The 56,638-nt window shown below is 66.5% G+C and carries 51 protein-coding genes (1 of these 51 cut by a window edge); 32 read left to right on the top strand and 19 right to left on the bottom strand.

The window, feature by feature from the left end; translation table 11 throughout:
• Positions 1-3,526 carry the 5' portion of a YhdP family protein gene (locus tag AC3A35_RS04780; RefSeq protein ID WP_487434775.1) on the bottom strand. 380 nt of this gene lie to the left of the window's left edge, so 3,526 of the gene's 3,906 nt are visible here — the first part of the coding sequence; its start codon is at positions 3,524-3,526; its stop codon lies off the left edge, out of view.
• 286 nt (positions 3,527-3,812) lie between these two features.
• On the opposite strand from AC3A35_RS04780, the gene glnE reads away from it, so the two are divergent.
• The 5 genes from glnE (at position 3,813) to AC3A35_RS04755 (ending at position 10,402) form a co-directional block, all read left to right on the top strand.
• Positions 3,813-6,497, top strand: a complete 2,685-nt coding sequence (glnE, locus tag AC3A35_RS04775) for a bifunctional [glutamate--ammonia ligase]-adenylyl-L-tyrosine phosphorylase/[glutamate--ammonia-ligase] adenylyltransferase (protein ID WP_487434774.1) — start codon at positions 3,813-3,815, stop codon at positions 6,495-6,497.
• 107 nt (positions 6,498-6,604) lie between these two features.
• Positions 6,605-8,113 carry a CYTH and CHAD domain-containing protein gene (locus AC3A35_RS04770; protein ID WP_487434773.1) on the top strand — a complete coding sequence of 503 codons (1,509 nt, stop codon included), beginning with the start codon at positions 6,605-6,607 and terminating at the stop codon, positions 8,111-8,113.
• An 84-nt stretch (positions 8,114-8,197) separates the two neighbouring features.
• Positions 8,198-8,650 carry a SixA phosphatase family protein gene (locus tag AC3A35_RS04765; protein WP_487434772.1) on the top strand — a complete coding sequence of 151 codons (453 nt, stop codon included), beginning with the start codon at positions 8,198-8,200 and terminating at the stop codon, positions 8,648-8,650.
• Positions 8,651-8,837: 187 nt separating this feature from the next.
• On the top strand, positions 8,838-9,395 hold the full coding sequence (locus tag AC3A35_RS04760) for a DUF2062 domain-containing protein (protein ID WP_487434771.1): 558 nt from the start codon (positions 8,838-8,840) through the stop codon (positions 9,393-9,395).
• Positions 9,396-9,478: 83 nt separating this feature from the next.
• On the top strand, positions 9,479-10,402 hold the full coding sequence (locus AC3A35_RS04755) for a hypothetical protein (protein ID WP_487434770.1): 924 nt from the start codon (positions 9,479-9,481) through the stop codon (positions 10,400-10,402).
• A gap of 87 nt (positions 10,403-10,489) precedes the next feature.
• Here AC3A35_RS04755 and mnmA read toward each other — a convergent pair whose 3' ends face one another.
• From mnmA to AC3A35_RS04740, 3 genes are read right to left on the bottom strand one after another with little or no spacing between them, the layout of a single operon-like run.
• Positions 10,490-11,614 carry a tRNA 2-thiouridine(34) synthase MnmA gene (mnmA, locus tag AC3A35_RS04750; protein WP_487434769.1) on the bottom strand — a complete coding sequence of 375 codons (1,125 nt, stop codon included), beginning with the start codon at positions 11,612-11,614 and terminating at the stop codon, positions 10,490-10,492.
• A complete protein-coding gene (locus AC3A35_RS04745; protein WP_487435364.1) occupies positions 11,604-12,281 on the bottom strand; it encodes a hypothetical protein in 678 nt (225 codons plus the stop codon). The genes mnmA and AC3A35_RS04745 overlap by 11 nt, the downstream gene beginning before the upstream one ends.
• A 16-nt stretch (positions 12,282-12,297) precedes the next feature.
• Positions 12,298-12,750, bottom strand: coding sequence for an NUDIX hydrolase (locus AC3A35_RS04740; RefSeq protein WP_487434768.1), 453 nt, complete (start codon positions 12,748-12,750; stop codon positions 12,298-12,300).
• 152 nt (positions 12,751-12,902) lie between these two features.
• Here AC3A35_RS04740 and AC3A35_RS04735 point away from each other — a divergent pair, with 152 nt between their 5' ends.
• From AC3A35_RS04735 to AC3A35_RS04715, 5 genes are all read left to right on the top strand, one after another.
• The gene (locus AC3A35_RS04735; RefSeq protein ID WP_487434767.1) at positions 12,903-13,823 is read left to right on the top strand and encodes a branched-chain amino acid transaminase; all 921 of its coding nucleotides are present in this window, start codon (positions 12,903-12,905) and stop codon (positions 13,821-13,823) included.
• A gap of 15 nt (positions 13,824-13,838) precedes the next feature.
• Complete coding sequence (locus AC3A35_RS04730; protein WP_487434766.1) at positions 13,839-14,033, top strand: zinc-finger domain-containing protein; 195 nt, start codon at positions 13,839-13,841, stop codon at positions 14,031-14,033.
• 85 nt (positions 14,034-14,118) lie between these two features.
• Positions 14,119-14,553, top strand: a complete 435-nt coding sequence (locus tag AC3A35_RS04725; RefSeq protein ID WP_487434765.1) for a YybH family protein — start codon at positions 14,119-14,121, stop codon at positions 14,551-14,553.
• 3 nt (positions 14,554-14,556) lie between these two features.
• A complete protein-coding gene (locus AC3A35_RS04720) occupies positions 14,557-15,555 on the top strand; it encodes a hydrolase (protein ID WP_487434764.1) in 999 nt (332 codons plus the stop codon).
• Between the two features lie 61 nt (positions 15,556-15,616).
• A complete protein-coding gene (locus AC3A35_RS04715) occupies positions 15,617-17,008 on the top strand; it encodes a phosphomannomutase/phosphoglucomutase (protein WP_487434763.1) in 1,392 nt (463 codons plus the stop codon).
• 665 nt (positions 17,009-17,673) lie between these two features.
• Here AC3A35_RS04715 and alaS read toward each other — a convergent pair.
• Positions 17,674-20,295, bottom strand: coding sequence for an alanine--tRNA ligase (gene alaS / locus AC3A35_RS04710; RefSeq protein ID WP_487434762.1), 2,622 nt, complete (start codon positions 20,293-20,295; stop codon positions 17,674-17,676).
• Between the two features lie 149 nt (positions 20,296-20,444).
• Here alaS and AC3A35_RS04705 point away from each other — a divergent pair, with 149 nt between their 5' ends.
• The 4 genes from AC3A35_RS04705 (at position 20,445) to AC3A35_RS04690 (ending at position 25,282) form a co-directional block, all read left to right on the top strand.
• Complete coding sequence (locus tag AC3A35_RS04705) at positions 20,445-20,996, top strand: cob(I)yrinic acid a,c-diamide adenosyltransferase (protein ID WP_487434761.1); 552 nt, start codon at positions 20,445-20,447, stop codon at positions 20,994-20,996.
• 203 nt (positions 20,997-21,199) lie between these two features.
• Positions 21,200-23,302 (top strand): protein-disulfide reductase DsbD family protein, encoded by a 2,103-nt coding sequence (locus AC3A35_RS04700; RefSeq protein ID WP_487434760.1) that lies wholly within the window; start codon positions 21,200-21,202, stop codon positions 23,300-23,302.
• 108 nt (positions 23,303-23,410) lie between these two features.
• Complete coding sequence (locus AC3A35_RS04695) at positions 23,411-24,049, top strand: alpha-ketoglutarate-dependent dioxygenase AlkB family protein (protein ID WP_487434759.1); 639 nt, start codon at positions 23,411-23,413, stop codon at positions 24,047-24,049.
• A gap of 153 nt (positions 24,050-24,202) precedes the next feature.
• Entirely contained in the window at positions 24,203-25,282 is a 1,080-nt protein-coding gene (locus AC3A35_RS04690) for a flavin monoamine oxidase family protein (RefSeq protein ID WP_487434758.1), read from the top strand.
• Between the two features lie 75 nt (positions 25,283-25,357).
• Here AC3A35_RS04690 and dinB read toward each other — a convergent pair whose 3' ends face one another.
• On the bottom strand, positions 25,358-26,467 hold the full coding sequence (gene dinB / locus AC3A35_RS04685) for a DNA polymerase IV (protein WP_487435363.1): 1,110 nt from the start codon (positions 26,465-26,467) through the stop codon (positions 25,358-25,360).
• 303 nt (positions 26,468-26,770) lie between these two features.
• Here dinB and AC3A35_RS04680 point away from each other — a divergent pair, with 303 nt between their 5' ends.
• Complete coding sequence (locus tag AC3A35_RS04680) at positions 26,771-27,796, top strand: patatin-like phospholipase family protein (RefSeq protein ID WP_487434757.1); 1,026 nt, start codon at positions 26,771-26,773, stop codon at positions 27,794-27,796.
• A 102-nt stretch (positions 27,797-27,898) separates the two neighbouring features.
• Here the strand turns inward: AC3A35_RS04680 and aroG are convergent, their stop codons facing one another.
• Positions 27,899-28,984, bottom strand: coding sequence for a 3-deoxy-7-phosphoheptulonate synthase AroG (gene aroG, locus AC3A35_RS04675; RefSeq protein WP_487434756.1), 1,086 nt, complete (start codon positions 28,982-28,984; stop codon positions 27,899-27,901).
• Between the two features lie 173 nt (positions 28,985-29,157).
• Here aroG and AC3A35_RS04670 point away from each other — a divergent pair, with 173 nt between their 5' ends.
• The 3 genes from AC3A35_RS04670 to AC3A35_RS04660 are packed head-to-tail and all read left to right on the top strand — an operon-like array spanning position 29,158 to position 30,842.
• Entirely contained in the window at positions 29,158-29,559 is a 402-nt protein-coding gene (locus tag AC3A35_RS04670) for a COG4315 family predicted lipoprotein (RefSeq protein WP_487434755.1), read from the top strand.
• Positions 29,560-29,574: 15 nt separating this feature from the next.
• Entirely contained in the window at positions 29,575-30,078 is a 504-nt protein-coding gene (locus AC3A35_RS04665) for a sigma-70 family RNA polymerase sigma factor (protein ID WP_487434754.1), read from the top strand.
• Entirely contained in the window at positions 30,078-30,842 is a 765-nt protein-coding gene (locus AC3A35_RS04660; RefSeq protein WP_487434753.1) for an anti-sigma factor family protein, read from the top strand. Before AC3A35_RS04665 ends, AC3A35_RS04660 begins: the two co-directional genes overlap by 1 nt.
• Positions 30,843-31,072: 230 nt before the next feature.
• Here the strand turns inward: AC3A35_RS04660 and AC3A35_RS04655 are convergent, their stop codons facing one another.
• From AC3A35_RS04655 to AC3A35_RS04645, 3 genes are all read right to left on the bottom strand, one after another.
• On the bottom strand, positions 31,073-31,642 hold the full coding sequence (locus tag AC3A35_RS04655; protein ID WP_487434752.1) for a chemotaxis protein CheB: 570 nt from the start codon (positions 31,640-31,642) through the stop codon (positions 31,073-31,075).
• 289 nt (positions 31,643-31,931) lie between these two features.
• Positions 31,932-32,105, bottom strand: a complete 174-nt coding sequence (locus AC3A35_RS04650) for a hypothetical protein (RefSeq protein WP_487434751.1) — start codon at positions 32,103-32,105, stop codon at positions 31,932-31,934.
• Positions 32,106-32,223: 118 nt separating this feature from the next.
• A complete protein-coding gene (locus AC3A35_RS04645) occupies positions 32,224-34,584 on the bottom strand; it encodes a phosphoketolase family protein (protein ID WP_487434750.1) in 2,361 nt (786 codons plus the stop codon).
• Between the two features lie 277 nt (positions 34,585-34,861).
• Between AC3A35_RS04645 and AC3A35_RS04640 the strand changes: the two genes are divergently transcribed.
• From AC3A35_RS04640 to AC3A35_RS04615, 6 genes are all read left to right on the top strand, one after another.
• Positions 34,862-35,239: a hypothetical protein gene (locus tag AC3A35_RS04640; RefSeq protein WP_487434749.1), complete on the top strand. Its 378-nt coding sequence runs from the start codon at positions 34,862-34,864 to the stop codon at positions 35,237-35,239.
• Positions 35,240-35,384: 145 nt separating this feature from the next.
• Entirely contained in the window at positions 35,385-35,780 is a 396-nt protein-coding gene (locus tag AC3A35_RS04635) for a DUF4398 domain-containing protein (RefSeq protein WP_487434748.1), read from the top strand.
• Between the two features lie 20 nt (positions 35,781-35,800).
• Positions 35,801-36,643, top strand: coding sequence for an OmpA family protein (locus AC3A35_RS04630; RefSeq protein WP_487434747.1), 843 nt, complete (start codon positions 35,801-35,803; stop codon positions 36,641-36,643).
• A gap of 128 nt (positions 36,644-36,771) precedes the next feature.
• Positions 36,772-37,275: a ferritin-like domain-containing protein gene (locus tag AC3A35_RS04625; protein WP_487434746.1), complete on the top strand. Its 504-nt coding sequence runs from the start codon at positions 36,772-36,774 to the stop codon at positions 37,273-37,275.
• 204 nt (positions 37,276-37,479) lie between these two features.
• Complete coding sequence (locus AC3A35_RS04620) at positions 37,480-38,091, top strand: hypothetical protein (RefSeq protein ID WP_487434745.1); 612 nt, start codon at positions 37,480-37,482, stop codon at positions 38,089-38,091.
• 126 nt (positions 38,092-38,217) lie between these two features.
• A complete protein-coding gene (locus AC3A35_RS04615; RefSeq protein WP_487434744.1) occupies positions 38,218-38,559 on the top strand; it encodes a hypothetical protein in 342 nt (113 codons plus the stop codon).
• Positions 38,560-38,659: 100 nt separating this feature from the next.
• Here AC3A35_RS04615 and mog read toward each other — a convergent pair whose 3' ends face one another.
• Together mog and yjgA are read right to left on the bottom strand one after the other, a co-directional pair.
• Positions 38,660-39,250, bottom strand: a complete 591-nt coding sequence (mog, locus tag AC3A35_RS04610; protein ID WP_487434743.1) for a molybdopterin adenylyltransferase — start codon at positions 39,248-39,250, stop codon at positions 38,660-38,662.
• Positions 39,247-39,849 carry a ribosome biogenesis factor YjgA gene (yjgA, locus tag AC3A35_RS04605; protein ID WP_487435362.1) on the bottom strand — a complete coding sequence of 201 codons (603 nt, stop codon included), beginning with the start codon at positions 39,847-39,849 and terminating at the stop codon, positions 39,247-39,249. Before yjgA ends, mog begins: the two co-directional genes overlap by 4 nt.
• Before the next feature lie 64 nt (positions 39,850-39,913).
• Here yjgA and pmbA point away from each other — a divergent pair, with 64 nt between their 5' ends.
• Entirely contained in the window at positions 39,914-41,254 is a 1,341-nt protein-coding gene (pmbA, locus tag AC3A35_RS04600) for a metalloprotease PmbA (RefSeq protein WP_487434742.1), read from the top strand.
• A gap of 216 nt (positions 41,255-41,470) precedes the next feature.
• Here pmbA and AC3A35_RS04595 read toward each other — a convergent pair whose 3' ends face one another.
• Positions 41,471-42,691: a lytic murein transglycosylase gene (locus AC3A35_RS04595; RefSeq protein ID WP_487434741.1), complete on the bottom strand. Its 1,221-nt coding sequence runs from the start codon at positions 42,689-42,691 to the stop codon at positions 41,471-41,473.
• Between the two features lie 99 nt (positions 42,692-42,790).
• Between AC3A35_RS04595 and AC3A35_RS04590 the strand changes: the two genes are divergently transcribed.
• The 4 genes from AC3A35_RS04590 to AC3A35_RS04575 all read left to right on the top strand — a co-directional run bounded on the left by AC3A35_RS04590 (position 42,791) and on the right by AC3A35_RS04575 (position 46,754).
• Positions 42,791-43,726 carry a nucleoside recognition family protein gene (locus AC3A35_RS04590; protein ID WP_487434740.1) on the top strand — a complete coding sequence of 312 codons (936 nt, stop codon included), beginning with the start codon at positions 42,791-42,793 and terminating at the stop codon, positions 43,724-43,726.
• Positions 43,727-44,003: 277 nt separating this feature from the next.
• A complete protein-coding gene (locus AC3A35_RS04585) occupies positions 44,004-44,363 on the top strand; it encodes a CidA/LrgA family protein (RefSeq protein WP_487434739.1) in 360 nt (119 codons plus the stop codon).
• Positions 44,360-45,094, top strand: a complete 735-nt coding sequence (locus AC3A35_RS04580; RefSeq protein WP_487434738.1) for an LrgB family protein — start codon at positions 44,360-44,362, stop codon at positions 45,092-45,094. The genes AC3A35_RS04585 and AC3A35_RS04580 overlap by 4 nt, the downstream gene beginning before the upstream one ends.
• A 34-nt stretch (positions 45,095-45,128) precedes the next feature.
• On the top strand, positions 45,129-46,754 hold the full coding sequence (locus tag AC3A35_RS04575) for an MFS transporter (protein ID WP_487434737.1): 1,626 nt from the start codon (positions 45,129-45,131) through the stop codon (positions 46,752-46,754).
• Between the two features lie 67 nt (positions 46,755-46,821).
• On the opposite strand, the gene AC3A35_RS04570 is transcribed toward AC3A35_RS04575, so the two are convergent.
• From AC3A35_RS04570 to purM, 4 genes are all read right to left on the bottom strand, one after another.
• A complete protein-coding gene (locus AC3A35_RS04570; protein ID WP_487434736.1) occupies positions 46,822-47,310 on the bottom strand; it encodes a hypothetical protein in 489 nt (162 codons plus the stop codon).
• Between the two features lie 14 nt (positions 47,311-47,324).
• Complete coding sequence (locus AC3A35_RS04565) at positions 47,325-50,411, bottom strand: efflux RND transporter permease subunit (protein WP_487434735.1); 3,087 nt, start codon at positions 50,409-50,411, stop codon at positions 47,325-47,327.
• A 10-nt stretch (positions 50,412-50,421) separates the two neighbouring features.
• Complete coding sequence (locus tag AC3A35_RS04560) at positions 50,422-51,534, bottom strand: efflux RND transporter periplasmic adaptor subunit (RefSeq protein WP_487434734.1); 1,113 nt, start codon at positions 51,532-51,534, stop codon at positions 50,422-50,424.
• A 196-nt stretch (positions 51,535-51,730) separates the two neighbouring features.
• Complete coding sequence (gene purM / locus AC3A35_RS04555) at positions 51,731-52,777, bottom strand: phosphoribosylformylglycinamidine cyclo-ligase (protein ID WP_487434733.1); 1,047 nt, start codon at positions 52,775-52,777, stop codon at positions 51,731-51,733.
• A 139-nt stretch (positions 52,778-52,916) separates the two neighbouring features.
• Between purM and AC3A35_RS04550 the strand changes: the two genes are divergently transcribed.
• From AC3A35_RS04550 to AC3A35_RS04540, 3 genes are read left to right on the top strand one after another with little or no spacing between them, the layout of a single operon-like run.
• On the top strand, positions 52,917-53,996 hold the full coding sequence (locus AC3A35_RS04550) for an AI-2E family transporter (protein WP_487434732.1): 1,080 nt from the start codon (positions 52,917-52,919) through the stop codon (positions 53,994-53,996).
• Positions 53,993-54,679 (top strand): DnaA regulatory inactivator Hda, encoded by a 687-nt coding sequence (hda, locus tag AC3A35_RS04545; RefSeq protein ID WP_487434731.1) that lies wholly within the window; start codon positions 53,993-53,995, stop codon positions 54,677-54,679. Before AC3A35_RS04550 ends, hda begins: the two co-directional genes overlap by 4 nt.
• A 31-nt stretch (positions 54,680-54,710) precedes the next feature.
• Complete coding sequence (locus tag AC3A35_RS04540) at positions 54,711-55,373, top strand: histidinol-phosphatase (RefSeq protein ID WP_487434730.1); 663 nt, start codon at positions 54,711-54,713, stop codon at positions 55,371-55,373.
• A 121-nt stretch (positions 55,374-55,494) separates the two neighbouring features.
• On the opposite strand, the gene AC3A35_RS04535 is transcribed toward AC3A35_RS04540, so the two are convergent.
• Together AC3A35_RS04535 and AC3A35_RS04530 are read right to left on the bottom strand one after the other, a co-directional pair.
• Positions 55,495-55,761 carry a PAAR domain-containing protein gene (locus AC3A35_RS04535; RefSeq protein ID WP_487434729.1) on the bottom strand — a complete coding sequence of 89 codons (267 nt, stop codon included), beginning with the start codon at positions 55,759-55,761 and terminating at the stop codon, positions 55,495-55,497.
• 26 nt (positions 55,762-55,787) lie between these two features.
• Positions 55,788-56,638, bottom strand: an 851-nt coding sequence (locus tag AC3A35_RS04530; protein ID WP_487434728.1) for a T6SS immunity protein Tli4 family protein, incomplete at its 5' end; no start/stop codon positions are given.

The raw sequence follows: 56,638 nt of genomic DNA, 5'->3' as shown, positions 1-56,638 counted from the left end.
GATCGAAGGCGAATCCCTGGGAGAACACGTCGCGAAAATCGAGCGTGATCCGCCGTGGCAGGGCCTGCAGACTGAGGATACCCAGCAATCGCCCCACGCCCGGCTCGAGTTGCTTGAACTGTCCCTTTTCCGCATCGAGATCGAGCTTGCCGGAAAGGGTCGGGTAGTCGATCGCGGTCGGCGCGCCATGCCACTCCAGCTGCCCGCCCAGCGTGGCGCGCCCTCCTCGAACCGCGTCGGGGTAACCGAGCGCCTGGGTGAAGCGGCCGATGTCCGGTGTTTCGAGAACGAAGTCGAGCTGGGTACGCGGCTCCTTGCCGGGACGCCACAGCCCGTTCCCGCCCAGCCGGCCATCCGGATGAACGAGGGCGAAGCGCTCCAGCCACCACTCGCCACCGCGGTTGCGCGCCAGCACTTCCAGTCGGCCCAGCGCGCGCTCGCCCAGCGAAAACTGGTCGATCCGAATGTCGAGTCCGGGAAGCCGGCGTGGGGGCACGGTCTGATCAGGCGTCTCGTCGCCCTCACGGCGCGCATCGCCACCGCTGATCGCCAAGCGCCGGAAGCGCGCCGCAAGGATGCCCTCCCCCGCCTCGCGCCAATCGAACTCGCCCTGCGCTTCGGTACTGTCCAGCCTGGCCTTCCATCCCCCTTCATCGGCCACCCCACGCAGTTTGAGCGCATTGAGTTGCTGCCCGAAAACCTGCAAGCGCTGCACTTCGAGGGCAATCCCGGCAAGCGGCAAGAGCGCTCCGGAGGTGGCCGCGGACTCCTCGGGGCCTTGATCTTCGCCCCCCGCCTCGAGCGCGCGCCGCCAACCGTCCACATCCAGCTGCTCCAGCTTCGCAGCAACCAGTATCCCCTTGTCCGCCATCCGCACCGGCTGGAATATGCCCACGCCACCACGGCTGATCACGCCGTCGGCGTCACGTTCGAGCGAAGCTTCCACGCGGTCGGCGAGCTTGACGCTGATCGTCGCCGCGCCACCGCCCGCCGGATAGACCAGATCCACTGCCAGCGGCCAGCGCTCGGTCGCGCCCTTGTTGAGCGGATAGGGCAGACTGGAACCCACCCCATCGAGCTCCGAACGGATCTCGACCCGGGTGCCGGCGCGCCCGACCGCAACGTCGGTCTGCCAGCCGACGGCGCCCGACAAGTGATCGAGTACCGGCCAGTCGCGCCCGGCACGCAGCGCGGAAACACTGATCCCGCCGCGCACCTTGAACGCCACCTTGCCATCTGCCGAGGTGGCCGCGCTCAATTGCAGCGGCTCCCCGAACAGGTGTGCGCGCGCCTCGGGAATGCTCAGTTCGTCGGCCGTGAAGCGCAGGCGGCCCGCGGCTTCCTCCATCGGCGGCAATCCATCCACCACCCACAGCCGGTTGTCCGCAAAGCGGTACTCGCCGCTCACCGCGGTATCGGTCACGTTGCGCAGCGGCATCACCAGTTTGAGATCGAGCGTGCCGGTTCCGTCGGCACGCATGTGATCGGTGAAGCCATCGATCCGCCCCGCCACCGGGCTCTCGTTCACAAAGCGCAGAAAATCGGCCGTCGTCCCGTTTGCTGTGCCGGTCAAGGTCATGGTCTCGCTCGGCATCACATCAAGGTCGGGAACCTTGGCCGCCACCTTGCTCAGGGCAACACCAAAGATACGCCCGCTCTCTGCCTCTATGCTCATCCCCGGTCCCTCGAAACGGACCTCACCGTTGATGCCCTCGATCGGTGGCCAGTCGGGTGCGTAGTCCAGGCGGCCGTTGGCCACCTTGATCGCGACCAGGAACTGCCCATTGCCGTCACGGAAAGGAAACTCGTCGAGCCGGCCCTTGAGCTTGAACCGGACGTCGGGCACGGTGGCCCGACGGATCGCACTGCGAACCCAGTCCTGCGTCTTGGGACTGATGACCCGCGGCAGGTAGCGCCAGACTGCGGTGCCGTCGGCCCGGGTCAGGCGGGCCGACAGATCGATTTCCCCGGTCCCGCCCGGCTCCAGCCAGTACCGTCCGGCGGCGTTTCCGGCCGCATCCGCGTTGTCGAAAGCGGCTGAATCAAGGGCGATCTCGAGCCGACCGTCGCGCCGCGTCCACCCTCCATCGGCCTTGAAAGTGGAAAACAGCAAGCGCGGGTTCTCGAACACCGCGGGCAAATCGACATGGGTATCCCGGCCCGCGAGCAGGAAGCGTCCGCTCTGTTCGTTGCCGTCGACCTCACCCGACAGCCCCCCGACGCCCGGCAGTGCCTCGCGCGCCGCAAGCCCGATCCCCTCGAAACGCGCGCCGAGCTTCCACGACCGCGGCGCATCGACCTCGCCCTTCCAGTCGAGCGCCAGATCGCGGACGATGCCGCGCGGATCGAACGCGGCAAGACGCGATCGCACGCTGTCGGCGAGCGGCAGGTGGGCGGCCAACCGGGCGAGCGCGGCGAAATCGAGCACATTGGCCGTCAGTGTCCCTTCCGCCGGCTTCTCGCCCACCGCATGCTGCATGCGCAAGCCGATATCGGTCGGCTCGAGCACCACTCCGTCACGGGTGGTCAGCGCGAGTTTGCTCGCCTGCACTTCGAATCCCGCAGGCGAGCGCCTGGCCGAGATATGTCCGGCGAGTCTTGCCAGGTTCAGTTCCGGGAGCCCCGCGGCAAGACGCGAGACGGCGTCGTCGAGCGCCACCTCGGCGGTCAGTTCGGCGCTGTCCGCACCGTCGACGTCGAGCCACAGGCGCACCCCACCCTGCCCGGAAAGTTCGACGGGGTAATCGACCCAGGGCGTCCACCCGCCGAGGTCGGCGCGTTCGAGTTCCACATACAGGCGGCCGACCGTGGCCCCCGGATTCATCGCATCGAATCGCCGCAGCTCGCCGCGCACATCCAGTGCAGAGGCCAGCTCGGCGGGCGGTTCGGCACGAAGCGCAAAGCGCCGATGCCGAAAACGCTGTTCGAACGAGAACTCGACCCCGTGCAGATGCAACGGCGGCGCGGATCGCAGTTCGTCGGTCCACGACAGCGTGGCATTGCGCACGACGACCTTGCGCTGCGCCAGCAACCAGTCGGCAAAGCCGCCATCCTGCCCGCCGCCAACGACCCGCAGTCCACCGATCACCAGCGCGCCATCGGCTTCGCGGCGAGCCTCGATCGCGGGGCCGACAATCTCCAGCAAGTGAAAATAGGGGCCCAGCCGGATCAGCGAGGTCCACGCCAGGGTGGCATCGACCCGTTCCAGGCGCAACGCGGACCGTCCGGCCGCGTCGCTCACCTCGAGTCCGGCAAGGTGCAGCCGCGGACGCAGGCCGGACCAGTCGGCGCTCAGCATCTCGATCCTGACCGGCAAGCCGCCGACCCGCGACAGCTCGGCGGCGATCTGCTCCCGATACTCGCCGAGCTGCGGCACCACGGCCCAGCGCAACACCAGAAACAAGCCGCCGAACAGGAACCAGGCGAGCACCAACGCAAGCCCGAGGATGCGCGGCAGGCGGCGCAGCATCCGCCAGCCGCCGCTGGCTGCGGGCGACTTCTCCGGCGTGGACGCGGCAGTGCTCATCGGCACTGCCACACGGCGCCCGTAAACGACCGGGTGCGGCGAACAGGGGAGCAAAAATGGTTGCGGCCGGTGGTGAGGCGCATGGCGGGCCTGGTTACGATTTAAAGGGGCGCATGGCGCGCCATCCCGTTGCGCAGCATATCGGCATTGTGCCCGACCGGCGCGCAGACATCAGCCGGCGGCGGGAGGCTTGGCTACAATCGTGGTCTTGACCTCGTTTGCCCCTTCTCGTACCCCACCGGGCCGGAAGGCGCGAATTCTACCAATGTTCGGGAGCGCCTCGCCCATGTCCCTCGATTCTGCCATGTTGCCAGATGTAATTCGTCATGGAGCCGGACTGTCGCGCTTTCTGCAGCGCGCACTCGACAGTCGGCCCTGGCTGGCAGCCCGTCTCGGCACCAGTATCGACCGGCCGCTCGACGCCGACGCGATGCGCGCATTCATCACCGAACTCGGCGCCGATGAATCCCGCCTGCGCCCCACCCTGCGCCATCTGCGCACCTGGGTCCTCTGCCACCTGATCGTGCGCGATCTGTCGGGGCGGGCGACGCTCGCCGAGGTCACCGAAACCATGACCGTCCTCGCCGAGGTCGTCGTCCGCCATGCCCACGACGTGCTGCGGGACGCGCTGGTGCAACGCTACGGCCTGCCGCTGTCTGCCTCCGGGTGGGAGCAGGAACTGCTGGTGATCGGCATGGGCAAGCTCGGCGGCCGCGAGCTCAACGTTTCGTCCGATATCGATCTGATCTTCGTCTATCCCGAGGACGGCGACAGTGGCGGCAAGAAGGTGATCAGCAACTTCGAGTTTTTCGAGCGCCTCGGCAAGCAGCTGATCCAGGCGCTGGCCGAAGTCACCGAGCACGGCCAGGTGTTCCGGGTCGATATGCGGCTGCGTCCCAATGGCGACTCGGGGCCGCTGGTGGCGAGCTTCGACATGCTCGAGAACTATTTCATCACCCAGGGCCGCGAATGGGAACGCTATGCCTGGATAAAATCGCGGGTACTCGCCGGCGAGCGCTGGCGCGAACTGGAGCAGATCGCCCGCCCCTTCGTGTTCCGCAAGTATCTCGATTTCGGCGCAATCAACGCCATGCGCGACCTGCACGCACAGATCCGGCGTGAAGTGGCGCGCCGCGATCGCGCCCACAACATCAAGCTCGGCCCGGGCGGTATCCGCGAGATCGAATTCATCGCCCAGGTCTTTCAGCTGATCCGCGGCGGTCGCGACACCGACCTGCAGGTGCGCCCGACCCTGGCGGTACTGGCGCGGCTCGCCGAACGCGGCATCCTCTCGGCAGGGGCGGTGCGCGAGCTGAGCGATGCGTACGAGTTCTTGCGTCGGCTCGAGCACCGCCTGCAATATCTGGACGACGCCCAGACCCACGACCTGCCGGAGAGCGATGTCGATCGCGAGCTGATCGCGCGGGCGATGAACTTTGCGGATCATGCCGGCCTGATCGCCGAGCTCGACCGGCACCGGGCGATCGTCAGCCAGCATTTCGATTCGGTTTTTGCCGACCCGAACAACGAGGATCACTCGCTCGACACGGTGTGGGCGATGGCCGAAGACACCGAGCAGTCCGCCCCGGTGCTCGCCGAACTCGGCTACCGCGACCCGGCGGCCGCGGCAGCGCGGCTGGCCACGATACGCACCGGCTCGCGCTATCAGCAGATGCCGAACCACATCCGCAGCCGTCTGGACGCGCTGATGCCCCGCGTGATCGCGGCGGCAGCCGCAACCGCCAGCGCCGACGAAACCCTGTCGCGCTGCCTCGACCTGCTCGAGGGCATCAGCCGTCGCGGCTCCTATCTCGCGCTGCTGCAGCAGTATCCGCAAGCGCTGAAACGGGTGATCGACCTCGTGGGCGCCTCGCGCTGGGCGGCCGAGTACCTGGGCCGCCATCCGATCCTGCTCGACGAGCTGCTCGACGGCCGCGACCTCGAGGCCGCGCCCGACTGGGTCCGCTTCCGCACCGATCTCGCCGCCAGACTCGACGCCATCGAGCCCGACATGGAACGGCAGATGGACCTGATGCGCGAGCAACATCATGCCCAGTCCTTCCGGCTCTTGACCCAGGACATCACCGGTCTGCTCACGGTCGAGAAACTCGCCGACCATCTGTCGGAACTCGCCGACATCATGGTCGCGCTCACCATCCCGCTGTGCTGGCGCAAGATCAAGATCCGCCATCGCGAGACCCCGCGCTTTGCGGTGATCAGCTACGGCAAGCTCGGCGGCAAGGAGCTTGGTTACGCGTCGGACCTGGACATCATTTTCCTGTACGACGATGACGCCCCGGAGGCGACCGAGGTCTACACCCGGCTTGCCCAGCGCGCCAACACCTGGTTGTCCAGCCAGACGGCAGCCGGCATCCTGTTCGAGACCGACCTGCGGCTGCGCCCCAACGGCGACTCCGGGTTGATCGCGTGCTCGCTCGAAGCCTTCCGCAAATATCAGCTCGAGTCCGCCTGGGTATGGGAACACCAAGCCCTGACCCGCGCCCGCTTCAGCGCCGGCGATCCGGCGCTGGGCGCGGCGTTCGAGCGGATCCGCTGCGAAGTGCTGCGGCTGCCGCGCGAGCGCGACAAATTGCGCACCGAAGTACTGAGCATGCGCGACAAGATGCGTAGCGCGCATGCCGGCAAGAGCAGCCTGTTCGACCTCAAGCACGACGGCGGCGGCCTGGTCGACGTCGAGTTCCTGATCCAGTATCTGGTGCTCGGCTATGCCCACGAACACCCGGAGCTGACCGGAAATCTGGGCAACATCGCCCTGCTGCGGATCGCCGGCGAACTCGGACTCATTCCCGCCGACCTCGCAATGGCCTGCGGCGACAGCTACCGCCAGCTGCGCCACCTCCAGCATCGGCAGCGACTCAACGGCCTGCCGTCGCGCGTGGCGCCGCAGGAGGTTGCCCAGGCGCGGACGCCGGTACAAACCTTGTGGGAGATCGTCTTCGCCCGAAGTTGAAATATTTCATGTCATGAGAACGTGCATGACGCCCATTTTTGAGCCGGCTAGAATGGCTGTCAGTCCATTTTGCGAACGCTCGCCCGTCACCACGGGCGCGCCACCCCATGAGCCAGGAAATCGAACTCAAGCTGACCCTTCCCGCCCGTGCGCTGCCGGCACTCAAACGCCATTCGCTGGTCGCGGGCGCAAGCAAGGAGGGCAATGCGGTCATCCTGGACAACACCTACTACGACACCCCCGAGCTCACGCTCAAGGCGCGTAAAGTCGGGGTTCGCACCCGGCGCCAGGGACGCCAGTGGCTGCAGACGGTCAAGTGCGCTGCGGTGTCCACCGGCGGGCTGTCCCAGCGCCCCGAGTGGGAGCAAGCCTATGCGAACGGCTTCGACTTCTCGGCCATCGATGCCCCGGACGTCGCGAAGCTGCTGTCGCGCCACAAGGATGAACTGGTACCGGTGTTTACGACCCGGTTCCGCCGCGAAACTCGGCGCTACAGCCCGCGCCCCGGAGTGAGCATCCTGATGATGATCGACCGCGGCACCATCGAAGCCGGTGGGCGCAGCACACCGATCTGCGAACTCGAACTCGAACTGGTCGACGGCAAGCCGCTCGACCTGCTCGAACTGGCCTGCGAACTGGCGCGCAACCTGCCCCTGATGCCGGGCGATATCTCCAAGGCACAGCGCGGCTATCAGCTCTTCCTCGACCTGCCGCAACGTCCGGCCAAATCCGAGACGGTGCCGCTGTCACCCGATGAAACCGTGATCGACGCCTTCCGCGACCTCGCCCATGGCTGCCTGCGCCAGTGGCAGGCCAATGCCGCCGCGACGGCCGACGGCCACGACGGACCGGAGTTCATTCACCAGTTGCGGGTTGCCTTGCGCCGCCTGCGTTCGCTGATCAAGCTGTTCGCTCCGGCCTTGCCCGGCGAATTCGTGACCGCCTGGAACGAGCGGCTGCGCGACAATGCGAACCGCTTCGGCGATGCACGGGATCTGGACGTGCTCTATGAGGAGTTTCTGGCCCCGGCCGAAGCCGTCGGCCTGGCCGACGGCAGCGAGAGCGGTCTGCCGCGATTGCTCGAGATCGCCAACCAGGCGCGCCAGGCTGCGCGCAAGAACGCCCTGCACAATCTTGCCCACTCCAACCAGGGCCGCCTGCTGCTCGAGTTCAGCACCGCGCTGCAGCGCCTGCCCACCAGCAACCTGATCGCCTCGGTCGACCTCAAGACCTTTGCCCGGCTTCAGCTGAACCGTCTGCGCAAGCGCGCGCGGCGACGCCATGAAGCGTCGGCCACCTTGGTTCCCACTCATCTGCACGCGCTCCGCATCGCAATGAAACAGCTGCGCTATGGCCTGGAGTTCCTTGGCGGGCTGTTTCCGGCACGTGCGGTGGAGCGCTACCTGCTGCAGGTCACCGATGCCCAGGGAACGCTCGGTTTTCTCAACGATCTCGATATTGCCCGCGGCCGTCTCGAAGCCTGGGCCGGCAAGCAGGGGGATCTACAGGCCGCCGCCGCCTTCGTCGTCGGCTGGCATGGCCCCCGTTACGCCAAGCTGCGGCGGCGGGTCCTGCAGGAAACCGAGCCCCTGCTGTGGGGCAAGACCCCATGGTGACAACCCGGCGCGCACCGCCATTGCTGTCATGGCGGTGCAAGATCGCACTGTTACGCTGAGCGCCCCGAGTATATGGAGCACCCGATGGACCTGTTGCTGTGGCGTCATGCCGAAGCGGTGGACGGCACCCCCGACCACTCCCGCGAACTCACCGAGCGCGGTATGAAACAGGCGCACAGGATGGCTGCGTGGCTCGAGATCAATCGCCCCAAACGGCTCAAGGTACTGGTCAGCCCGACGACACGCACGCGGCAGACCGCCACCGCGTTCACCAACGATTTCGAAGTCGTCTCCGCACTCGGCCCCGACGGCGGCGTCTCCGATCTGCTGGCCGCATCCGGCTGGCCGGATGCCGGTGGCGCAACCCTCATCGTCGGCCACCAGCCCGGGCTCGGGCGCCTCGCCGCGCTGCTGCTTTCCGGAATCGAGGCCGACTGGACGATCAAGAAAGGCGCACTGTGGTGGTTCACCAATCGGGTACGCGACCACGAGAGCCAGACCGTGCTGCGTGCGGTCATTCCGGCAGATTTCGCCTGACCCGGCCGGTACCGACCGGCTAAGGTCGCCCCGCAGCGGGGGAATTATCGCGATCCGGCGGCGTCTGACTGACGAGCCGCACGTACCATGTCCACCTGCACACCACCCTTTGCAAGTGCGTGTGAGCGAACACGGTTGTGCTGCCCGATTCTTTGCGTAAGATGCAGCGTCTCCCACGGATCGGACCATGCTGAAGCGCTTCCTGCCCACCCATGAAAGTATCAAGCAAAGCCGTCTGCTGCGCTGGCTCGGGCCGCGCATCCACGATCCCTTGTTGTGGCACTTCAACCGACGAGCCGTTGCACGCGGGGTCGCGATCGGGGCCTTTTTCGGGCTGATGGTCCCCATCGCCCAGATTCCCGCTGCCGCGGTGATGTCCCTTTTCCTGCGGGCAAACCTCTGGATCGCTGCGATCTCGACCCTGATCAGCAATCCGTTCACTTACGCGCCCATCTACTACTTCGCGTACCGGCTGGGCGCCAGCCTGATCGGTGCGCCCTTGCCCCGGGATGAGGCCGGTCTGAGCCCCGATGTGGTGCCGTCGGCCGGGGTAGAGCAAATGACCGAACTATGGGCCTGGATTACCGGCATCGGTCAGCCCCTGGTACTGGGCATGTTGCTGATTGCGGTTTCCGGCGCCACGATCGGCTACTGGGGGGTGCGCTTCTTCTGGCGTATCAGGGTGCTGTCGAAACGCCGCCGCATGCGCAGTGCACGGGCCCGTGCACTGCAAAATGCGTCCTGATCGCCGAGCGAGCGCTTTTTCGCGGTGCACGATCGGCGTATCCTCGCGCCTAAGCCCCACCCCCACCACGAACCGACCCCGCCATGAACCAGGCCCCGCCCAATGGAACGATCGACGTCATCGACGGCATCAAGCGCGTGTACGTCGATGGCTATTGGATCAAGGCTTACGACCCGCCGGCCGATTCCCTGCAGGCCAAGAAAACCCTGATCCAGGCCCTGACCCGGCGCTTGTTCAACCACGTCGAGCACGGCATCAACATCCCCGGAAAGCGCCTGGCAGAGGCGCGTCTCGCCTATGAGCAGGAACAGGACCCGGCGCGCAAACGGGTGAAGGGTGCCATGCTGGCGGGCGCGATGTTCAACCGGGCGACCGACATTTTCACCAAGCTGGTGGAACTGCAGGAACACGGCATCGAGATCGAGGTCGATAACGCCCTGATGTGCGAGTGCGGCATGTGCCTGGAGGAGGCGCTCACGCTCGGGCGCATGGTGCTGCACCGCAGCGGCGAGGAGGGTATCGACGAACTCTGGGGCGAGCCGTTCCGCGCCTTTTCGATCCCGGTGGAGGCTTTCTACGAAAGCCGTTATGTCAAGATCGCCCAGACGCTGCGCGACATCGACCGCATCGCCGAGGTAATGATCGAGACCTTCGCGTCCGACCCGCTGTTCGTCGGCATCGACAGTCTGGTCACGCACTTCACCGACCTCGCCAAGGACAAGTGCGAGACCCTGCGTACCGACGGCGATATCTTCGACGTGTGGGCCGAATTCGTCGTATCGTCGGAGAAACTCGCCGCGTTCGCGCCCCATCTGCCGGAGCCGATCGATGCAGCCACCCTCCAACGCTCGGCCGACGGCATGCGGCTCATCCTCCAGGGACGAGATCTGCTGACCTACATCAGCCGCGCCCGCGTCACCATGCCCAAGAGTACCCGCGAGTACATCGAACGCTGCGAGCAGTATGCCCACGCCTTCGCCATTTCATCTCCGCCGGCCTCCGGATGACGCGCCGGCATCGACACCACACCCGGCCCCGGGACCAGGCCTCGCCCGCACCCCCGCCGCATCAGACCCCCACAGGCCCGAAGGCGCTCACGCGATGATCCCGCCGCCCAGACAGACCTTCGATTCGTAGATCACCACGCTCTGCCCGGGTGTCAGCGCCCACTGCGGCTCGGCGAAGACGATCTCGGCACGACCGTCGGCGATCGTATCGATTTCGCACGGCATGTCGGGCGTGCGATAGCGCGGCTTGGCGGTATACACCCAGTGGGTATGGGGATCGCGTCCGCCTATCCAGTTGAGGTCGATGGCGGCAAGACGATCCCTGAGCAGGGCCGGATGCGCATGGCCCTGCACCGCATAGAGCACGTTGGCCTTGACGTCCTTCTTCGCCACATACCAGGCGTCGTGCTCGCCCGCCTCATCCTGGTTGCCCTTGATGCCTCCGATGTGGAGGCCCTTGCGCTGGCCGATGGTGTGATACATCAGGCCCTGATGCTCGCCCAGCACCCGGTCGTCGTCGAGTGCACGAATCTCGCCCGGCCGGGTCGGCAGGTAGCGCATCAGGAACTCGCGGAACGGCCGCTCGCCGATGAAGCAGATCCCGGTCGAATCCTTCTTGGTCGCCACATGCAGGCCGGCGGCCTCGGCAATCTTGCGCACCTCGCGCTTGTACAGGGTCCCCAGCGGGAACAGCGTCTTCGACAGCTGCGCCTGGTTCAGGCGGTAGAGGAAATAGCTCTGATCCTTGGTGCCATCTTCGGCCTTGAGGAGCTGAAACTCGCGCCGGCCGTCACTCTCCCACTCCCGCACCTGCGCATAGTGGCCGGTGGCGATGCGGTCGGCTCCGAGCGCCATCGCGTGGTCGAGGAAGCAGCGAAACTTGATCTCGGAATTGCACAGGATGTCCGGATTGGGCGTGCGACCGGCCTCGTATTCGCGCAGGAAGTCGGCAAATACCCGATCCTTGTACTCCGCGCTGAAGTTCACCACTTCCAGGTCGATGCCGATCACGTCGCACACCGAGGCGACGTCGACCAGGTCCTGGCGCGTCGAGCAGTACTCGGCGTCGTCATCGTCTTCCCAATTCTTCATGAACAGCCCGGTGACGTCGTAACCCTGGCGCTTGAGCAACAGCGCAGTCACCGCCGAGTCGACGCCGCCGGACATGCCGACCACCACCTTGCTTCCACCCCGATCCTGCTTACTGGACATTCGGTCCCTCTCCATCCAACCAGTTGGCCAGAGGCAGCACGATCGCCGCCTCGCCGTTGTCGACAAACCAGCTGTCGATCGCATAACGCTCGCCCGGCCGGCTGTCGGACATCGCCATGGGCTCCGGCCGGGGTATATCAGTCAGGACACCGGCGCAATCGCACAGGACCAGCAACATGGGCACATGATCGGGCACCTCGGGCTCGGGCTGCAAGCCCGCGGGCGGTTCGATCTCTTCGATCACCGCACTGAAATGCTGCACGACGATGCGACTGCGGCGAGCCGGCGTCAGCACCCGGTGATAGCGCAGCATGCCGCGCGCCTCGAGCAGTTCGAGAAAGCGCGTGGTGGTGGTCGAATGATCGATGCAGTCCATGCGCCCCTCGGCGGCATGGTCGAGGTAGTTGCCTGCGCGGTCGGCACCGATCGGGGTCTGCCGGCCGGCGATAGCGTACAGATTCCCGATCACCGCGGCCAACACCGCGCGCTCGGCGGACGGATCGTGCGCCTCGTGCAGCCGCGCACGCATGTGCTCGAGCTGCGTGTCGCCAAAGCTGACGTCATCGTGTGCGTTGCAACCGTAGTTGTAGCAGACCGGCACCCGCACGCCTTGTGCACAAGCAGGCAGGGCCAGCAGCAGGGCAAGGAGCCAGACCACCCCAGGCATCAGTCGCACCGCCGCATCAGTCATAATGCCGGAGCAGTTCCAGGCCATAGCGCCGCCCGGCGAGCCAGTCCTCCACGCACTGCACGATCAGCGGACTGCGATGACGATCGCGGCTCGCCCGCAACTCGTCCACCGTCATCCACAGCGCGCGCACGATACCGTCGTCCAGGGCCTGACCGACCCGTTCCTCGCCGACCGTGCCGCCAAAGGCAAAGCGCAGGTAGGTGATGTCTCCCTGCGGCCGCGGCCACTGATAGACGCCGACCAGGTACTCCGGAACGAAAGGGTATGCGGTCTCCTCGAGCGTTTCACGAATGGCGGCGTCCACGAGCGATTCGCCCTCCTCGAGATGTCCGGCCGGCTGATTGAAGCGCAAGCCCTCTGCCGTTTCCTCCTCCACCATCAGGAAGCGGCCATCGCGCTCGATCACCGCGGCGACGGTGACGTTCGGTTTCCAGCTTCGATCCATGATGCGTCCGTTGCGCAAAGACCGGCATTTTAACCCGCGGCCCGCGAAAGCTCGTCACCGAGATCGGAACGCTCCGTTTGCGCTAGAATTCGACAGTTAAGCCCGGCGCCACCGGGCGCATTCGAATACTTCTCATTGGTGGAGAACCTGTTATGTCCATGGCTGATCGCGACGGTTTCATCTGGCAGGACGGCAAGCTCGTCCCGTGGCGCGAGGCGACCACGCACGTGCTGACCCACTCCCTGCATTACGGCCTGGCCGTGTTCGAGGGCGTGCGCGCGTACAACACCGTCAATGGCACCGCGATCTTCCGCCTGGCCGAACATACCCAGCGCCTGATCAACTCAGGCAAGATCTACATGATGGACATCCCGTTCAGCAAGGACGAGCTGATGGAGGCACAGAAGGAAGTCGTGCGCGCCAACAAGCTCGAATCCTGCTACCTGCGTCCGCTGGCCTTCTACGGTTCGGAAAAAATGGGCATCTCCACCCGCGGCGCCACCGTTCATGTGGCCATCGCGGCGTGGCCGTGGGGCGCCTACCTCGGCGAGGAGGGGCTGGAAAAAGGCATCCGGGTCAAGACCTCGTCCTACACCCGCCATCATGTCAATTCCACGATGCCGCGCGCGAAACTCGCGGGCACCTATCCGAACTCGATCCTCGCCAACCTCGAAGTGACCCAGCACGGCTACGATGAAGCCCTGTTGCTCGACAACCAGGGTTTCGTCGCGGAAGGCGCCGGCGAGAACCTGTTCGTGATCAAGGACGGCAAGATCTTCGAACCCGAGATCGCCTCCGCACTGACCGGGATCACCCGCGACTCGATCATCACCATCGCCCGCGAGTTCGGGTTCGAAGTCCAGGCCAAGCGCCTGACCCGCGACGATGTCTACCTTGCCGACGAAGCCTTCTTCACCGGCACCGCGGCCGAAGTCACCCCGATTCGCGAACTCGACGACCGCATCATCGGCGAAGGCAAGCGCGGCCCCATCACCGCCAGGCTCCAGGCCCGCTTCTTCGACGTGGTCAATGGCCGCGCCCCGGAATACGACAACTGGCTGGCCTACGTCTGACAGGAGACCCGCACCATGGCTGAACTCAAGGATCGACCCGTGGCGGTTACCGCCCACGACCTGCCGCTGCATTGTCCGCAACCGGGCGCTCCACTGTGGGCGCAACACCCGCGCGTGTTCCTCGACGTGCTCAAGGAAGGCACGGCTACCTGCCCCTACTGCAGCACGAAATATGTGTTCACCGGCGAGCGCCCCAAGGGGCACCACTGAGCGCGCTCGACCGCGGCTCCCCGGCGCCGTGTGCAATTTGCACGAGCCGGGCGGCCATTGTCACGCTGCGCACCGGGCCGCGATCGTGAGCGAAGCCGTGTTCGCCTCGGCCGCCGACGCAGAGGCCGCTTTTTACGACGCCCTTGCCCGTTCCGACTTCGACGCCATGATGGCCGTGTGGTCGGAGGAAGACGAGGTCGTCTGCACCCATCCGGGTGGTCCACGCATCGTCGGTCTCGACGCGGTGCGAGAACTGTGGCGCCAGATGCTTGCCAACGACGTACGTCTCGATGTACGCATCACGCACCAGGTGGTGGTCAGCAGCACGCCGGTACTGACGGTACACAGCGTGCTCGAAGAGATCGCGGAAGCCGGCAACAAGCGAGGCGGCCCACCGATCGTCGCCACCAACGTTTACGCCCGCGGCGCCAATGGCTGGCGGATGGTGATGCATCATGCGTCGCCCACCCCCGATCTGGCGGATCTCCAGCCCCACGGCAGTCCGCGCGTGGTGCACTGAGCCATGCCCGGGCATGGCTACCAGGCTCCGTGGTGGCTGCCGGGCGGGCATGTCCAGACCCTCCACCCCCTCACCCGCAGGGACGCCGCACCGCCCTACCGGCGCGAGCGCTGGAACACCCCGGACGGCGATTTCATCGATCTCGACTGGCTCCCTGCCCCCCTTGCCGACGCACCACTCGTGGTGCTGTTTCACGGCCTCGAGGGCTCCAGCCGCTCCCCCTACGCGCGTGCCCTGATGCGTGCGGTCGCGGCTCGCGGTTGGCGTGGCGTCGTCCCGCACTTTCGCGGCTGCAGCGGCGAGCCCAACCGCCTTGCGCGCGCCTATCACTCAGGCGATAGCGAAGAGCTCGACTGGATCCTGCGCCGGCTCGAACATCATGCCGGGACCAACCCGCTGTTCGTCGCCGGCGTCTCGCTCGGTGGAAACGCGCTGCTGAAATGGCTCGGCGAGCGCGGACCGGCGGCGAACGGCATCGTGCGGGCGGCAGCGGCGGTCTGCCCGCCGCTCGACCTCGCGATCTCGGGCCATGCGCTCGGACGCGGTTTCAACCGCGTTTACACCCGGCACTTCCTGAACACGCTCAAGGCCAAGGCACTGCACAAACTGATACGCCATCCCGGGCTGTTCGACCGCAGCGGTGTGCAGCGCGCGCGCAACCTGTTCGAGTTCGACGACGTCTATACCGGCCCGGTGCATGGCTTTGCCGGTGCCGCCGACTACTGGAAGCGTACCTCCTCGCGGCCGTGGCTGTCCGGCATCCATGCCCCGACCCTGCTGCTGTGCGCGGCCAACGACCCCTTTGTTCCGGTCGAAGCGCTGCCGTCGGCAGCCGAACTGAGTGCTGCACTGACCTTCGAATGCCACCCCCAGGGTGGCCACGTCGGTTTCCCCGCCGGCGTCGTGCCCGGCACGCCGGAGTGGCTGCCGCAACGCCTGCTGCAACATTTCGATTCAGTACTGTGCGCAAATCCGGCCGCCTCGGCGCCTCCCGGCGGCTGAAACCGCGGAGCCCTCTGGCATACTATGCTGCACTGCAAACACCCCCGATCAGGAAGCCCACATGACACCGACTGCGCACGCCCTGCCCGCCACCGAAATCTTCAAGGCCTACGACATTCGCGGCATCGTCGACAAGACCCTGACCGCAGCTGCCGTGCGTGCGATCGGTCACGCACTCGGCTCCGAAGCCGTGGCCCGCGGCCAGAAGGCAATCGCGATTGGCCGTGACGGCCGCCTGTCCGGCCCCGAACTGGCCGGCGCACTGGCCGACGGCATCCGCGCCGCCGGTGTCGATGTGGTCGATATCGGCTGCGTCCCCACGCCGCTGACCTATTTCGCCGCCTACCAGCTGGGCACCAACTCCTGCGTGTCGGTCACCGGCAGCCACAATCCGCCGGATTACAACGGTCTCAAGATGGTGCTCGGGGGTGAAACCCTGTACGGCGACCAGATCCTCGCCCTGCGCCAGCGCATTGCCGACAACAACCTGACCCACGGCGCCGGCACCCTCACCCATGCCGAAGTGGTCGAGGCCTACCTCGACCGCATCATCGATGACGTCAAGCTCGCCCGCCCGATGAAGATCGTCATCGACTGCGGCAACGGCGTCGCCGGCGCCGTCGCACCACAGCTGTTCAAGCGCCTGGGCTGCGAACTGGTCGAACTGTTCTGCGAGGTCGACGGCAACTTCCCCAACCATCACCCCGACCCGTCCAAGCCGGAAAACCTCGCCGACGTGATCCGTGCGCTGAAGGAAACCGATGCCGAACTCGGCCTCGCCTTCGATGGCGACGGCGACCGCCTCGGCGTGGTGACCAAGGATGGCGAGATCATCTACCCCGACCGCCAGCTGATGCTGTTCGCCGAGGACGTGCTGTCCCGCGTGCCCGGCGGCGAGATCATCTACGACGTGAAGTGCACCCGCAATCTCGCCGGCTGGATCCGGGACCGTGGCGGCAAGCCGACGATGTGGAAGACCGGCCATGCGCTGGTCAAGGCCAAGCTGCGCGAGACAGGTGCCCCGCTCGCGGGCGAGATGAGCGGCCACATGTTCTTCAAGGAGCGCTGGTTCGGCTTCGACGACGGCCTCTATGCCGGCGTCCGCCTGCTCGAGATCCTGTCGCGCCACCCGGACGGCAACGCGGTGCTCAAGGGCCTGCCCGACGCGGTCAGCACGCCCGAACTGAACATCAAGATGAACGAAGGCGAGCCCTTCGAACTGGTGAAGCGCCTGAAGGAAGGCGCGGCCTTCGCCGGTGCGCAGGAGGTCATCACCCTGGACGGTGTGCGGGTGGAATACGCCGACGGCTTCGGCCTGGCCCGTCCGTCCAACACCACGCCAGTGGTGGTGCTGCGCTTCGAGGCCGACAGCGAGAGCGCCATTGCCCGCATCCAGGCGGACTTCCGCAAGGCGATCGAGGCGGTGTGGCCGGGGATCGAGTTGCCGTTCTGAGGTTTGGTCTGTTGTATTGCGACGGGGGCTGCGGCGTGAAGATCGGGAACCGGGGTATCGTGCGTCTTTGGCCTGCGGCCGGGGCATTTTCTCCGCTGGCTGCCGCTACGCGGCGCGGCGGAGGCTACGAAAATGCGCGCCCTTCGGGCTCAGACAGTCCTCGCCTGCCCCGCAAACGCCCCACCCACAGGCCAGCATCGGGGTCGGACAGGCTGGTCAAGTTCCCAGATCAAGTCCTGCAAACCGCCCCTATCAACAAGGCCGGCAAACACGCGGCCCGGTCAGGCTACTCGCCGGAAATGCCGCGATAGGTATTGCTCCAGGGCACTCGATGTTTCGTCGTTTCAGGACAGGTTCAATGACTCCCAGACGACCAAGGATTCGGGGGCTTCCTGCGCGGGGCTGTCGAGAGCGCCGGCGCGGGAGGTGCTGCGGCGGAAACAAGGCGGCGCATGTTTGAGCCCGAAGGGCGAGTTTGCGCCGACGCCGCCGCAGTGCCTCCCGCGACGGGAAGCCGCAGGCCGCGAACGTCTGACCCGCGCAGGAAGCCCCCGAAGCCGACCACGGAGTACCGCCTTTCCCGACCGGCGCTGAACTGCCCCAATAACGCAAAACCGGCTCCGCAAGGCAAACCCCGCGAAGCCGGCGCAGCTCCAACCCGGCGCTTATAGCTTGCCGTCCACCCAGCCCGCCACTGCCGCCAGCGCGGCCGGCAGCTTGTCCGGCTCGGTACCGCCGGCCTGGGCCATGTCCGGACGCCCGCCGCCCTTGCCGCCCACCTGCTGGGCGACGAAGTTCACCAGTTCGCCGGCCTTCACCTTCGCAGTCTGATCCGCCGTCACCCCGGCGATCAGCGACACCTTGCCCTCGACCACCGAAGCCAGCACGATCGCTGCCGACTTCAGCTTGTCCTTGAGCTTGTCCATGGTCTCGCGCAGGGTCGGCACATCGGCGCCCTCGAGCACCGCCGCCAGTACCCTGACCCCCTTGACCTCGACCGCCTGCGCCATCAGATCGTCGCCCTGGCTCGCAGCCAGCTTCGACTTCAGCCGCGCCAGCTCCTTCTCCAGCGCGCGCACATTGTCGAGAATACCCGCCACGCGCTCGGCCACTTCCTCGGGCTGCACCTTGAGCAGCGCCGAAACGCCGTGCACCCGGCGCTCCTGCTCCTGCGTGTAATGCAACGCGTTCTCCCCGGTCACCGCCTCGATCCGGCGCACGCCGGCGGCCACGCCGCCTTCGACCAGGATCTTGAACAGGCCGATGTCGCCGGTCCGTGCGACGTGGGTCCCGCCGCACAATTCCTTCGACGAACCGATCGACAACACCCGCACCTCGTCACCGTACTTCTCGCCGAACAGCATCAGCGCGCCCGACTTCTGCGCGTCGTCGAGCGCCATCACCGCAGCCTCGGTCGCCTCGTTGGCGAGGATCTCGCGGTTCACGATCTCCTCGACCTCGCGGATCTCCTCGGCGCTCATCGGTGCGCCGTGGGCGAAATCGAAACGGGTCTTGTCCGGGTCCACCTGCGAACCCTTCTGCTGCACATGCGCCCCAAGCACTTCGCGCAGAGCCTTGTGCATCAGGTGGGTCACCGAGTGGTTGCGCGCAGTGGCGGCACGGGCCGCGGTATCGACCTTCGCCGTCACCCCCTGGCCCACCGCAAGCTTGCCGGTCTTGACCACGCCGTGGTGACCGAATACCGCGGCCTGGATCTTCAGCGTGTCCTCGACCGCAAAGATGCCGGCCGCACCCTTCAGCTCGCCACGGTCGCCGACCTGGCCGCCGGACTCCGCATAGAACGGGGTATGGTCGAGCACCACCACGCCGAGCTCGCCCTCGGCCAGCTCGTTGACCGGTATGCCATCCCGGTACAGCGCCAGCACATTGCCCTTGGCCTCGAGCTTCTCATAACCGTGGAAGGTGGTCGCCGGGCCCTCGTAATCGAGGTTGGTGGCCATCTTGAACTTGCCTGCGGCACGCGCCTGCTCCTTCTGCCGCGCCATCGCCGCATCGAAGGCGGCGGCGTCCACCGTCACCTCGCGCTCGCGGCAGATGTCGGCGGTGAGGTCGAGCGGAAAACCGTAGGTATCGTGCAGCTTGAACGCGGTGTCGCCGTTGAACACCTTGCTGCCGGTCTTCGCCATCGCGTCGAGTTCGGCCTCGACGATCGCCATGCCGTTCTCGATCGTGGCGAAGAAACGCTCCTCCTCCTGGCGCAGCACGTCCATCACGCGGCGCTCGCCGGCGGCGAGTTCCGGATACGCCGCCCCCATCTCGGCCACCAGGTCCGGCACCATGCGGTGGAAGAAAGCGGCGCGCGCGCCCAGCTTGTAACCGTGGCGGATCGCGCGGCGGATGATGCGGCGGAGCACATAGCCGCGGCCCTCGTTGCCCGGAATCACGCCGTCGGCGATCAGGAAGGAACAGGCGCGGATGTGGTCAGCTAGCACCTTGAGCGAAGGCGAATTCATGTCGGCCGCACTGGTTTCACGCGCAGCGGCGGCGATCAGGGCCCGGAACAGGTCGATCTCGTAATTGGCATGCACGCCCTGCAGCACCGCGGACACGCGCTCGAGGCCCATGCCGGTATCCACCGACGGCTTGGGCAGCGGATGCATCACGCCGGCCTCGTCGCGGTTGAACTGCATGAACACGTTGTTCCAGATCTCGATGTAGCGGTCGCCGTCCTCCTCGGGCGAACCCGGGGGGCCGCCCCAGATGTGCTCGCCGTGATCGTAGAAGATCTCGGTGCATGGCCCGCAGGGGCCGGTGTCGCCCATCATCCAGAAGTTGTCCGAGGCGTAGCGCGCGCCCTTGTTGTCGCCGATGCGGATCACCCGCCCGGCCGGCACGCCCATCTCCCGCGTCCAGATATCGTAAGCCTCGTCGTCCTCGGCATACACCGTGACCCACAGCTTGTCCTTGGGCAGCTTGAACACCTCGGTGAGCAGCTCCCAGGCGTAGGCGATCGCATCGCGCTTGAAGTAGTCGCCGAAGCTGAAGTTGCCCAGCATCTCGAAAAAAGTGTGGTGGCGCGCGGTATAACCGACGTTCTCGAGATCGTTGTGCTTGCCGCCGGCACGCACACACTTCTGCGAGGTGGTGGCACGGCGGTAGGGACGCTTGTCGAACCCGAGGAAGACGTCCTTGAACTGGTTCATGCCGGCGTTGGTAAACAGCAGGGTCGGGTCTTCGTGCGGGACGAGCGACGACGAAGCGACGATCTGGTGACCCTTCGATTCGAAGAACTTGAGGAACGTGTCGCGAATTTGGGCAGATTTCATGTAAGTTGGCGTTCAGACAGGACGTGGCGCCCGGCGCTGCAGGCGAATGAGTCAGTTTATCATGAGCTTAAAGCGCATTCTGAGGTGCGCTGCGCGGTCATGCACTCCCCTATAATTGACGTTCACGTCAACCAACAAAAGAGACCACCATGGGACACCGCCTCTCCAAGATCTACACCCGCACCGGCGACGCCGGCACCACCGGCCTGGGCGATGGCAAGCGGGTGTCGAAGAACAGCCTGCGCATCCATGCGCTGGGCGAGGTGGACGAGGTCAATGCGATCGTCGGCCTGCTGCTGTGCGAGCAGCTGCCGGAGGATGTTAGGGCGCTGATGACCGACGTTCAGCACGACCTGTTCGATCTCGGCGGGGAAGTCTGCATCCCTGGCATGAGCATGATCACCGACAAGCAGGTGACCCATCTCGAAACCGAACTCGACCGCATGAACGAACCGCTCCCGCCGCTGAAGGACTTTATCCTCCCCGGCGGGACCCGCGCCGCCGCGCTCGCCCACCACGCCCGCACCGTGTGCCGCCGCGCCGAGCGTGCGCTGGTGGCGCTCGCGCTCGAGGAATCGGTCAACGACGGTCCGCGCCAGTATCTGAACCGCCTGTCCGACCTGCTGTTCGTGCTCGGCCGCGTACTCAACCGCGCCGGCGGCCGTGACGACGTGCTGTGGCAGAAGAGCAAGAACGCGTAAGTGCCGGGCGGTGCTGCCCGCCCGGGCGCACACGCGCCCGCTGGCTGGGGCCGGCGCGCGCAGCGCCGCGGGGGACAGTGCGCCCGCTTCGCGAAGCGTGAGCCGATGCTCCCAGGCCGAGCGCCACGTCGCGACCGGCCCGGGTCGGAACCATCGGACCAGGCCTTTGTCGCTAGAACATATACGCTTCGTTCGAAGACGCCATGCGCCGCCTGTCGCTTACGCTGCTCTTTGCGTTTCTGCTGCTGTTCAGCTCAGCAGCGTACGCCACGACGGTCGTCAGCACCCCGCAGGTCCGGGCCGAACTGCTGGCCCACGCGCCCGAGGGCCTGGGCGCCGGCAAGCCGGTGTGGCTCGGCCTGCAGTTGCAGCACCAGCCGCACTGGCACACCTACTGGAAGAACCCGGGCGACTCGGGCCTGCCGACCACCCTCGAATGGACCCTGCCCACCGGGGTCGGCGCCGGTGCGATCGACTGGCCCGCACCGCGCCCGCTCCCCCTCGGCCCGCTGCTCGACTACGGCTACGAAGGCACCGTGCTGCTGCCGGTCGCGCTCACGCTGGCGCCAGACTTCGACGCGCCCACCGTAGACGTGCGCGTGCGCGCCGACTGGCTGGTGTGCCGTGAAATCTGCATCCCGGAGGGCGGCGACTTCGCCCTTGCGCTACCGGTCGGCCCCGCGATCGACGCCCACCGTGATGCCTTCGGCCACGCCCTCGCATCGCGTCCGATCGAACTTGCCGGCATCGATGCCCGAGGCCGAGTCGTCGGCGACACGCTGCTGACCACGATAGTCGGCCTTCCAGCCGACCTGATCGGCCGCGACGCCCGCTTCCTTCCCGAAACCGAAGGCCTCATCGACCATGCGGCGCCGATCGTCCAGCGCTGGCATGACGGCAGCTGGGAAGCACGCGTTCCGCTGTCACCGCAGCGTAGCCACAGTCCGGCACTGCTGCCCGCCGTCATTCTGATCGACAGTCACGCGCTGCGCGTGCAGGCAAGCGTCGATGGCTGGGCCACCACACCCGCTACAGGCGCTTCCGCGCTGCTCCCTGCACGCCCTGCCGCCGCGGCCGAAGGCGAACCGGTCACCGGCATCGGCGCCGCCCTGCTGCTCGCCGCGTCCGGTGGCCTGCTGCTCAACCTCATGCCCTGCGTGTTTCCCATCCTGGCGCTGAAGGTGCTCGGCTTCGCCCGCCATGCCGGCGATCGCCGCCAGCTGGCGATCGGCGGCATTGCCTACGGCACCGGGGTGGTGCTCTCCTTTCTCGCTCTCGCCGGCGCCATGCTCGTTCTGCGCGCAGCGGGCGCGCAACTGGGCTGGGGCTTCCAGTTGCAGGAACCGGCCTTCATCGCCGCGCTCGCGCTGCTATTCACCCTGATCGGACTCAATCTTGCCGGCGTGTTCGAACTGCCCGCCATTCTCCCCGCCTCCGCCGCCAGCTGGCAGCTACGTCATCCGGCTGCGGACGCCCTCCTCACCGGCATCCTCGCGGTCGCGGTCGCCTCGCCGTGCACCGCGCCGCTGATGGGCGCCGCGCTCGGTTTCGCCCTCACCCTGCCGCCCGCGCATACCCTGCTCGTGTTCGCCGCCCTCGGTGGCGGGTTCGCCCTTCCCTATCTGATCGCCAGCCTGGTCCCGTCGGTGGCCCGTCATCTGCCGCGTCCCGGCCCCTGGATGGCCCGACTGCGCACGCTGATGGCGTTCCCGATGTTCGCCACCGTCGTCTGGCTGTTGTGGGTGCTCGGCATCCAGGTCGGTCTGGATGGCGTGATCGGCGTGCTCGGAGCGCTCGTCGCCATCGCCCTGGCGACCTGGGCGTGGGCCCTGCCCGGCCGCAGCCGCTGGTGGATCGGGATTCCAGCACTCGCTGTGGTCGCCGCCGCCACCGTCTGGTCGCTCCCTGCACTGCAAAACGCAGCGCCCGCGGTCACGGCCACCGCCCGCCCGTGGGCCCCGTGGAGCGCGCTCGCGGTGGCCAGGCTGACGGCAGCAGGCCACCCGGTCTTCGTGGACTTCACCGCGGCGTGGTGCGCCACCTGCCAGTTCAACAAGCGCACCACGCTCGCCGACCCGGCAGTCCTGGCCGATTTCGACCGCGCCGGCGTGACCCTGCTGCGTGCCGACTGGACCTCGCGCGACCCCGCGATCAGCGCCGAACTCGCGGCGCTCGGCCGCGGCGGGGTCCCGGTCTATGCGCTCTACGCCAGTGCAGACGTGCCGCCCCATATCCTCAGCGAGCTCCCGTCCGCCACCGAGATCCGCTCGGCCCTCGCCACCCTCGTCCACAAGGAGTTGCCCTGATCAGCAGATCCATTGCCGCCCTGGCCGTGGGCGCCACCGTCGTCCTGTCGCCGCCGGAAACGAAAGCGGCCCTGAGGAGTACCGCCTTCGTGCGCTATGCTTTCGGCCATGAAGCCTGCCACGGTCGCGCCCCCTTCCCACCCGCTTACCCAGTCCGGCCCCATGGCCCTGATCGATGTCTGGGCGTTCTGCGACAAGGCCGACGCCACCACCCTGCTCGCCAACCTGCTCGCCGAAATCCCGTGGAACGACGGCGGCTTCGTCGCTGCCGGACGGCGTTTCGAGTTGCCGCGGCTGCAGGCCTGGTTTGCCGACCCGGGGATCGATTACTGCTACGCACAGAACCTGCAAAACTCCCATCCGTGGTCGGCCCGGCTGCAAGCGCTGCGCCTGCAGGTCGAGGCGCTTACCGGCACGACCTTCAACGCCGTCCTCGCCAATCTCTACCGCGACGGCGGAGACAGTGTGGGCTGGCATGCCGACGACGAGGACGACCTCGGTCCCACACCGCATATCGCCTCGCTGAGCCTGGGTGCCAGGCGCCACTTCCACTGGCGCCCGAAACCGGGCGCGAGCGGCGATGACGGCGCGCTGGCCTTGCCTTCCGGCACGCTGCTGCTGATGCGGGCGCCGTTCCAGCAGTTCTGGGAACACGCGATACCGCCCGAACCGGAGATCCGCGCCCCGCGCCTCAACCTCACCTTCCGGTTCATCCATCCGCTCGCAGGCAACGACCCACGCACCTGAAGCAAACCCCACAGCCTGCACCCGATTGCCGGCAATCCGACATGCCGCGCCGCCAACGCAGGCCCGAGACGCGCCGCAGGGAGCGTGCTCGGGCAGCTGGAACGAAGCTTGCGGAGAGAGCGTCGTCCTGAGCGATCCCGAGGGGGTGACACCATGCTTGAAACGGCAATCATCGGCGGCGGCCTGAGCGGACTCGCGCTCGCCAATCTGCTCCACGGCGCGAAACGAGACTTTGCCCTGTTCGAGGCCCGCGACCGCCTCGGCGGGCGCGTGCTGGGGACTGCAGACGGCCACGACCTCGGGCCGACCTGGTACTGGCCCGACCATCAACCGCGCATCACCCGCCTGGTCGCCGATCTGGGACTGGCCAGCCTTCCGCAGTGGGAAGCCGGCAAGCACCTGCTGCAACAGGAGGCGGGGGGCAAGCCGACCCTGTTCGAACAGGCCGACATCCACGGCGGCGCGCGCCGTCTCGCCGGCGGCATGGGCATCCTGATCGATGCCCTCGCGGCCCGCCTGCCGCCGCGGCGCTTGAATCTCGCCCACGCACTGACCGGGCTGCGCGACCGCGGCACCCACATCGAGCTGTATCTGAGCGAAGCCCGCGGCGAACGCATCCTCGCCGCCCGCAACGTCGTGCTGGCGATGCCGCCGCGCCTGGTCGAGGAGCACCTCGCCTTCGACCCGCCACTGTCCCTGCGCACCCGGCAGGCACTGCGCGACAGCCCGACCTGGATGGCCGCCCAGGCGAAGCTCCTCGCCACCTACCCGGACGCTTTCTGGCGACGCCAGGGGCTCTCCGGCACCGCCTCGACCCGCCATACGCAGAGCGTGCTGGCGGAGACCTGGGACGCCGGAGACGACAGCGATCGCGCCGTGCTCGGCACCTTCCTTGCCCTGCCGCCCGCCCGCCGCGACGATTTCCGTGCCGGCCTCGACCTGCTCGCGGTGAGTCAGCTCGGCCAGTTGTTCGGCCCCGCCGCGCACGACGGCGAACGCCACTACCAGGACTGGGCCGAAGAGCCGCACACCTGCAGCACGCTCGACCGCAGCCCGCCGGTCGCCCACCCGCACTACGGCGATCGCGAACTGCAACGCGCGTCGTGGCAGGGCAAGCTCCACTTCGGCGGCACCGAAACCGCCGCTTACGGGGGCGGCTACCTGGAAGGCGCGCTGGAAGCCGCCGCCCGCATCCGCCGCGAACTCGGGCTCGGCTGGACGCTCGCGGCCTGACCGCCCCCCCGCCGGGCCCTGCTCACTGCCGGCGGCTAGGGAGCGCCAGCGCCCGGCCCGGCATTGCGATCGGCTTCAGTCGCCGGCTACCGTAGCCGACGACAGGGCATCGAAAAGCGCGATCTGGCCGGCGCCAGCGCTCGGCCCGGGCTCGTCGGCGAAGCGGACCCCGACTCCGAGCAATCGTACCGGACGCGCTCCGCGCGCATACCCTTCGCCGAGCAGGGCCTGCCACACGCCCTCGTCCGGGGTCGGGCACACGCACTCGGCGGTGGTCTGGCTGAAGTCGGCAAACTTGATCTTGACCACGGCCTTGTGCACCGGCCGGGGCTCCCGTGCGCGCTCGAAGCGGCGGCGAAATTCGTCGATCAGCGGCGGCAAGGCGGCGCGACAGGCGGCGAGATCGGGCAGGTCGAGGGCATAGGTGGTCTCCACCGACAGCGACTTGCGGATGCGGTCGGGCCGCACCGGCCGCTCGTCGATGCCCCGGCACAGTCGATACAGGCCGGCACCGAAGCTGCCGAACGCACGGGTGAGCTCGGCCAGGCTCCACGCCCGCAGCTCACCGCAGGTCGCCACGCCGAGGCGGCCGAGCTTGGCCGCGGTGACCTTGCCGACGCCGAGCAGCTTTTTCACCGGCAGCGCGGTGACGAAGGCATCGACGTCCTGCGGTCGCACCACGAACTGACCATCCGGCTTGTTCCAGTCGCTCGCCACCTTGGCGATGAACTTGTTCGGCGCGATCCCGGCCGACGCGGTGATGCCGACTTCGGCGCGGATCCGCGCGCGGATCTCCTGCGCCATCAGCGTGGCCGACCCCTTGCAGTGTTCGACCCCGGTGACGTCGAGATAGGCTTCGTCGAGCGACAGCGGCTCGACCAGCGCCGTGTAGTCGCGATAGATGGCGAGAATGCTGCGCGACGCGGCGCGATAGCGCTCGAAGTCCGGCGGCAGGAGCACGAGCTGCGGGCACAGCTTGAGTGCGCGCATGGTCGACATCGCCGAATGCACGCCGAACGCACGGGCCTCGTAGTTGCAGGTCGCGATCACGCCACGCGTTTCGGCCCGCCCGCCGACCGCCAGCGGGCGGCCGGCCAGCGACGGCTGGTCGCGCGTTTCCACCGCGGCGTAGAAGCAGTCGCAGTCGCAGTGGATGATCTTGCGCTGCGGCGCCGTCACCGCCATGTCGGGCTGCCTGTCCTGCGCCATTGGAAATGCCTGAATGTTCTCACCCCGATCGGTTGTCGTCACCGTGTTCGCGCTCCGCCGCCCGCGGCGTGGTCCGCAGCCGCGATGATCGTGCCGGTCGACGCGATCCGCAAACGCCGACCCGCCACCTCGGGCAGGATACCGACCCTGCCGCGCACTGACGACGGCGGTGCTCGCCGGCGTCGCGACGGCAGCGCCGAACCAGTGCCACGCCGCGCTGGCGGCGCGCGGACGAAGCAGGCATGCTTGAGGCCGTCATCGGTCGGGAAGGATATCGCCATGCTGTTTCGCCGCCCCCCCGTACAAACGATCAACCTCGCCCTGCAGGGAGGAGGCGCGCACGGGGCGTTTACCTGGGGCGTGCTCGACGCCCTGCTGGAAGATGGACGCCTGCGCTTCGACGGCATCAGCGGCACCAGCGCCGGCGCGATGAACGCGGTGGTACTCGCCCACGGCCTGCTGCAGGGCGGCCGCGATGGTGCGCGCACCGCGCTGGAGCGATTCTGGAATGCGGTGGCGGCGGGATCGCCGGCCGACCTGCCGTTCGCCGCCGGCAACGATGGCGGGATCGGGGTCTCGTCCGGGGTGCGGATGATGACCCAGTGGATGCAGCATTTCTCGCCCGAACAACTGAATCCCTTCGCCGTCGATCCGGTGCGCGACATCCTCGCCGCTCACATCGACTTCGAGCGCCTGCGCGCCGCCAGTCCGGTGAAGCTGTTCGTCGCCGCGACCCACGCCAACACCGGCCGGTTGCGGCTGTTCCAGGCCCACGAAATGAGCGTGTCCACGGTCCTCGCCTCGGCCTGCCTGCCGACCGTGCAACGCGCGATCGAGATCGACGGCGAGCCTTACTGGGACGGTGCGTATTCGGCCAACCCGGCCGTGTTCCCGCTGTTCTACGAGTGCGCCGCGAACGACATCCTGCTGGTGCTGCTCAGCCCCCTGCTGCATGGCGACACGCCCCATAGCGCCGAAGAGATCCGCGCCCGTTCACTGGATCTCGCGTTCAATTCGACCTTCCTGCGCGAAATGCGCATGTTCGCCCACGCTCGCGAATACGCCGAACGCTCGCACGCGCCGCGCGGGCGCCTGGAGCGCCACCTGCAACAGACGCACTTCCATCTGATCGAGGCCGAAGAACTGCTGAGCCAGCTTGCCGCCGAAACCCGGATGACGCCCAGCCTGACCTTCGTCAACATGCTGCGCGACCAGGGCCGCAGCCGTGCCCAGGCCTGGCTGACGGAGCATTTCGCCGCGCTCGGGCGGCGCTCGTCGGTCGACCTGGGGCAGCTGTTCTACTGACGCGGGCTCAGGCGCGAACACCGCCCGTCGCGACCTCCGGGCGTACCCGAAAAACCGGGTTACACGCGCCCCGCTTCCCCATCCCGTCACCCGCGCCCGGGTTCAGTCCAGTTCCGCGGCCCGCTTCACCCGGCGCTGGCGCACGCCTTCGGCGAGAATGTCGAGCACCATGACGCTGTCCTCCCAGCCGATGCAGGCATCGGTGATGCTCTTGCCGTACTCGAGCTCGACGCCCGGCTTGAGGTCCTGGCGGCCTTCCTTGAGGTGGGATTCGACCATCACCCCGATGATGCGCTCGTCGCCGTTCGCCATCTGGCCGGCCACGTCGCGCGCGACGTTGATCTGCAGCCGGTGCTGCTTGCTGCTGTTGGCGTGGGAGAAATCGACCATGACCTTGCCCGGCACTCCGCCGGCGGCGAGATCCTTGCACGCCGCATCCACGCTCGCGGCATCGTAGTTGGGGGTCTTTCCGCCGCGCAGGATGGCGTGGCAATCCTCGTTGCCGCGGGTCGACACGATGGCCGAGTGCCCGGCCTTGGTCACGCTGAGGAAATGGTGCGGGGCCTGCGCCGCCTTGATCGCATCGACCGCGATGCGCACATTGCCGTCGGTCCCGTTCTTGAATCCAACCGGACACGACAGGCCCGAGGCCAGCTCGCGATGCACCTGGCTCTCGGTGGTACGAGCGCCGATCGCGCCCCAGCTGATCAGGTCGGCAATGTACTGCGGCGTGATCATGTCGAGGAACTCGGTGCCGGCCGGCAGGCCGAGTTCGTTGACCTCCCACAACAGCTTGCGCGCCAGACGCACGCCCTCGTTGATCGCGTAGCTGCCGTCGAGATGCGGATCGTTGATCAGGCCCTTCCAGCCCACGGTGGTGCGGGGTTTCTCGAAATAGACCCGCATCACCACCAGCAGGTCGCTCTTCAGCCGTTCGGCCTCGGTCTTGAGCTTGCGCGCATACTCGAGCGCCGCCGCGGCATCATGGATCGAGCATGGCCCGATCACCACCAGCAGGCGATCGTCGGCGCCGTAGAGGATGCGGTGGATGGCCTGACGCGCCTCATACGCGACCTCGGCCGCCTTCGCGGTCGCCGGAAACTCGCGCAGCACATGGGCCGGCGGGACCAGCTCCTTGATTTCCGAGATACGGACGTCGTCGATATGAAGCTTCATTGAGGCGGGCATGGCAACACTCTGCGGTCAGGCTTTAGGGAGCCTGCGATTTTAGCCCAAGTCCCCGCCCCGCTGCGCCCGCCATACGGCGGAATCGCGAACAACGAGAAAAAAATCCCGGAGGGAGGGAATAATCCCATCCTGCCAGCTGTTCATGCAGTACACCCTCACCAAGGAGCCTTGCCATGAACACCCGTATCCAGTCCGCCCTGCGCCGGATGTCGGCCCCCGTCGCCCTTGCCGTCCTCACCGGATGGAGCGGCGTGGCCCTGAGCGACGCGGCGCCGGCGAGCGCACGCGACGGCGTCCTGGCCAATGCCGCAGGCATGACCCTGTACACCTTCGACAAGGACCCCGCCGATGCCAGCAAGAGCGTCTGCAACGGTCCATGCGCCACCAACTGGCCACCACTTGCCGCCGATGCCACAGCCAAGGCGGATGGCGACTGGAAGCCGGTCAAGCGCGACGACGGCAGCATGCAATGGGCCTACAAGGGCAAGCCGGTATACCTGTGGATCAAGGACCAGAAGCCCGGCGACCAGACCGGCGAAGGCGTGAATGGCGTGTGGCACGTCGCCAAGCCCTGAGCCGCGACGCCCGCCATGCTGCAGGAGCGTGACCTGCTGGCCGAGATCCCCCGCCTGCGCCGCTATGCGCGCGCGCTGACGGGGGACGCTACCCGCGCGGACGATCTCGTTCAGGACACGCTCGAGCGGGCGCTCGCCAAGTGGCTGCTGTGGCGCCCGGGCAAGTTGCGCAACTGGCTGATGACGATGATGCACAACCTGTTCGTCAACGATGTCCGCGCCCGCTCGGCGCTCGAGTATCGCGACGGCGACACGCTGCCCGAACTGGCCGTGCGCGCGGAACAGGGTGACGGCCTCGCGCTGCGGGATCTGGATCGCGCCCTCCTCGCGCTCGCACCCGAGCAGCGCGAGGTCCTGCTGCTGGTCGGTCTCGAGGACCTGCGGTACGACGAGGTGGCGCGGATCACCGGGGTCCCGGTCGGCACCGTGATGTCGCGCCTGTCCCGTGCGCGGACCCGCCTCAGGACGCTGTTGTCCGAAGGCGAACGCCTGCCGTCCCATCTCAAGGTCGTGAAGTGATGACGAACAACGCGCCGATCTCCGAAGACGACCTCCATGCATGGGCCGATGGCCGGCTCGACGGCAAGCGCCGGGCCGAGATCGAAACCTGGCTTGCCGACCATCCGGACAGGGCATCCGCGCTCATCGACTGGCGCGAGCTGAACGCCCGGCTGCACGCCGGCTATGATCCGGTGCTGCGCGAAGCAGTCCCGGCACGACTGCGCGACACCGTCCGCCGTCCCCGCCGCGCGCTGAAAATCGCCGCCGCCGTGGGCTGGATCGCGCTCGGCAGCGTGCTCGGCGTCGGCGCCGGCTATCGCCTCGGTGGCGAGCCGGATGCGCCTGCGGCGTCGACCCCGGTCGCCCGCCGTGCCGCGGTGGCGCACGCCGTGTTCAGCCCGGAACAACGTCATCCGGTGGAGGTCGGTGCGGAGCAGGAGCAACATCTGCTTGCCTGGCTGTCGAAACGGCTCGGCCGGCCGCTGCAGATTCCCGACCTGGGGGCCCACGGCTACCAGTTGATGGGCGGGCGCCTGCTCGCGGCCGAGGCCGGGCCGGGGGCCCAGTTCATGTACGAGAACGATGGCGGCGAACGGCTCACGCTCTACGTCAGCGCCGACCCGGACCAACGTACCAGCACCGAATTCCGCTTCGCTGACGAGGCCGGCGTCAGCGTGTTCTACTGGGTGGACGGCGGACTGGCCTATGCCCTGTCCGGCCGCCTCGGACGCCAGACCCTGCTCCCCGCCGCCGATACGGTGTATCGACAACTCACCCGTTGACAACCGACCGGCACGCGGATTCTCCAGGCGCACGAACGGACGCCACCCGCTGTAGATCAGAGCCTGCCAGGAGGCTGTCGGACTTGAGCGATCGCCGCGCGCCGGGTGGGAAAGCGAGGACAGATTCGGCCGTTTTTGAGGCGCATAGTTGTTCTATGGAACAAAAGACCGGCGGATATGGACCGCTTCTCCCACTGGCGCAGTAGATCAGTCTCAAGTCCGACAGACTCCTAGGTTTCAGCGCGTGCGATCCGCGCGATCTCGTGCGCGATCTCTTCGGGCGACAACACAAAATCGATGCATCCGGTGTCGATTGCGCTCTCCGGCATATCGGGCTGATTCGCGGTGGCAAGTTTCTGCGCGATGGTAATACCCCCCACTTCCTGAATGCCGCACAGTGCCGCGGCCCCGTCGCCGTCGTAGCCGGAAACAATGACGGCGATGAGCTTGCCGTCCCAGTAGCGGGTCAGCGAGCGCAGGAAAACCGTGATGACATCGGGCCATCCCCGTGGCTTTGATATCGCTTTGAGGTGGAATTCTCCACCTTCGACGTGCAAGTCCCGATTGGCAGGAATGATGAATACATGATTGGGCTCGATCACCAGATTCTCGGTGATCAGCTCGACCGGCATTGCGGTGAAACGTGGCAGTACCAGATGAAGTTGAGTCGGCACGATGGTGATGTGATTGACGATGACAACCGCCACACCCATATCAGCCGGAAGATTCTTCAACAATCGGATGTAGGCGTCGAGACCGCCCGCCGAACCACCGACGCACACGATCGGAAAGTTTTTCATTTTGACCCACTCCTGCCGAATCGACTGCAACGACTCGTCGTCCCGATGCGCTGAACACCGGGTTCTGCTTTCAACTGCGCTTGTTGCCCCTGCCGACACGCCGGCGATGAGACCGGAACCGATGCTAGGAGGCTGTCGGACTTGAGCGATCGTCACGAGCCGAGTGGGAAAGCGAAGACAGATTCGGCCGTTTTTTAGGCGCATAGTTATTCTATGCAACAAAAAAACGGGCGGATATGGACCGTTTCTCCCACTGGCGCAGTAGATCAGTCTCAAGTCCGACAGACTCCTAGAGTCCGATCCCTTCCAGGCTGAATACACACGCCGCGCCCAGCGCAAGCAATACCAGTGAGGTGCCGAACAGGCGTGCCACGAAACGGCCCGGATCGCGCCGACCCGCGGACTCGTTGATCGCGGCACGCACTGCCGGTGAAATGACGATGAGCGGATTGCTGCTTTTCATTGAGCCTCTCCTGCCTACTTCATCCCCCGCACACACCGGATGCGGTTTCAATGGATTTAGTATGAAGATGTAACCGGCTTCGCGCTGTACGCTGCCGCACATACTCAGCTGCCTGTCCTTACCCGCCCCACCGCCAATCGCGCACTTCGGGCATATCCTCGCCGTGTTCGCTGACGTGGGCCTTGTGCCGCGCGATGGTCTCGCGATATCGCTCGCTCGCCAGGTCGACCTGGTTGCGCAGGCGCGGTACGCGGCGGATGGCATCGAGCGCGAGTTGATAGCGATCGATGTTGTTCAGCACCACCATGTCGAAAGGCGTGGTGGTGGAGCCCTCCTCCTTGTAGCCGCGCACATGCAGATTGTGGTGGTTGTGGCGGCGGTAGGTCAGGCGGTGGATCAGCCAGGGGTAGCCGTGAAAGGCGAACACGATCGGGCGGTCCCGGGTAAACAGGGCGTCGAACGCATCGTCGTCGAGTCCGTGCGGATGCTCGGCCTGCGGCTGCAAGGTCATCAGGTCGACCACGTTGACCACGCGAATGCGGATGTCAGGCACGTATTCGCGCAACAGGGTGACCGCCGCCAAGGTCTCCAGCGTGGGCACATCCCCGGCGCAGGCCATCACCACATCGGGATCGCCCCCGTCGTTGCTGGCCCACTGCCAGATCCCCGCGCCCGCCGTGCAGTGCCGCTCGGCTTCGTCGATATCGAGCCACTGCCATTCGGGCTGCTTGCCGGCGATGATCAGGTTCACATAATTGCGGCTGCGCAGGCAATGATCGCCGATCGCGAGCAGGCAATTGGCGTCGGGCGCAAGATAGATGCGCACCACGTCGGGGCTCTTGTTGGCGACGTGATCGATGAAGCCCGGGTCCTGATGCGAGAAGCCGTTGTGGTCCTGACGCCAGACATGCGAGGTGAGCAGATAGTTGAGCGATCCGATCGGCTTGCGCCACGGAATGTCTCGGCACACCTTGAGCCACTTCGCATGCTGGTTGAACATCGAGTCGATGATGTGGATGAACGCCTCGTAGCACGAGAACAGGCCGTGGCGCCCGGTCAGCAGATAGCCTTCGAGCCAGCCTTCGCACAGGTGCTCACTCAGCACGTCCATCACCCGGCCGTCGGCCGAAAGATCCTCATCGTTCGCCTCGATGCCGGCCATCCACGTCTTGCCGGCCACATCGATCACCGCGCCGAGCCGGTTGGATGCGGTCTCGTCGGGGCCGAACACGCGAAAGTTGCTGTTCGGCAGGTTCACGCGCATCACTTCGGCAAGAAAGCTGCCGAGCACGCGAGTGGCTTCGGCCTTCACGCTGCCCTGCACCGTAAACGTCAAGGCAAAATCGCGGAAATCCGGCATCACCAATGCCTTCAACAGCACCCCGCCGTTGGCATGCGGATTGGCACCCATACGCCGCGTACCCGCCGGCGCGAGTGCGGCGAACTCGTCGCGAAAGCGGCCCCCATCGTCAAACAGCTCCTGTGGCGCATAGCTGCGCATCCAGTCTTCGAGCTGGGCGACATGTCCGGGGGTCTTGAATTCCGCGATCGGCACCTGGTGGGCACGCCAGCTGCCTTCGACCTGGTGACCATCGACCGTTTTCGGTCCGGTCCACCCCTTCGGGCTCTGGAACACGATCATCGGCCAGCGCGGGCGCAGTGGTTGATTCGGCGCGTCGGATGCCCGCGCCGCAGCCTGGATGGTGCGAATCTTGATCAGGACGGTATCGAGCGTTGCGGCCAGTAGCCGGTGCATCGCCATCGGCTCGTCACCGACCACGAAGTGCGGCTCATAGCCGTAGCCGCGAAACAGCTCGGCGAGCTCGGCGCGGCCGATCCGGGCAAGCACGGTCGGATTGGCGATCTTGTAGCCGTTCAGGTGCAGGATGGGCAGCACCGCACCGTCGCGCGCGGGGTTGAGGAATTTGTTCGAATGCCAGCTGGTGGCCAGCGCACCGGTTTCCGCCTCGCCGTCGCCGACGATGCAGGCCACGATCAGATCGGGATTGTCGAACGCAGCACCATAGGCGTGGGCGAGCGAATAGCCCAGCTCGCCGCCCTCGTGGATCGATCCCGGGGTTTCCGGCGCAACGTGGCTCGGTATGCCATAAGGCCAGGAAAACTGGCGGAACAGCGCCAGCATGCCGTCGCGATCGCGGCCGATGTCGGGATAGGTCTCGGTATACGAGCCCTCCAGATAGGTGTTCGCAACCAGGCCCGGCCCGCCATGCCCGGGCCCGATGATGTTGATCATGTCCAGGTCGTGATCCCTGATCAGGCGGTTCAGGTGTACGTAGAGGAAATTCAGCCCCGGCGTGGTGCCCCAGTGCCCGAGCAGGCGCGGCTTGATGTGCTCGAGGGTGAGCGACTCCTCGAGCAGCGGATTCGCGCGCAAGTAGATCTGCCCGACCGAGAGGTAGTTCGCCGCACGCCACCAGGCGTGCATCCGCTCCAGGAGTTCGGGGTTCAGCGACGTCATGGTCATTTGCTCCGTGATGAAACAGATGGGGATCGGCGGTGCGGGGACCCCGGTCATCCGGCGCACCTGTCGGTGATCCGCTACCGCATCCTGAGCCAAGTCTGGTCACGCCACCTGCATGAGTCTGTCTGCCAGCGCACAGACGCGCCACCCATTCACTGGGATCGTCGCCATAAGCGTAACTCGCACTTGCGCGGGTGCCGGGTCGTCGGCGAGTCACTCCATGGCCGCGACCCGTCGGCGACGGAGTCCAACTGAGCGCGGGGAAGTTTCCATCATGAACACAGGCTTCCGAACGGCAAGCGTCGTCGGCACGCGCCGCGCCGGCGCCACCCATGGACCGGCGCTCAGGCTGCTCCTCAGCCTCGTCGCGCTCGGCTCGGCGGGATGTGGCGATATGGCGCCGCCTGCCGCAGGGGGGCTCCCGCAGCCAGCCCTGCCCGCACCCGGCCCGATGCGCCACACCGTACCCCAAGGCAGTTCGCAGGCAGCGGTCCCACCGCCCGCTGCAGCGGGACTGGCCGCCGGCGCCGACGAAACCGTTGTCGACCATCCCACCGTCGGCAGTGCGGGCACCACGCGCATCGTGTTCCTGCACGGCCTGCATTCGCCCTTTGGCATGGCCCTCGCCATGTCGCGAATGCCGACGCCCTGATGACGCCGGTCGGAAGCTCATTTCCGTCGGTGCGCCGGCACACAGACGGGCACCTGGCGCACGCCCATACTCGGCCCGAGGTGATGCTCCTGTCACATCGCGTCCCCGCTCTTCGGGGCCAGAACACGAATACCAAGGAACGATAATGAACGCCCTGCCCTTGATCCCCAGCCGGCCCATCGCGCTGACATTCGCGCTTGCAGTGACCGCACTCGTGGCACTCGGCGGCTGCGCCAGCACGCCGGCCCCGATCGAAAAAATGGCCGTGGCCGAAGCCGCGATTCAGACCGCCACCACCACCAGCACCAGCGCAGGTGCCCCGGGCGAACTTCAGATCGCCACCGCCAAGCTCGCCAGCGCGCGCCAGGCGATGGCCGACGAAAACTACGAACGGGCCGGGCAGCTCGCCGAGCAGGCCGAGCTCGATGCCCAGGTCGCGGTGCTGCACGCCCAGTCGGCGCGCGCGCGCACGTCGGCACAGGAATCGCAGGACGCCGCTCGCGCGTTGCGCGACGAGATCAACCGCAAGACCGTCCGTTGAACGGATCAGGAGTCGAGAAAATGAAAGCACGCATCCTCGTTGTCGCCACGCTGACCGCCGCCCTGGCCGGCTGCAGCTCCGTTCCCGAGCGCAACAGCTCGCTCGACCAGGCCCGCAGCCGCTATGTATCGGCGCAGGCCAACCCGCAGATCAACGCACTGGCGCCCGACGAATTGAAGAGCGCGGGCGAATCGCTGCGGGTGGCGGAAAAGGCGATGACCGACGGTAGCCCCACCACCACCGTCGATCACCTCGCCTACATGACCGCCCAACGCGTGGTCATTGCGCAGGAAACCGCTTCGAGCCGGGCATCGCAGGCCATCACCACCGGCGCTGCCGCCGAGCGCGACAAGCTGCGCCTCGGCATGCGCACCGCCGAGGCCGACAGCGCGCAACGCCAACTCGTCCAGTCGCAGCAGGATGTACAGCGCAGTGACGCGCGGATCAGCAGTCTGGAATCGGAACTCAAGGAACTCAACGCAAAGGCGACCCCGCGCGGTATGGTGGTGACCCTGGGCGACGTCCTGTTCAGGACCGGACAGTCACAGCTCCAGCCCGCCAGCGCAATCGACCTGGCAAAGCTGGCCGACTTCTTCAAGCGCAATGCTGAGCGGACCGCCTCGATCGAGGGCCACACCGACAGCGTCGGCAGCGCCAGTGCCAACCACACCCTGTCCGAGCGGCGTGCCAATGCGGTGATGACGGCGCTGGTGCAACTCGGCGTACCGGCGGATCGGCTGCGCACGCAGGCGTTTGGTGAAGAGAACCCGACCGCCAGTAACGACAATACAACCGGTCGCCAGATGAACCGGCGGGTCGAGATCGTGTTTGCGTCGCAAAGCGCAGCGATCTCGCCCAGGTAGGCAGGCAAACGCCTTGGCGGGGCCCGGCCCACACCACCGACAAGCGGGCGGCCCCATCCTGAAACAGATCATTCGAGGTAAGGATAATGACAAAGTCACTCGTTTCAACCGACGTGGAAGGGCTGCGCGTGCGCGCCCGCCAGCACATTGACGAAGGTGCAGTCACCTCCGGTTACAGCGCACATCGCAAGACCATACTGAAGCGGCTCAACGACGCGCTCGCGACCGAAACCGTCTGCGTGCTGCGCTATCGGCGCCATCATTTCATGGCGCGCGGCATTCACTCGCAAGCCGTCGCGGCCGAGTTCCTTGTCCATTCCAACGAAGAGCAGGCGCACGCGGACCAACTGGCTGCGCGCATCGTGCAACTGGGCGGCGAGCCGGATTTTTCCCCCGATACCCTGGTCAGCCGCAGCCATGCCGAATACGTGGAAGGAAGCTCGCTGGCAGACATGATCACCGAAGATCTGGTCGCCGAGCGGATCGCCATCGACAGCTATCGCGAGTTCATTCAGTACATCGGCGATCAGGACCCCACCACCCGCCGCCTGCTCGAATCCATCCTCGCGATGGAGGAAGAACATGCCGATGACCTGGCTGATCTACTACACGAATTGCCACAGCAGGCGTAGGCGAAACATAGCTTGACCGGACCACAACCGATCGATCGAACGGTGCAGTCCGGGCATGCAGACGAGGTCATATGTTCGCTGGAAGACAGACGTGCCAGCCTGACCGGATCAGGCTGGCAGCACTAGATCAGATTCGCTGACCGACACAAGGCGTGCGTTCACGATTGATCCGGATCGTATCCACAAGGAATATAGGAGCAAGCCATGAACAAGTTCAAACTCGTCGCGCTTTCGGCCGCGCTGTGCGTCGGCATGGCCACCAGTGCCATTGGCGCCGACATGACCAAGACCGAGCACCAGGCTGCCGCGGATGCCATCTCGGCCAAGTACAAGGCGGACAAAGAGAACTGCAAGTCGATGACAGGCAACGCTAAGGATATCTGCGAGGAACAAGCCAAAGGCCATGAGGCCGTCTCGAAAGCAGAACTGGAGGCAAACTACAAGCCATCGGACAAGAGCCGCCTCAATGTAAGCATGGCCAGAGCCGAGGCAGCCTATGCCGTTGCCAAGGAGAAGTGCGACGACTTCGCCGGTAATGCCAAGGATGTGTGCGTCAAGGAGGCGGAAGCTGCGTTCGTAGCCGCCAAGGAAAACGCCAAGCTTGCGGAAAAGACCGCCGAAGCCGACGCCATCGCGCGCGAAAAAGCCGGTGATGCCAACGCAACGGCCCGGGAAACAAAGACTGAAGCACGCAAGGATGCGGCGAGCGAGAAGCGTGACGCCGACTACGCCACCGCAAAGGAAAAATGCGACGCGTTGGCCGGCGAGGCGAAAGACAGTTGCCTCGCCGCAGCCAAGTCACGCTACGCGCAGTGAGCGGACCGGATTCAAGCGCACGCCCACGCTCGGCAGTTTGAGCGCGCGACCCAACACACCCCATTTGACACTCGGCGGAGAAGCCTGCAACGGCTTCGCCGCCGGGGCCTGAACAGGAGCATCACCATGACCATAACGAGCAACGCTCTTATCGCCCCTACCGGCGCCGTGGCGAGCACCGTCGACCACGCCACGAACACCGCGCATCGGGCGATCGACAAGGCGTCCGGCACCCTTCATCCGGGCGTGGACCACCTTGCCGCCGGCGCGCATCAGGCGGTCAACACGCTCGCGGGTGCCACGACGAGGACAGCAGAAACGCTCGAACTGAGAGGCAAGCAGCTGCTTGATGCGCAATCGCGGCTCACCGCCAGGTGCTGCGCGCAAGTCCGCGAACGCCCGCTCACCTCGATCGGCATCGCGGTTGCCGGCGGCATGCTGCTCGGCTGGCTGTTGCGCCAGCGCTAGTCTTACTGCTCCAGTAAAAACAACGCACCATGAACGCTTCCTCGTCCCATTTCCGAGGAGCGTCCCGCACCAAGAGGGCAGGTTTCGACCCGCCCCGCGATCAAACCTGTTTCGGCCGAATCGCGTGTTTGGGCCGCCAGGCCTTGATCACCGTCTCGTCGGTCTCGATGTAGGGGCCGCCGATGAGGTCGATGCAATAGGGAATTGCAGCGAAGATGCCGACGTGGCTCACGCTGCCGTCGGCGCCCCGGACTCCTTCGAGGGTTTCCTTGATCGACTTGGGCTGTCCGGGCAGATTCACGATCAGGCTGTTGCCGCGGATCACCGCCACCTGCCGCGACAGGATCGCGGTGGGCACGAAGTTGAGGCTGATCCGGCGCATCTCCTCGCCGAAACCGGGCATTTCCTTGTCGCCGACCGCCAGCGTCGCCTCCGGGGTGACGTCCCGCACGGCCGGGCCGGTGCCGCCGGTGGTGAGGATCAGTGCGCAGTCCGCGGTGTCGGCCAGCTCGATCAGGGTGTGCTCGATGATCGCCCGCTCGTCCGGAATCAGCCGCGCCTCGACCGACCACGGCGTGGTCAGCGCCTTGCCCAGCCAGTCCTTCAGCGACGGAATGCCCTGGTCTTCGTAACGGCCATCGGAGGCCCGGTCGCTGATCGACACCAGGCCGATCTTGATGTGTTCGCTCATGAATGCTCCGTCTGATCGTTATCGTCCTGCCCGTGCTCACCCCCTGCAGCCTCCACCTGCGCCGCGGCGTCGAGATCGCGCAGCACCTTGAAGATCTCGCGGAAAGCCTTCGGCGGCTTGCTGTGCTCGCGTTCTTTCAGCGCGTTGCGGCGCAGCGTGCGCAGGTACTGCACATCGACCGTCGGCCAGGTGTCGACGATGTACTGGATGACTTTCTCGTCCTCGAGCAGGTCGGTGCGCAGTTTTTCCAGCCGGTGCTGGCGCGCGACCTCGGTCGAGGACAGGCCACGGAACACGTCGAGTTGAGCCTGGATGGGTTCGGGGTCGACCGTGCGCATCAGCTTGCCGACGTATTGCATCTGCCGGCGCAGGGCCTCATCCCGGCGGTTGCTGAAGCGCTGTGCCTCGCGGATCGCCAGGTACAGGGACTCGGGCAGTTCCAGTTTGCGCAGACGCTCGGGCGACAGCGCAACGAGCTCGGTGCCGAGATCCTGCAGGGCATGCATCGCCCGTTTGCGGCTGCTCTTGCTCGGCGGCTCGAAATCCTCCTCGTCGGAGTGCGGGCCTTTGGAACGGGGTGAATCAGCGTGAGAAGCCATCGTAGGACAAGCGTCGGGCGGGATCGGGGTAAGATTATAGCCTTTGCTTACCGGTCTCCTGCCCATGTCTGCTCCCGGCTTCTCCTTCTCCCAGACACACCTGCGCGAAATCGCCGCCGATATCCTCAAGTACGCCCGGAAAGGTGGCGCCTCGGCCTGCGAAACCGACGTGTCCGAAGGCTTCGGCCAGTCGGTCGCGATCCGCAAGGGCGAGGTGGACACGATCGAATACAACCGCGACAAGGGGGTCGGCGTCTCGGTCTATCTCGGCCAGCAGCGCGGCCACGCCAGCACCTCGGACTTTTCCAAGGCGGCCCTGAAAGCGACGGTCGATGCGGCATTGTCGATCGCCCGCTTCACCGCCCCCGATCCCTGCGCCGGACTCGCCGACAAGGCGCTGATGGCGAAGGATTGCCCCGATCTCGACCTGTTCCACCCGTGGGACATCACCGTCGACGGCGCGCTCGATCTCGCCCGCGAATGCGAGGCCGCCGCCTTTGCGGTCAGCCCGCAGATCTCGAATTCGGAAGGGGCCAACGTCTCGATCCAGCAGTCGCAATTCATTTCCGCCAACAGCCTCGGCTTCAGTGGCGGCTATGCCAGCACCCGTCACGGCCTGTCATGCTCGGTGATCGCCGGCGAAGGCGAGCGCATGCAGCGCGAATACTGGTACGACTCGCGCCGTGATGCGGCCGAGTTGATCAGCGCCGCAGACGTCGGCCGGATCGCCGGCGAACGTGCGCTGGCCCGACTCGGCGCGAAGAAGATCCGCACCTGCCAGGTGCCGGTGATCTTCGAGGCGCAGCTGGCGCTGTCCCTGATCGGCAACTTCGTGCAGGCGGTAAGCGGCGGTTCGCTATACCGCAAATCGAGCTTCCTGCTCGACAGCCTGGGTCAGCCGGTGTTTTCGCCGGTGGTCAGTATCGCCGAGCGCCCGCACCTGAAGAAGGCCTTCGGCACCTGCTATTTCGACAGCGACGGGGTCGCCACCCGGGATCGCGAGGTCGTCATCGACGGCGTGCTGCAGGGTTACTTCCTGTCCACCTACTCGGCGCGCAAACTCGGCATGCAGACCACCGCCAACGCCGGCGGCTCGCACAACCTGCGGGTCAGTGCCGGCAGCGACGATCTCGCCGGCCTCATCCGCAAGATGGACAAGGGCTTGCTGGTCACCGAACTGCTCGGCCAGGGCGTCAACTACGTCACCGGCGACTACTCGCGCGGCGCGGCCGGTTTCTGGGTGGAAAAAGGCAAGATCAAGCATGCGGTGGAAGAAATCACCATTGCCGGCAACCTGCGCGACATGTTCCGCAACATCGTCGCCATCGGCAACGACGCCCTGCCGCGCGGTGCAAAACACTGCGGGTCGATCCTGATCGAGCAGATGAAGATCGCCGGACGCTGAATCCCGGCGCGTGCTGCCCACCATCCTGTCGATGGCGCGCAACCTCGGCATGGAGATCATTGCCGAGGGAAGAAACCAGATCCCAGCGCGATCCCCTGGTTGGCGCCCGATGCACCGAATACCAGGGCTATCCGCTCGGACGTCCCGCCCCGGCGGACGAACTCGAGCGCTGGCGGAAGCACCGGCCGGGACACGCCGCAACGCGCTGACGGCAACTCAGCGCCGCGGCGTCGCAGCCTCCTGCAATGCGCGCAGGGTCTTCTGTCCGGCGCGACCGTCGGCGGTCAATCCGAGTTCGCCCTGCACCGCCTTGAGGGCCTCGCGCGTGCGCGCCCCGATCAACCCGTCGGGCTCGCCGATGTCATGGCCGCGAGCGATCAGCAATTGCTGCAGGGCACGTCGCTCGGCACGCGACAGACCGGGGTCATCGGTAGGCCATGCGGTCACGAAGGGCGCGCCGCCGCGCAGCCGGTCAGCGAGATGGGCAATCGCCAGCGCATAGCTCTCGGCCGCGTTGTAGCCGTAGAGCGCATCGAAATTGCGGCTCACCAGAAAAGCAGGTCCGTTGCCTCCGGCGATCAGCAACAGGCCGCTCGGCGGGCCTTCGACCGGAAGCGGCTGGCCATCGATCCGCTTCACCCCGCGTGCGGCCCAGTCCGCCAGCGGCCGTTTGTTGCGACGTCCGGCGAGCGAAGTGTCGAATCCGGCCGGCAGGGCAACCTCGAACCCCCACGCCTCGTCGCTGCGCCAACCGCCACGACGCAGGAAATTCGCGGTCGACGCGAGGGCATCCGGCACGCTGTCGACCAGGTCACGGCGGCCGTCCCCGTCGAAGTCGACCGCCAGGCGGATGAAGGTCGAGGGCATGAACTGGGTGTGGCCGAACGCCCCCGCCCACGAACCGTTCAGGCGCTCGGGGGCCACGTGCCCGTCCTCGATGATCTTCAGCGTGCTGAAGAATTCGCCGCGAAAGTAGGTCTGCCGCCGGCCGAAGCACGACAGCGTCGACAACGAGGTCAGCAAGGGCCGCCCCCCGAAGTTGCGGCCGAAGTTGCTCTCCACGCCCCACACCGCAACGACCGTCGCCGGATCCACGCCGTAGTCCGCTTCCACCTTGTGCAGCACGTCGCCCCACCGGGTCAGCATTTCGTGACCATCGGCAACCCGCTCGTCGTCGACCAATGCGGTCATGTAATCCCAGATCGGGGTCACGAACTCGGGCTGGGCATCGAGGAAGTCGATCACCGCCATATCGGGCTGCAACGGGGCCGCATGGGTATCGAAGGTGGCCACGGACACCCCGCGCTGCACAGACTCCGCCCGCAGGCGGGTCAGGCAGTCGGCGAACTCGGAGTCGGCGTGAGCCGGGATGGACAGGGCCACGGTCGCCGACAAGCTCAGCAAACGGGCAATGGATGCGGATGAGTTCGATTTCATGCCGCTATTTTACGCGCTCCGTCGATTCTGGCATCCCCACGCGTCCTGCGCCTTCGGTTTCACGCTACGATTCCCGCACCGCAACAATCCGTCCCCCTCATGGACCTCCTCACCGACATCATCCTGCGCGCCGGCCGCTCCGCGGTGGAGCTATCGCTGTTCGTCCTGCTGCCGATCATGGTGGTGATGCTGGCGCTGATGCGCCTGCTCGAAGCGCGCGGCGTACTCGACTGGGTGGTGGTGCGCCTCGCCCCGGCGCTGCGCCCCGCAGGCCTGACCGGGCTGGGTATCTTCGCCGCGCTGCAGATCAATTTCGTCAGTTTTGCCGCCCCGGTGGCGACCCTGACCATGATGGAGAGCCGCGGCGCATCCAATCGCCACCTCGCCGCCACGCTGGCGATGGTGATGGCGATGGCGCAGGCCAATGTGACCTTTCCGATGGCGGCGATGGGCCTGGCCTTCGGTCCCACCCTGCTGCTGTCGATGATCGGCGGGCTGACCGCAGCCGCCGCCACCTATCATCTGTTCGGCCGCGGCCTGTCGACCCTTGAAGCACCGATGGACGAGACCCTGCACCATCGGGTGGCCGAGGACGCCAAGGGGGTGCTCGACGTGATCAACCGCGCCGGCGCAGAGGCGTTCAAGATCGCGGTCGGCGCCATTCCGATGCTGGTGCTGGCCCTGGTGGCGGTCATGATGCTGCGTATGACTGGAGCCATCGACCTGCTCACCGCGGCCCTTGCGCCCGCCCTGCTCGCCGTCGGCCTCGACCCCAACCTGATTCTGCCGACGCTTACCAAGTACATCGCGGGCGGCACCGCCTACATGGGCGTGATGGACGAAATGCTGAAGAACGGCACCGCCACGGTGGAAACGCTGAACGGCAGCGCCGGCTTCCTGATCCACCCGCTCGACGTTGCCGGCGTCGCGGTACTGATCTCGGCCGGGCGCCGCGTCGCCCAGGTCTGGAGGCCGGCCGCCCTGGGTGCAGCGGTCGGCATCGCGATCCGGACCGTCGGCCACGGCTTTCTTTGATCACCCCGGAACCGTTCCAGGGTGGGCGTGGAGGGGCTGGGCGGGCTGTCAGGAGCGCCGTTGCGAAGTGTGCCGATGGGGAAACAAGGCGATGCATGTCTGAGGGAGCGCAGCGACCGAGTTTGCATCGCCGCCCCATCGGTGCATTTCGCAACGGGAAGCCGAAGGCCGCGAGTGTCTGCCCGCCCAGCCCCTCCACGCCCGCCCACCCTCGGACCTCACCGCGCCCCCCGCCATCCGCGCTAAGCTTCCGCCCGGAACCCAAGGAAGACTTACCATGCTCCAGGCCCTGACCATCCTGCTCGTCTATCAGCTCGTCGGCGAAACCGCCGCGCGCGCGCTCGACTTGCCCATCCCCGGCCCGGTCATCGGCATGGCCCTGCTCTTTGTCACCCTGATGCTGCGCGGCGGCCCGGACGAGCCGCTGCGCGACACCGCCGGCACCCTGCTCCAGCATCTGTCGCTGCTGTTCGTGCCGGCCGGCACCGGCATCGTGCTCTACGGCACCCGACTGGCCGACGAGTGGCTGCCGCTGACCGCGGCACTGGTCGGCAGCACCTTCCTGACCATTGCCGTCACTGCCCTGCTCCTCAAGGCCCTGAGCCGGCGTGGCCGGCACCCGGAAACACCGCAATGAACAGCAATCTCAGCGAGATCTGGGTCTACCTGTCGGCCACCCCGCTGCTCGGCCTGACCCTGACCCTGATCGCCTACCAGGCCGCATTCTGGATCTACCGACGGCTCGGCTTTCACCCGTTGGCCAATCCGGTGCTGCTCGCGGTGGCGATCCTCGCCAGCGTGCTGCTGCTGACCGACACCCCCTACACCACCTATTTCGACGGCGCCCAGTTCGTCCACTTTCTGCTCGGCCCGGCCACCGTCGCACTCGCCATCCCGCTCCATGCCCAATGGCCCAGACTCAAGGCCATGGCCGGTCCGCTGATCGTCAGCCTGGTGGCCGGATCGCTCACCGCCGCGCTGTCGGCCTACGCCATCGGCGCCGCGCTCGGTGCCAGTCGCGAGTCGCTGATGTCCCTTGCACCCAAGAGCGTCACCACGCCGATCGCCATGGCCGTGGCCGAGCGTCTCGGCGGCTTGCCCTCGCTTACCGCGGTCCTGGTCATCAGTACCGGGATCCTCGGTGCGGTCGGTGCGCGCTACGTCTATCAGTGGCTGCGTATCGAAGACCATGCCGTGCGCGGCTTCGCCATCGGCATTGCCTCGCATGGCATCGGCACCGCGCGCGCGTTCCAGGTCAGCGAGCAGGCGGGGGCCTTCGCCGCGCTGGCGATGGGATTGAACGGACTGGTCACCGCCCTGTCTCTGCCCTGGCTCCTGCCATGGATCGAAAGCCTGCTGCAGCGCTGAGCCCCGACAACACACGACCCCGAAGGACCACCCGATGCTGAGTGCGGCAAGCCGCTGGATCGATCGCAACATTCTCGAACTCGGCCGCGAAATGCGGCTGTCCTACCTGCCGCCGCTGATGGTGTATTGCGCCGCCGGGGTCTCGGGACTCACCGGCATCGTCGGCACCTTCTTCATCAAGGACTATCTCGACCTCTCCGCCGCTTTTCTCGCAGCGCTCGGCTTCTGGGCCGGCATCCCGTGGGCACTGAAGATGCCGATCGGCCATCTGGTGGACCTGCTGTGGCGCTACAAGAGCGGATTGGTCTATCTGGGTGCGAGCCTGATCGCCGCCAGCCTGCTGATCATGATCGGCCTGATCGGCAGCCCCGACGCGATGCGCGCGATGATGCCGGTGGAGGCCTGGTTCGTGCTGTCGGTGCTGCTGTCGCCGGTCGGCTACGTGATGCAGGACGCGGTGGCCGACGCGATGACCGTCGAGGCCGTACCGCGCATCGACGAGGCCGGCCGTCCGATCGACACCGACACCATCCGCCTGATGCACACCACGATGCAGATGCTCGGCCGGGTTGCGATCATCGGCGGCAGCGTGCTGGTGTCGGTGGCCAATGTGGCGATGTTCCAGGGGGCGGAACTGCTGCCGGAGGCCGAGAAGGTGGCGATCTACCTGCGCATCTACGAGTACGCGTTGATCATCCCGCTGCTGTCGGTGAGCGGGGTGCTGCTCGGCGGCGTGCTCAAGCGACGCGAGGCGCGGCGGCTGGCCGGACTCGGCCATGGCCGCGCCGCCATCGACCGCCTGCTCCACGACCCGGAGGAGAAAACCGCACCCAACTGGTGGATCCTCGGCGGCAGCGCCGCGTTCGTCGCGCTCACCCTCAGCGTGGGGCTCTCCGGCGTACCCTACGGCCAGGAGATCATCTTTGCCGGCTCCTTCGCCGTCATCGCGCTGATGATGAAGAAGCTGCTGCGTGAGCTGTCGCCCGAAGCGTCCCGCACCCTGCTCGGCACCGCAATCGTGATCTTCGTCTTCCGCGCCATGCCGGGCAGCGGCGCCGGGTCGGGGTGGTGGATGATCGACGAGCTCGGCTTCGATCAATCCTTCCTGTCCAAGCTCGACCTCATCACCAGCGCGCTGACGCTGGCCGGCCTGTTCCTGTTTCGTCGCTTCATGGCCGAGAAGTCGATTGCCAACATCGTCATCTTCCTGACCCTGGCCTCGACCGCGCTGTCCTCGCCCATCGTCGGCATGTACTACGGCCTCCACGAATGGACCGCAGCGATGACGGGCGGCATCGTCGACGCGCGCTTCATCGCCATCGCCAACACCGCGCTCGAATCCCCGCTCGGCCAGGTGGCGATGGTGCCGATGCTGGCCTGGATCGCCAACTCCGCGCCTTCGCATCTGAAGGCCACCTTTTTTGCGGTGATGGCCTCGTTCACCAACCTTGCGCTGTCGGCCGCGCAACTGGGCACCAAATACCTCAACCAGATCTTCATCGTGACCCGGGAGGTCAAGGATCCCGCCAGCGGGCTGGTGAAGACGCCGGCGGACTACAGCGAACTCGGTCTGCTCCTGGTGACGGTCACCACCCTGGGACTCTGCCTGCCGCTGATCGCGATCTGGCTGACACAGCGGATGGGTCTGCGCAGCGCGTAACAGGCATCGGACGACACGCGGGCGTGCTGAACGGCAGCAGGCTGCCGATGGCGAACGACCAAAAAAATCAGGCCGAGATACGAACTGCCGACGGCCCGGCCTGGGCGGCGGGCAGGGAACTGTTCTCGAGGTAGAGCTGCACCGACGGACGGGCTGCGGCGGTGGCCGCATCCGGCCGTTGCTCGGCCTGCGCCTGGGCGCGGGAAGCCCCGCGCGTCTCGGCAGAGCCTTGTGTCAGCTGCACGCGTGCCGGCTCCGAAGCGGGGCCAGGGGTGGCGAAGGTGGACACGGTTGCCGCAACCGCAGCCGTGTCGACCGGCGCAACGACCGTTACGGCTGGCGCACCCGCGGCCGGAACGACAGGCGGCGCGGGGACGTCAAGGCGCGTAGCCTGCTCCGCTGCCCGCCCCTGTTCACTGATACTGACCTGCGTCGCCACCCCGGTCTCGGGCGCAGCCGGTTCGCGCAACGCGTCGATGCCAAGCTGGCGCACGATGGGGCGAGCGGACTGCAGGGCCGAGGGGTCAGCGGCGGGAAGCCGCAGCGAGGTGTCCATGATGGTCTCCGGATTCAGACGTCTGCAGTCGCGGGCGACGAGCCGGCTTCGTCCGAAACCGTTTGCTGCCGTTCGCGACGGGCCAGCAAAGTATAGACGGTGGGCACCACGAAAAGCGTGAACAAAGTACCGAGCAGCAAGCCGCCGACGATCACCCAGCCGATCTGCTGCCGGCTCTCGGCGCCGGCACCGGTCGCCAGCGCGAGCGGGATCGCACCCAGCACCATCGCTCCGGTGGTCATCAGGATCGGCCGCAGGCGCAACACCGACGCTTCGATCACGGCCTCGCGCAATTGCATCCCGTGGTCGCGCAACTGGTTGGCGAATTCGACGATCAGGATGCCATGCTTGGTGATCAATCCGACCAGGGTCACCAGCCCGATCTGGCTGTACACATTGAGGGTGCCACCGGTCAGCCACAGCGCACCCAGCGCCCCGGCCATCGACAGCGGCACGGTGAGCATGATGATCAGCGGATCACGGAAGCTTTCGAACTGCGCCGCCAGCACCAGGTAGATGAAGGCCAGCGCAAGCAGGAAGACCAGTGCAAGACTCGCCGAACTGCTCTTGAACTCGCGCGACTGGCCGTCGTAGTCGATCGCGTAGCCAGGTGGCAGGATGCGGCCCGCGGCGTCCTCGAGGAAGGCGAGCGCCTCGCCCAGCGAATAGTCGGGCGCAAGATTGGCCGAGATCGTCACCGCACGGCGCTGGCCGAAGTGATTGAGTTCGCGCGGACTCAGGCTCTCGCTGACGGTGACCAGACTCGCCAGCGGCACCATCTCATCACTCTTGCCGCGCACGAAGATATCGCTGATGTCGCGCGGATCGGCCCGACTGCCGGCATCCATCTGCACCACCACGTCGTACTGCTCGGCATCGAGCTTGTAGCGGGTGACCTGGCGGCCGCCGAGCATCGTTTCGAGGGTGCGCCCGATGACATCGATCGACACCCCGAGATCGGCTGCGCGATCGCGATCCACCACCACACCGAGTTCCGGCTTGGTGAGCTTGAGGTCGGTATCCGGCGACACGAAGCCGGGGTTGGCGCGCATCTCGTCGACGATCAGCTCGGTGTAGCGCCCCAGTTCTTCGTACGATGCGGAACTGACCACCACCAGACTGACCGGGCGTGAGCGCGGACTCTGGCCAAACGCCGCCGGCAGCACCGGGAACGCGTTGATCCCGGGAATCGCGCGCAATTGCGGCCCGACCTCGGCCGCAATCGCCGCAGCGTTGCGATCACGCACCGACCAGTCGGTGAAGCCGGCAAAGGAAATGCCCTGCGACACCGTCGGATTGCCGGTGATGACCAGATAGCGATCCACGTCCGCGGTGCTGGAAAAAATCGTTTCGACCTGTCCCGCGTAGCGCGCCATGTAGTCCATGGTTGCACCTTCCGGACCGCTGAAGATGCTCACCACCCGCCCCCGGTCCTCGACCGGCGCGAGTTCGGATTTCAGTTGCCCGAGCAGCAGCACCGCACTGCCCGCCACCACCGCAAAGGCCAGCATCACCACCCAGCGCAGCCCGAGCATGCGCACCAGCATGCGGCGATAGCGCGCGGTGATCCATTCGAGGAAACGTTCGATCGCAACATACACGGCGCCGTGCTTGACCTCGTGGCGCAGTAGTTTGGAGCACATCATCGGCGACAGCGACAGCGCGACAAAGCCCGACACCAGCACCGCACCGGCCAGGGTCAGCGCAAACTCGGCAAAGAGCTTACCGGTGCGCCCGGTCATGAAGGCCACGGGCGCATACACCGCGGCCAGCGTAATCGTCATCGCCACCACCGCGAAACCGATCTCCCTCGCCCCGCGGAAGGCCGCGGCCAGCGGCTCCATACCATCCTCGATATGACGGTAGATGTTCTCCAGCATCACGATCGCGTCGTCCACCACCAGCCCGATCGCCAGCACCAGCGCGAGCAGGGTCAGGGTGTTGATCGAGAAGCCCATCACCAGCATCAGCGTAAAGGCGCCGACCAGCGACACCGGAATCGTCACCAGCGGCACCAGCATCGCCCGCCAGCTGCGCAGGAAGAACAGACACACCGCCGCCACCAGCAACACGGCCTCCCAGATGGTAGTGAACACGGACGCGATCGAGCGCTCGATGAACACGGTGGTGTCGTTGGCGATCGTCATCGACATGCCCTCGGGCAGCTCCGCCTCGAGCACCGGCAGCATCTCGACCAGGCCCTTCTTGAGATCGAGCGGATTGGCGGTCGATTGCTTGATCAGGCCAAGCGAGATCGATGGCCGACCCATGAAGCGCACCAGCGTGCGCTCGTTGGCGGGTGCCACCTCGACCCGGCCGATGTCGCGAATGCGTACCGGATAGCCGTCGGGGGTGGCCGCCGCGCGCACCACCACCGCCTCGAACTGCGCCGGCTCGGCAAGGTCGGTGCGCGCGACCACTGCGAACTCGCGTTCGCGACTCTCGATGCGGCCGGCGGGCAGTTCGACGTTCTGGCGTCGGATCGCGTCCTCCACCTCCTGCGCGGTAATACCGAACGCGGCGAGCCGGTCGCGATCGAGCCAGATCCGCATCGAGTAACGGCGCTCACCGAACACGCGTGCATCGGCCGCCCCGGGCAAGGTCTGCAACCGCGGCTTGACGATACGGCTGGCGAAATCGCTCATCTCCAGCGGTGAGTGACGGTCGGACGAGAACGCCACCCAGATGATCGGGTTGGCATCGGCCTCGACCTTGGAGATCACCGGCTCCTCGACATCGTCGGGCAACCGGCGCCGCACCCGCGACACCCGGTCGCGCACGTCGGCCGCCGCGCTGTCGGCGTCGCGCTCGACCCGGAAGCGCACGGTGATCTGGCTGCGCTCCTGGCGGCTGATCGAGGTCAGCACATCGACGCCCTCGATGCCCGCGAGCGAGTCCTCCAGCGGCTTGCTCACCTGCGATTCGACGATCTCGGCACTGGCGCCGCTGTAGGTGGTGTCGACCGTGACCACCGGCTCGTCGATGTTCGGATACTCGCGCACAGTGAGTCGCGAGTACGACATCAGGCCGATCAGGATCACCAGCAGCGACAGCACGGTGGCAAACACCGGGCGCTTGATGCAGATCTCGGAGATGACCATGGCGGCTCCCTCACCCCGCCTTTTCGGCGTGGCCCGTCGCTGCCGTCGGCACCACCCTCACCGTTGCGCCGTCGCGCAGCTTGAGCTGGCCGGCGGTGACCACCCGCACCCCGGCACTCAGACCCTCGACGATTTCCACCATGCCGGCCCGGCGTGCGCCGGTCCTGACGGCGACCCGGCGTGCCTTGTCACCATCGACTCGATAGACAAACTGCACATTGCCCGGTGCCGGAACGAGCGCCTCCTCGGGCACCACCAGCACTTCCGGCCGGTCCTGCAGGATCAGACGCACGCGGGCAAACACGCCCGGGCGCAGCCTGCCGTCGGCATTGGGCAGTCTGGCACGCAACAACACCGCCCGACCCTGCGCGTCGACCAGCGGGTCGATCGCATCGACGGTAGCGGGAAAGATCTCGCCCGGCAGCACGTCACTGGTCACTTCCAGGGTCTGACCGGGGCGCAGGCGCCCCAGATACAACTCGGGCAGGCGGAAGTCGAGCTTCAGGGTGGCGATGTCCTCGATGTTGACCAGCACTTCGCCATCCTTGACGAAGTCGCCGACGCTGACGTTGCGGATGCCGACCACGCCGTCGAACGGGGCGCGGATGCGGGTCCGTTCGAACTGCGCGGTGGCCAGCGCCACGGTGGCGCGCGCCACCTCGAGACGGGAAGCCGCCTCGTCCCGCGCGCTCTGACTGACGAAGCGGCGTGAAAACAGGTCCTCGGCGCGACGGGCATTGGATTCGGCAAGCCTCAGGTTCGCCCTCGCCTGCTGCAATTCCGCAAGCTGAACCGCAGCGTCGAATTCGATCAGCACCGCCCCCTTGCGCGCCGTGGTTCCGTCGCGGAAATGGATCGCGGCGATCCGCCCGGCGATTTCCGGACGCAGGATCACCGACTCGTTCGACACCAGCGAACCGACTGCGGTGACATCGTCCGCCATCGAGCGGGTGGCGACCGGTACGGCTTCGACATCCAGCGCCGGCATCGTTTCCGGCGCGGCAGCCCCGCCGCTGACTGCAACAGGCCCGGGGGCCCCCCGATTGGCCACCCAGGCATAGGCACCCAGCCCGACCAAGCCCACGGTACACAATGCAATAACGGAATATCGACGAACCGACATGGGGCAGACTCGGTAAAGCCTCACCCGATCAGCGCGGGAAGGACATTGCACATGGACTTCGGCACCGCTTGCGGGCGCCGTCCATCAACTCAGGACACCCTGCAGCCGGACAAGTTTCACGGCGCAGCCGGCCAGCCGCACGCCGCGGCCGGCGACCGGGTGCCCGCCGCGGCCTCGGCGCGGCACGCGCCGCCGGTCAGGCGACGATGGTCTGAGCCTCGCCGTCCGCGCGGACATCGAGGCGGCCGATGCGATATACCGTTTCGCCCGCGGCGTCGAGCTGCGCGACCACCGCGTCGGCACGGTCGGCGGCCACCACGACCACCATGCCGATGCCGCAGTTGAATACGCGGTACATCTCCTGCGCCTCGACGTTACCGGCCTCCTGCAGCCACTGGAACAGCGGCGGCAGGGTCCAGCTCGCGGCGTCGATGCGCGCGGTGAGTTCGTCGCGCAGAATGCGCGGCACGTTCTCGGTGATGCCGCCGCCGGTGATGTGGGCCATGCCCTTGACCACGCCCGGCATGGCCTGCATCAGTGCCAGCAGTGGCTTGACGTAGATCCGGGTCGGTTCCATCACCACGTCCCGCAGCGTGCGGCCGTGGAAATCGGCGTCGAGATCGGGCTTCGCCACCTCGATGATCTTGCGCACCAGCGAATAGCCATTGGAATGCGCGCCGCTCGAGGCAAGGCCGAGGACCACGTCGCCCGGCACGATCTTCGAGCCGTCGATGATGTCGGTCTTTTCCACCGCACCGACCGCGAAACCGGCGAGGTCGTATTCACCATCCGGGTACATGCTCGGCATCTCGGCGGTTTCGCCGCCGATCAAGGCGCAGCCGGCGAGTTCGCAGCCCTGGGCAATGCCCTTGATCACGTCGGCAGCGGTATCGACATCGAGCTTGCCGCAGGCGAAGTAGTCGAGGAAGAACAGCGGCTCGGCCCCCTGCACCAGAATGTCATTTACACTCATGGCCACCAGATCCTGGCCAACGGTGTCATGCTTGTTCAGCTGAAAGGCAAGCTTGAGCTTGGTACCCACCCCGTCGGTACCCGACACCAGCACCGGCTCGCGGTATTTCTTCGACAGCTCGAACAGGGCGCCGAAACCACCGATGCCACCCAGCACCTCGGGACGCATGGTGCGCTTGGCAAAAGGCTTGATGCGGTCGACCAGGGCATCGCCGGCCTCGATGTCGACGCCGGCATCACGATAGGAAAGGGAAGGTTTGTGGGCGCTCAAGGTCGTTCCTCTGGCAGTGCTGAATGCAGTTTTCAGTCACCCGGCGCCTGCCCGAGCTTGAGGGAGCAGCGCCAAGTGGCTACATTTATGTGTTTCGCGGGTCGCTTGCACCCGCGCCAAGCCACAGATTTTACTTGAAATGACCACACCTCGCGCCGACCGTCTGCAAACTGCCGTATGGGCCGGCGTCGCACTGGCGCTGTTCGGCCTGTTCTGGCTGCTGTCCCCGATCCTGACGCCCTTCGTGGTCGCGGCCGTATTCGCCTACATCTGCGATCCGGCGGTGGACTGGCTGATCCGCCGCAAAGTGCCGCGCACGGCCGCGGTATTGCTCGTGATCACCGGCATGGGCCTGGCGCTGATTGCGCTCGCCGTCATCCTGATGCCGCTCCTCTATCGCGAGGCGGTCAGCCTGATCCGCCGCCTGCCCGACCTGATCGAATTGTTCAACCTCAAGGCAAGCCCGCTGCTGATGGCCCGGCTGGGCATCGACATCCAGCTCGACGCCGAGCAGTTCCGCAACTGGATGGCCGAGCACTGGGACAGCGCACAGGATCTGGTTCCGGTCGTGCTGGGGCACCTCAAGACCGGCGGTCTCGCACTGGTCGGCGTGTTCGCCACCCTGTTCCTGATCCCGATCGTGATGTTCTACCTGCTGCAGGAGTGGCCGCGCATCCTGACCGGCTTGCAGACCGTGGTGCCGCGCCCGTGGCTGGAGCGCACCATGCGCATCATCGGCGATGTGGATCGGGTGCTGTCGGAGTTTCTGCGCGGCCAGTTGTCGGTCATGGTGTTGCTGGCGATCCTCTACAGTGTCGGACTGTGGATTGCCGGTCTCAACTTCGCGCTGCCGGTCGGCGTGCTGACCGGACTGCTGGGGTTCATCCCCTATGTCGGCTTCGGTGGCGGGCTGGTCCTGGCCATACTCGCTGCACTTCTGCAAGGCGACGGCTGGTCGCTGCTGATCGGGGTGGGCGTGGTCTACACCCTCGGTCAGGTGATCGAGAGCTTCGCCCTGACCCCGTATCTGGTCGGCGAACGCATCGGCCTGCATCCGCTGGCGGTGATCTTCGCGCTGATGGCCTTCGGCCAGTTGTTCGGCTTTGTCGGCGTACTGGTCGCCCTGCCCGTGAGTGCCGCATTGCTGGTCGGACTGCGCGAGGTGAGCAGCGCCTGGTTTGCCAGCCCGGTCTATCTGGGCAAACAGGACGACGCATGAAGCAGCTCGTTCTCGACATCCGCCCCGACGCACCGCCGACGCTCGACAACTTCGTGGTCGGTGCCAATATCGAACTGCTCGCCAGCCTGTCCCTGCTTGCCGCCGATCGCGGCCTGCTGCCGGCACCTCACCTCTATCTGTGGAGCGCGAACGGAAACGGGCGCAGCCACCTGCTGCAGGCAGCGGTCAGACTGGCTGCCGACGGTGGCCGTCCCACCTATTATCTCGGCGCCGACGCAGTGGGCGAGACCCTGCCCGAAACCACCGACGCCCTGGTCGCGATCGACGACGTCGACCGACTGCGGCCAGAGGCCCAGATCGCGCTGTTCAACGCGTTCAATCGTGCGCGTCTCAACGGCCAGTCGCTGCTGCTGTCAGGCCCGGCGGCACCGCTCGGACTGGTATTGCGCGAGGATCTCCGCACCCGCATCGGCCAATGCCTGATCTTCGAGGTCCAGCCGCTCGACGACGATTCGCGCGCGGCGATCCTGTCCGCCCTGGCCGAACGTCGCGGCATCCGGCTCGCCGACGAGGTGGTCGACTTTCTGCTGCGCCATGGCCGCCGCGACCTGCCCAGCCTGGTCGCGGCCTTCGATGCGCTCGATGCCGCGTCGCTGGAAAAGAAACGCCCGATCACCCTGCCCCTGCTGCGCGAGATGATGCAGCAGGGCCTGGCGATCTGACCCGTCCCATCCCGACTCATCCGGAAGATTCATGGATCTCGTACTGTTCGACCTCGACAACACCCTGCTCGCCGGCGACTCCGATTTCGCCTGGGCCCAGTTCCTGATCGGCAAGGGCGTGCTCGACCGCGAAGTGCAGGAAGCGAAGAACATCGCCTTCTACGAAGACTACAAGGCCGGCACCCTGGACATCTTCGCCTTTCTCGACTTCCAGCTCGCGCCACTTGCCCGTCACTCGCGTGCGGAACTCGACCGCTGGCATCGCGAGTTCATGGAAACCAGCATCCGCCCGATGGTCACCCCGCGCGCGCGCGCCCTGGTGGACGAACATCTGGCGCGCGGCGCGCTGGTGGTGGTGGTGACCGCCACCAACAGCTTCGTGACCGGACCGATCGCCCGCGAACTCGGCATCCATCATCTGATCGCCACCATCCCGGCGCAGGAGAACGGCGCCTTCACCGGCAAGCCGCGCGGCACCCCGGCATTCAAGGCCGGCAAGATCGAACGCGTCGACGCCTGGCTGGAATCCCTCGGCCTGTATTTCGGCAGCTTCGAGCAGACCTGGTTCTTCAGCGACTCGCACAACGACCTGCCCTTGATGCAGCGCGTGCAACGCCCGGTGGCAGTCGATCCCGACGACACCCTGCGCGCCCATGCGGAAAGCATGGGCTGGGCGGTGATCTCGCTCCGATAGGTTTGCCCGCCCCTTTCCCGGCGCTCGCCGGCGACGCACGCTCGCCAGTCACGTCCGCGATGTCATGAGCCCGCTGCCGGCCACGCCTGATGGGGGTGCCGCCATGCGATGGCGTTGCGTATCAATCGCGCGCGAAGTGGCCGATGGTGGCGATCAACGACGCCCCGCACGAGGTCTTGTGCCCCTCAAAAGCCACCGGAACACCGTCGACGGTGTAGTGCGGATCACCCTCGACGATGGTGCACGGGCCATGACCCTTCTTCGGACAGGAACAAAGATCGCCGACGCGGGCAACCGGGATGCCGTCGACCGTGTGGTTGGCGGCGGCAACCGAAACCACGGCGCCGCCATGCGAGGTCGGGTCGCCGAGGCGAATGATCGGACGCATGGGTGCAGGCTCCTTGATCGGGCGGCTCAGGTCGGCGAGGCGTCGCCGGATACGGGTCCGGAACCCGGGGCCGCGTCCGCCTCATAGGCGACCAGGGTCCACATCGTCGCTTGCCGCTTCAGCGCCCGCTCGCCGCGCAGCCGATCGAGGAGCGAGGCTTTGCCCGCAACCTGGATGGCCGGCATGGTGTCGCCTTCACGGAGGAAGCGGCGTTCGCCCTCTTCCGCCTGCCACACTCCGCTTTGCGGGCAGGCGCGCCCGGTCGCCAGCGGCGTGCCGAGCGCGGCCTTGGGTGCGATTGCCGGTTTGGCCGGCGTGGTCGGGCGCAGCCGGATGGAGTTGACCACCGCGTCGAAAAGCGCGACCGCGTCCTGCTCGCTGATCGTCGGGCGCTTGTCCAGCCATTTGGAAAGATGGCCGGTGGTGAGCTCCACCACCAGCGCCGGTTTGAAGGGATCGTTCAACGCGAAATGCGATTCCCAGCGAAAGGTGTGGGTCATGTAGCCTCCGTCCGAGGGCACCATCTCCAGCGACTCCTCGCCCGGGTAGTCGCCCACGTCACGCCGACCTTCGCGGACCGTCTTGATATGCCGCATGAGGGGCACGTACTCGGCCGGCACCTCCGCACCCTTGATCCGTTCGAGCAGGGACGGCTCGGCCTTGTGCATCGTGGAACTGCTGACCGTAAGCTCCATGTCGGGCCACTGCTTGAAATCCAGCGAGATCTCGACGCTTTCGTGAGCCCGCTCGCTGCCGTCGGTGGCGATGAAGCCGTGCTCGATGCACAGGCCGGGGTCGGTGGGGATTTCGGTGGCACTGCGGGCACGCAGTCCGGAGAGCAGGCGCGATTGAAGACGCTCAAAAACGGATTCGAGTC

This window comes from Azoarcus sp. Soil_N_20 (assembly GCF_057656155.1).
Note: the sequence above shows the minus strand (reverse complement) of the source record. Positions and strands in the feature narration are given on the sequence as shown.

Excerpts from the sequence above, each read along its gene's own strand:
- AC3A35_RS04770 (WP_487434773.1), top strand. The coding sequence starts at position 6,605 with ATGAGCCAGGAAATCGAACTCAAGCTGACCCTTCCCGCCCGTGCGCTG.
- AC3A35_RS04560 (WP_487434734.1), bottom strand. The coding sequence starts at position 51,534 with ATGTCGGTTCGTCGATATTCCGTTATTGCATTGTGTACCGTGGGCTTG.
- glnE (WP_487434774.1), top strand. The coding sequence starts at position 3,813 with ATGTCCCTCGATTCTGCCATGTTGCCAGATGTAATTCGTCATGGAGCC.
- AC3A35_RS04635 (WP_487434748.1), top strand. The coding sequence starts at position 35,385 with ATGAACGCCCTGCCCTTGATCCCCAGCCGGCCCATCGCGCTGACATTC.
- AC3A35_RS04700 (WP_487434760.1), top strand. The coding sequence starts at position 21,200 with ATGCGCCGCCTGTCGCTTACGCTGCTCTTTGCGTTTCTGCTGCTGTTC.
- AC3A35_RS04630 (WP_487434747.1), top strand. The coding sequence starts at position 35,801 with ATGAAAGCACGCATCCTCGTTGTCGCCACGCTGACCGCCGCCCTGGCC.
- dinB (WP_487435363.1), bottom strand. The coding sequence starts at position 26,467 with ATGGCGGTGACGGCGCCGCAGCGCAAGATCATCCACTGCGACTGCGAC.
- AC3A35_RS04705 (WP_487434761.1), top strand. The coding sequence starts at position 20,445 with ATGGGACACCGCCTCTCCAAGATCTACACCCGCACCGGCGACGCCGGC.
- AC3A35_RS04730 (WP_487434766.1), top strand. The coding sequence starts at position 13,839 with ATGGCTGAACTCAAGGATCGACCCGTGGCGGTTACCGCCCACGACCTG.
- AC3A35_RS04690 (WP_487434758.1), top strand. The coding sequence starts at position 24,203 with ATGCTTGAAACGGCAATCATCGGCGGCGGCCTGAGCGGACTCGCGCTC.
- AC3A35_RS04665 (WP_487434754.1), top strand. The coding sequence starts at position 29,575 with ATGCTGCAGGAGCGTGACCTGCTGGCCGAGATCCCCCGCCTGCGCCGC.
- AC3A35_RS04660 (WP_487434753.1), top strand. The coding sequence starts at position 30,078 with ATGACGAACAACGCGCCGATCTCCGAAGACGACCTCCATGCATGGGCC.
- AC3A35_RS04575 (WP_487434737.1), top strand. The coding sequence starts at position 45,129 with ATGCTGAGTGCGGCAAGCCGCTGGATCGATCGCAACATTCTCGAACTC.
- AC3A35_RS04680 (WP_487434757.1), top strand. The coding sequence starts at position 26,771 with ATGCTGTTTCGCCGCCCCCCCGTACAAACGATCAACCTCGCCCTGCAG.
- hda (WP_487434731.1), top strand. The coding sequence starts at position 53,993 with ATGAAGCAGCTCGTTCTCGACATCCGCCCCGACGCACCGCCGACGCTC.
- pmbA (WP_487434742.1), top strand. The coding sequence starts at position 39,914 with ATGTCTGCTCCCGGCTTCTCCTTCTCCCAGACACACCTGCGCGAAATC.
- AC3A35_RS04655 (WP_487434752.1), bottom strand. The coding sequence starts at position 31,642 with ATGAAAAACTTTCCGATCGTGTGCGTCGGTGGTTCGGCGGGCGGTCTC.
- AC3A35_RS04570 (WP_487434736.1), bottom strand. The coding sequence starts at position 47,310 with ATGGACACCTCGCTGCGGCTTCCCGCCGCTGACCCCTCGGCCCTGCAG.
- AC3A35_RS04695 (WP_487434759.1), top strand. The coding sequence starts at position 23,411 with ATGAAGCCTGCCACGGTCGCGCCCCCTTCCCACCCGCTTACCCAGTCC.
- alaS (WP_487434762.1), bottom strand. The coding sequence starts at position 20,295 with ATGAAATCTGCCCAAATTCGCGACACGTTCCTCAAGTTCTTCGAATCG.
- AC3A35_RS04735 (WP_487434767.1), top strand. The coding sequence starts at position 12,903 with ATGTCCATGGCTGATCGCGACGGTTTCATCTGGCAGGACGGCAAGCTC.
- mog (WP_487434743.1), bottom strand. The coding sequence starts at position 39,250 with ATGAGCGAACACATCAAGATCGGCCTGGTGTCGATCAGCGACCGGGCC.
- AC3A35_RS04640 (WP_487434749.1), top strand. The coding sequence starts at position 34,862 with ATGAACACAGGCTTCCGAACGGCAAGCGTCGTCGGCACGCGCCGCGCC.
- AC3A35_RS04745 (WP_487435364.1), bottom strand. The coding sequence starts at position 12,281 with ATGCCTGGGGTGGTCTGGCTCCTTGCCCTGCTGCTGGCCCTGCCTGCT.
- aroG (WP_487434756.1), bottom strand. The coding sequence starts at position 28,984 with ATGCCCGCCTCAATGAAGCTTCATATCGACGACGTCCGTATCTCGGAA.
- AC3A35_RS04565 (WP_487434735.1), bottom strand. The coding sequence starts at position 50,411 with ATGGTCATCTCCGAGATCTGCATCAAGCGCCCGGTGTTTGCCACCGTG.
- AC3A35_RS04765 (WP_487434772.1), top strand. The coding sequence starts at position 8,198 with ATGGACCTGTTGCTGTGGCGTCATGCCGAAGCGGTGGACGGCACCCCC.
- AC3A35_RS04755 (WP_487434770.1), top strand. The coding sequence starts at position 9,479 with ATGAACCAGGCCCCGCCCAATGGAACGATCGACGTCATCGACGGCATC.
- yjgA (WP_487435362.1), bottom strand. The coding sequence starts at position 39,849 with ATGGCTTCTCACGCTGATTCACCCCGTTCCAAAGGCCCGCACTCCGAC.
- AC3A35_RS04650 (WP_487434751.1), bottom strand. The coding sequence starts at position 32,105 with ATGAAAAGCAGCAATCCGCTCATCGTCATTTCACCGGCAGTGCGTGCC.
- AC3A35_RS04645 (WP_487434750.1), bottom strand. The coding sequence starts at position 34,584 with ATGACGTCGCTGAACCCCGAACTCCTGGAGCGGATGCACGCCTGGTGG.
- AC3A35_RS04595 (WP_487434741.1), bottom strand. The coding sequence starts at position 42,691 with ATGAAATCGAACTCATCCGCATCCATTGCCCGTTTGCTGAGCTTGTCG.
- AC3A35_RS04740 (WP_487434768.1), bottom strand. The coding sequence starts at position 12,750 with ATGGATCGAAGCTGGAAACCGAACGTCACCGTCGCCGCGGTGATCGAG.
- mnmA (WP_487434769.1), bottom strand. The coding sequence starts at position 11,614 with ATGTCCAGTAAGCAGGATCGGGGTGGAAGCAAGGTGGTGGTCGGCATG.
- AC3A35_RS04670 (WP_487434755.1), top strand. The coding sequence starts at position 29,158 with ATGAACACCCGTATCCAGTCCGCCCTGCGCCGGATGTCGGCCCCCGTC.
- AC3A35_RS04620 (WP_487434745.1), top strand. The coding sequence starts at position 37,480 with ATGAACAAGTTCAAACTCGTCGCGCTTTCGGCCGCGCTGTGCGTCGGC.
- AC3A35_RS04580 (WP_487434738.1), top strand. The coding sequence starts at position 44,360 with ATGAACAGCAATCTCAGCGAGATCTGGGTCTACCTGTCGGCCACCCCG.
- AC3A35_RS04585 (WP_487434739.1), top strand. The coding sequence starts at position 44,004 with ATGCTCCAGGCCCTGACCATCCTGCTCGTCTATCAGCTCGTCGGCGAA.
- AC3A35_RS04720 (WP_487434764.1), top strand. The coding sequence starts at position 14,557 with ATGCCCGGGCATGGCTACCAGGCTCCGTGGTGGCTGCCGGGCGGGCAT.
- AC3A35_RS04615 (WP_487434744.1), top strand. The coding sequence starts at position 38,218 with ATGACCATAACGAGCAACGCTCTTATCGCCCCTACCGGCGCCGTGGCG.
- AC3A35_RS04540 (WP_487434730.1), top strand. The coding sequence starts at position 54,711 with ATGGATCTCGTACTGTTCGACCTCGACAACACCCTGCTCGCCGGCGAC.
- AC3A35_RS04535 (WP_487434729.1), bottom strand. The coding sequence starts at position 55,761 with ATGCGTCCGATCATTCGCCTCGGCGACCCGACCTCGCATGGCGGCGCC.
- AC3A35_RS04550 (WP_487434732.1), top strand. The coding sequence starts at position 52,917 with ATGACCACACCTCGCGCCGACCGTCTGCAAACTGCCGTATGGGCCGGC.
- AC3A35_RS04760 (WP_487434771.1), top strand. The coding sequence starts at position 8,838 with ATGCTGAAGCGCTTCCTGCCCACCCATGAAAGTATCAAGCAAAGCCGT.
- AC3A35_RS04715 (WP_487434763.1), top strand. The coding sequence starts at position 15,617 with ATGACACCGACTGCGCACGCCCTGCCCGCCACCGAAATCTTCAAGGCC.
- AC3A35_RS04590 (WP_487434740.1), top strand. The coding sequence starts at position 42,791 with ATGGACCTCCTCACCGACATCATCCTGCGCGCCGGCCGCTCCGCGGTG.